51 protein-coding genes, 4 tRNA genes and 1 pseudogene (1 of these 56 cut by a window edge) are annotated in these 57,671 nt (G+C 40.4%); 24 read left to right on the forward strand and 32 right to left on the reverse strand.

The genetic code is table 11. The features are described from left to right. Positions 1-156: 156 nt before the first annotated feature. From ACPPVU_RS24510 to ACPPVU_RS24525, 4 genes and pseudogenes are all read left to right on the forward strand, one after another. Positions 157-306 (forward strand): annotated as a pseudogene (locus ACPPVU_RS24510) (DUF1684 domain-containing protein); the annotation flags it as partial. Between the two features lie 106 nt (positions 307-412). Further along, positions 413-1,273, forward strand: coding sequence for a universal stress protein (locus tag ACPPVU_RS24515; RefSeq protein WP_426669368.1), 861 nt, complete (start codon positions 413-415; stop codon positions 1,271-1,273). A 25-nt stretch (positions 1,274-1,298) separates the two neighbouring features. Further along, positions 1,299-2,036, forward strand: a complete 738-nt coding sequence (locus tag ACPPVU_RS24520) for a YoaK family protein (RefSeq protein ID WP_426669369.1) — start codon at positions 1,299-1,301, stop codon at positions 2,034-2,036. A gap of 78 nt (positions 2,037-2,114) precedes the next feature. Further along, complete coding sequence (locus tag ACPPVU_RS24525; RefSeq protein ID WP_426669370.1) at positions 2,115-2,432, forward strand: hypothetical protein; 318 nt, start codon at positions 2,115-2,117, stop codon at positions 2,430-2,432. Positions 2,433-2,493: 61 nt separating this feature from the next. Here ACPPVU_RS24525 and ACPPVU_RS24530 read toward each other — a convergent pair whose 3' ends face one another. The 3 genes from ACPPVU_RS24530 to ACPPVU_RS24540 are packed head-to-tail and all read right to left on the reverse strand — an operon-like array spanning position 2,494 to position 5,186. Further along, positions 2,494-2,937 carry a lactate dehydrogenase gene (locus ACPPVU_RS24530; protein ID WP_426669371.1) on the reverse strand — a complete coding sequence of 148 codons (444 nt, stop codon included), beginning with the start codon at positions 2,935-2,937 and terminating at the stop codon, positions 2,494-2,496. A gap of 18 nt (positions 2,938-2,955) precedes the next feature. Continuing rightward, positions 2,956-4,002, reverse strand: coding sequence for a response regulator (locus ACPPVU_RS24535; protein ID WP_426669372.1), 1,047 nt, complete (start codon positions 4,000-4,002; stop codon positions 2,956-2,958). Beyond that, on the reverse strand, positions 3,999-5,186 hold the full coding sequence (locus tag ACPPVU_RS24540; RefSeq protein WP_426669373.1) for a PAS domain-containing sensor histidine kinase: 1,188 nt from the start codon (positions 5,184-5,186) through the stop codon (positions 3,999-4,001). Before ACPPVU_RS24540 ends, ACPPVU_RS24535 begins: the two co-directional genes overlap by 4 nt. Positions 5,187-5,340: 154 nt before the next feature. On the opposite strand from ACPPVU_RS24540, the gene ACPPVU_RS24545 reads away from it, so the two are divergent. Next, a complete protein-coding gene (locus tag ACPPVU_RS24545) occupies positions 5,341-6,210 on the forward strand; it encodes a universal stress protein (protein ID WP_426669374.1) in 870 nt (289 codons plus the stop codon). Here the strand turns inward: ACPPVU_RS24545 and ACPPVU_RS24550 are convergent. Beyond that, positions 6,197-6,370 (reverse strand): hypothetical protein, encoded by a 174-nt coding sequence (locus ACPPVU_RS24550; RefSeq protein WP_426669375.1) that lies wholly within the window; start codon positions 6,368-6,370, stop codon positions 6,197-6,199. The genes ACPPVU_RS24545 and ACPPVU_RS24550 overlap by 14 nt on opposite strands. Before the next feature lie 54 nt (positions 6,371-6,424). Here ACPPVU_RS24550 and ACPPVU_RS24555 point away from each other — a divergent pair, with 54 nt between their 5' ends. The 5 genes from ACPPVU_RS24555 to ACPPVU_RS24575 all read left to right on the forward strand — a co-directional run bounded on the left by ACPPVU_RS24555 (position 6,425) and on the right by ACPPVU_RS24575 (position 13,248). Further along, a complete protein-coding gene (locus ACPPVU_RS24555; protein WP_426669376.1) occupies positions 6,425-7,282 on the forward strand; it encodes a hypothetical protein in 858 nt (285 codons plus the stop codon). Between the two features lie 278 nt (positions 7,283-7,560). Beyond that, on the forward strand, positions 7,561-7,899 hold the full coding sequence (locus ACPPVU_RS24560; RefSeq protein WP_426672230.1) for a BlaI/MecI/CopY family transcriptional regulator: 339 nt from the start codon (positions 7,561-7,563) through the stop codon (positions 7,897-7,899). Next, positions 7,896-10,130 carry a TonB family protein gene (locus tag ACPPVU_RS24565; protein WP_426669377.1) on the forward strand — a complete coding sequence of 745 codons (2,235 nt, stop codon included), beginning with the start codon at positions 7,896-7,898 and terminating at the stop codon, positions 10,128-10,130. The genes ACPPVU_RS24560 and ACPPVU_RS24565 overlap by 4 nt, the downstream gene beginning before the upstream one ends. Positions 10,131-10,407: 277 nt before the next feature. Further along, on the forward strand, positions 10,408-11,016 hold the full coding sequence (locus ACPPVU_RS24570; protein ID WP_426669378.1) for a DUF1684 domain-containing protein: 609 nt from the start codon (positions 10,408-10,410) through the stop codon (positions 11,014-11,016). A gap of 63 nt (positions 11,017-11,079) precedes the next feature. Continuing rightward, complete coding sequence (locus ACPPVU_RS24575) at positions 11,080-13,248, forward strand: S46 family peptidase (RefSeq protein WP_426669379.1); 2,169 nt, start codon at positions 11,080-11,082, stop codon at positions 13,246-13,248. Between the two features lie 99 nt (positions 13,249-13,347). On the opposite strand, the gene ACPPVU_RS24580 is transcribed toward ACPPVU_RS24575, so the two are convergent. Then, a complete protein-coding gene (locus tag ACPPVU_RS24580; protein ID WP_426669380.1) occupies positions 13,348-13,848 on the reverse strand; it encodes a VOC family protein in 501 nt (166 codons plus the stop codon). 255 nt (positions 13,849-14,103) lie between these two features. Here ACPPVU_RS24580 and ACPPVU_RS24585 point away from each other — a divergent pair, with 255 nt between their 5' ends. Together ACPPVU_RS24585 and ACPPVU_RS24590 are read left to right on the forward strand one after the other, a co-directional pair. Next, positions 14,104-14,850, forward strand: a complete 747-nt coding sequence (locus ACPPVU_RS24585) for a hypothetical protein (RefSeq protein ID WP_426669381.1) — start codon at positions 14,104-14,106, stop codon at positions 14,848-14,850. A gap of 18 nt (positions 14,851-14,868) precedes the next feature. Then, entirely contained in the window at positions 14,869-16,539 is a 1,671-nt protein-coding gene (locus tag ACPPVU_RS24590; protein WP_426669382.1) for an IPT/TIG domain-containing protein, read from the forward strand. 101 nt (positions 16,540-16,640) lie between these two features. On the opposite strand, the gene ACPPVU_RS24595 is transcribed toward ACPPVU_RS24590, so the two are convergent. Beyond that, positions 16,641-16,877 carry a hypothetical protein gene (locus ACPPVU_RS24595; protein ID WP_426669383.1) on the reverse strand — a complete coding sequence of 79 codons (237 nt, stop codon included), beginning with the start codon at positions 16,875-16,877 and terminating at the stop codon, positions 16,641-16,643. Positions 16,878-17,056: 179 nt separating this feature from the next. Here ACPPVU_RS24595 and ACPPVU_RS24600 point away from each other — a divergent pair, with 179 nt between their 5' ends. After that, complete coding sequence (locus tag ACPPVU_RS24600; RefSeq protein WP_426669384.1) at positions 17,057-17,317, forward strand: hypothetical protein; 261 nt, start codon at positions 17,057-17,059, stop codon at positions 17,315-17,317. Between the two features lie 68 nt (positions 17,318-17,385). Further along, positions 17,386-17,628, forward strand: coding sequence for a hypothetical protein (locus tag ACPPVU_RS24605; RefSeq protein WP_426669385.1), 243 nt, complete (start codon positions 17,386-17,388; stop codon positions 17,626-17,628). A gap of 67 nt (positions 17,629-17,695) precedes the next feature. On the opposite strand, the gene ACPPVU_RS24610 is transcribed toward ACPPVU_RS24605, so the two are convergent. The 10 genes from ACPPVU_RS24610 to ACPPVU_RS24655 form a co-directional block, all read right to left on the reverse strand. Beyond that, the gene (locus ACPPVU_RS24610) at positions 17,696-18,235 is read right to left on the reverse strand and encodes a carboxymuconolactone decarboxylase family protein (RefSeq protein ID WP_426669386.1); all 540 of its coding nucleotides are present in this window, start codon (positions 18,233-18,235) and stop codon (positions 17,696-17,698) included. Between the two features lie 24 nt (positions 18,236-18,259). Beyond that, positions 18,260-18,808: a carboxymuconolactone decarboxylase family protein gene (locus ACPPVU_RS24615; protein WP_426669387.1), complete on the reverse strand. Its 549-nt coding sequence runs from the start codon at positions 18,806-18,808 to the stop codon at positions 18,260-18,262. An 11-nt stretch (positions 18,809-18,819) separates the two neighbouring features. Next, positions 18,820-20,070 (reverse strand): MFS transporter, encoded by a 1,251-nt coding sequence (locus ACPPVU_RS24620; RefSeq protein WP_426669388.1) that lies wholly within the window; start codon positions 20,068-20,070, stop codon positions 18,820-18,822. Between the two features lie 12 nt (positions 20,071-20,082). Further along, a complete protein-coding gene (locus tag ACPPVU_RS24625) occupies positions 20,083-20,643 on the reverse strand; it encodes a carboxymuconolactone decarboxylase family protein (protein ID WP_426669389.1) in 561 nt (186 codons plus the stop codon). Between the two features lie 20 nt (positions 20,644-20,663). Then, positions 20,664-22,130, reverse strand: a complete 1,467-nt coding sequence (locus tag ACPPVU_RS24630) for an alpha/beta hydrolase-fold protein (protein ID WP_426669390.1) — start codon at positions 22,128-22,130, stop codon at positions 20,664-20,666. A 21-nt stretch (positions 22,131-22,151) separates the two neighbouring features. Then, positions 22,152-23,453, reverse strand: a complete 1,302-nt coding sequence (locus ACPPVU_RS24635; protein WP_426669391.1) for a RagB/SusD family nutrient uptake outer membrane protein — start codon at positions 23,451-23,453, stop codon at positions 22,152-22,154. 18 nt (positions 23,454-23,471) lie between these two features. Next, positions 23,472-26,405 (reverse strand): SusC/RagA family TonB-linked outer membrane protein, encoded by a 2,934-nt coding sequence (locus ACPPVU_RS24640; RefSeq protein WP_426669392.1) that lies wholly within the window; start codon positions 26,403-26,405, stop codon positions 23,472-23,474. 51 nt (positions 26,406-26,456) lie between these two features. After that, a complete protein-coding gene (locus tag ACPPVU_RS24645) occupies positions 26,457-27,038 on the reverse strand; it encodes a carboxymuconolactone decarboxylase family protein (RefSeq protein ID WP_426669393.1) in 582 nt (193 codons plus the stop codon). 253 nt (positions 27,039-27,291) lie between these two features. Further along, positions 27,292-27,852, reverse strand: a complete 561-nt coding sequence (locus ACPPVU_RS24650) for a hypothetical protein (RefSeq protein WP_426669394.1) — start codon at positions 27,850-27,852, stop codon at positions 27,292-27,294. Positions 27,853-28,154: 302 nt separating this feature from the next. Next, positions 28,155-29,402, reverse strand: coding sequence for an alkaline phosphatase family protein (locus tag ACPPVU_RS24655; RefSeq protein ID WP_426669395.1), 1,248 nt, complete (start codon positions 29,400-29,402; stop codon positions 28,155-28,157). Between the two features lie 257 nt (positions 29,403-29,659). Here ACPPVU_RS24655 and ACPPVU_RS24660 point away from each other — a divergent pair, with 257 nt between their 5' ends. The 7 genes from ACPPVU_RS24660 (at position 29,660) to ACPPVU_RS24690 (ending at position 34,087) form a co-directional block, all read left to right on the forward strand. Continuing rightward, positions 29,660-30,124, forward strand: a complete 465-nt coding sequence (locus ACPPVU_RS24660; RefSeq protein ID WP_426669396.1) for a DoxX family protein — start codon at positions 29,660-29,662, stop codon at positions 30,122-30,124. Between the two features lie 403 nt (positions 30,125-30,527). Further along, the gene (locus tag ACPPVU_RS24665; RefSeq protein WP_426669397.1) at positions 30,528-32,750 is read left to right on the forward strand and encodes a DUF5916 domain-containing protein; all 2,223 of its coding nucleotides are present in this window, start codon (positions 30,528-30,530) and stop codon (positions 32,748-32,750) included. A gap of 196 nt (positions 32,751-32,946) precedes the next feature. Next, positions 32,947-33,525 carry a DUF6252 family protein gene (locus tag ACPPVU_RS24670; protein ID WP_426669398.1) on the forward strand — a complete coding sequence of 193 codons (579 nt, stop codon included), beginning with the start codon at positions 32,947-32,949 and terminating at the stop codon, positions 33,523-33,525. A 181-nt stretch (positions 33,526-33,706) separates the two neighbouring features. Beyond that, a tRNA-OTHER gene (locus tag ACPPVU_RS24675) sits at positions 33,707-33,786 on the forward strand. Positions 33,787-33,845: 59 nt separating this feature from the next. After that, a tRNA-Ile gene (locus ACPPVU_RS24680) sits at positions 33,846-33,918 on the forward strand. A gap of 16 nt (positions 33,919-33,934) precedes the next feature. After that, positions 33,935-34,007 (forward strand) — tRNA-Phe (locus ACPPVU_RS24685). An 8-nt stretch (positions 34,008-34,015) separates the two neighbouring features. After that, positions 34,016-34,087: transfer RNA gene (locus ACPPVU_RS24690), tRNA-Cys, on the forward strand. Positions 34,088-34,275: 188 nt separating this feature from the next. On the opposite strand, the gene ACPPVU_RS24695 is transcribed toward ACPPVU_RS24690, so the two are convergent. The 6 genes from ACPPVU_RS24695 to ACPPVU_RS24720 all read right to left on the reverse strand — a co-directional run bounded on the left by ACPPVU_RS24695 (position 34,276) and on the right by ACPPVU_RS24720 (position 39,950). Further along, positions 34,276-35,478, reverse strand: coding sequence for an SMI1/KNR4 family protein (locus ACPPVU_RS24695; protein WP_426669399.1), 1,203 nt, complete (start codon positions 35,476-35,478; stop codon positions 34,276-34,278). Between the two features lie 79 nt (positions 35,479-35,557). Beyond that, positions 35,558-36,202 carry a hypothetical protein gene (locus tag ACPPVU_RS24700; protein WP_426669400.1) on the reverse strand — a complete coding sequence of 215 codons (645 nt, stop codon included), beginning with the start codon at positions 36,200-36,202 and terminating at the stop codon, positions 35,558-35,560. Positions 36,203-36,283: 81 nt separating this feature from the next. Continuing rightward, a complete protein-coding gene (locus ACPPVU_RS24705) occupies positions 36,284-36,817 on the reverse strand; it encodes a hypothetical protein (protein WP_426669401.1) in 534 nt (177 codons plus the stop codon). A gap of 106 nt (positions 36,818-36,923) precedes the next feature. Then, the gene (locus ACPPVU_RS24710) at positions 36,924-37,508 is read right to left on the reverse strand and encodes a hypothetical protein (protein WP_426669402.1); all 585 of its coding nucleotides are present in this window, start codon (positions 37,506-37,508) and stop codon (positions 36,924-36,926) included. 81 nt (positions 37,509-37,589) lie between these two features. Further along, positions 37,590-39,044 carry an RtcB family protein gene (locus tag ACPPVU_RS24715; protein WP_426669403.1) on the reverse strand — a complete coding sequence of 485 codons (1,455 nt, stop codon included), beginning with the start codon at positions 39,042-39,044 and terminating at the stop codon, positions 37,590-37,592. A gap of 231 nt (positions 39,045-39,275) precedes the next feature. After that, the gene (locus ACPPVU_RS24720) at positions 39,276-39,950 is read right to left on the reverse strand and encodes a hypothetical protein (protein ID WP_426669404.1); all 675 of its coding nucleotides are present in this window, start codon (positions 39,948-39,950) and stop codon (positions 39,276-39,278) included. A 95-nt stretch (positions 39,951-40,045) separates the two neighbouring features. Here ACPPVU_RS24720 and ACPPVU_RS24725 point away from each other — a divergent pair, with 95 nt between their 5' ends. After that, complete coding sequence (locus tag ACPPVU_RS24725; protein ID WP_426669405.1) at positions 40,046-41,062, forward strand: helix-turn-helix transcriptional regulator; 1,017 nt, start codon at positions 40,046-40,048, stop codon at positions 41,060-41,062. Here the strand turns inward: ACPPVU_RS24725 and ACPPVU_RS24730 are convergent. The 7 genes from ACPPVU_RS24730 to ACPPVU_RS24760 form a co-directional block, all read right to left on the reverse strand. Continuing rightward, positions 41,057-42,049 carry an AAA family ATPase gene (locus ACPPVU_RS24730; protein WP_426669406.1) on the reverse strand — a complete coding sequence of 331 codons (993 nt, stop codon included), beginning with the start codon at positions 42,047-42,049 and terminating at the stop codon, positions 41,057-41,059. The genes ACPPVU_RS24725 and ACPPVU_RS24730 overlap by 6 nt on opposite strands. Further along, positions 42,042-42,671, reverse strand: a complete 630-nt coding sequence (gene pnuC, locus ACPPVU_RS24735; protein ID WP_426669407.1) for a nicotinamide riboside transporter PnuC — start codon at positions 42,669-42,671, stop codon at positions 42,042-42,044. Before pnuC ends, ACPPVU_RS24730 begins: the two co-directional genes overlap by 8 nt. Continuing rightward, the gene (locus ACPPVU_RS24740) at positions 42,671-43,177 is read right to left on the reverse strand and encodes a TonB-dependent receptor domain-containing protein (RefSeq protein ID WP_426669408.1); all 507 of its coding nucleotides are present in this window, start codon (positions 43,175-43,177) and stop codon (positions 42,671-42,673) included. Before ACPPVU_RS24740 ends, pnuC begins: the two co-directional genes overlap by 1 nt. Positions 43,178-43,188: 11 nt before the next feature. After that, complete coding sequence (locus tag ACPPVU_RS24745; protein WP_426669409.1) at positions 43,189-44,661, reverse strand: TonB-dependent receptor plug domain-containing protein; 1,473 nt, start codon at positions 44,659-44,661, stop codon at positions 43,189-43,191. A 6-nt stretch (positions 44,662-44,667) separates the two neighbouring features. Further along, positions 44,668-46,089 (reverse strand): nicotinate phosphoribosyltransferase, encoded by a 1,422-nt coding sequence (locus ACPPVU_RS24750; protein WP_426669410.1) that lies wholly within the window; start codon positions 46,087-46,089, stop codon positions 44,668-44,670. A gap of 4 nt (positions 46,090-46,093) precedes the next feature. Next, positions 46,094-46,990 (reverse strand): NUDIX domain-containing protein, encoded by an 897-nt coding sequence (locus tag ACPPVU_RS24755; RefSeq protein WP_426669411.1) that lies wholly within the window; start codon positions 46,988-46,990, stop codon positions 46,094-46,096. 89 nt (positions 46,991-47,079) lie between these two features. Next, positions 47,080-47,766 (reverse strand): NUDIX hydrolase, encoded by a 687-nt coding sequence (locus ACPPVU_RS24760; protein WP_426669412.1) that lies wholly within the window; start codon positions 47,764-47,766, stop codon positions 47,080-47,082. Between the two features lie 197 nt (positions 47,767-47,963). Between ACPPVU_RS24760 and ACPPVU_RS24765 the strand changes: the two genes are divergently transcribed. After that, the gene (locus tag ACPPVU_RS24765) at positions 47,964-54,446 is read left to right on the forward strand and encodes an alpha-2-macroglobulin family protein (RefSeq protein ID WP_426669413.1); all 6,483 of its coding nucleotides are present in this window, start codon (positions 47,964-47,966) and stop codon (positions 54,444-54,446) included. A gap of 333 nt (positions 54,447-54,779) precedes the next feature. Then, positions 54,780-55,226 carry a hypothetical protein gene (locus ACPPVU_RS24770; protein ID WP_426669414.1) on the forward strand — a complete coding sequence of 149 codons (447 nt, stop codon included), beginning with the start codon at positions 54,780-54,782 and terminating at the stop codon, positions 55,224-55,226. Between the two features lie 282 nt (positions 55,227-55,508). Here the strand turns inward: ACPPVU_RS24770 and acpS are convergent, their stop codons facing one another. The 3 genes from acpS to ACPPVU_RS24785 all read right to left on the reverse strand — a co-directional run. Continuing rightward, a complete protein-coding gene (gene acpS / locus ACPPVU_RS24775; RefSeq protein ID WP_426669415.1) occupies positions 55,509-55,889 on the reverse strand; it encodes a holo-ACP synthase in 381 nt (126 codons plus the stop codon). Positions 55,890-55,950: 61 nt separating this feature from the next. Next, on the reverse strand, positions 55,951-57,180 hold the full coding sequence (locus tag ACPPVU_RS24780; protein ID WP_426669416.1) for a cation:proton antiporter: 1,230 nt from the start codon (positions 57,178-57,180) through the stop codon (positions 55,951-55,953). Positions 57,181-57,226: 46 nt separating this feature from the next. Beyond that, a protein-coding gene (locus tag ACPPVU_RS24785; RefSeq protein WP_426669417.1) for a C45 family autoproteolytic acyltransferase/hydolase crosses the window boundary here: on the reverse strand, positions 57,227-57,671 show its 3' portion. It continues 1,238 nt past the right edge of the window; only the last 445 of its 1,683 coding nucleotides appear in the window; the start codon falls outside the window, past its right edge — the gene reads right to left on this strand; its stop codon occupies positions 57,227-57,229.

Below are 57,671 nucleotides of genomic sequence, written 5' to 3' on the forward strand. Positions count from 1 at the left end.
ATTGATTGGAAAGCTGGAGGTTGAAAGAAAATACCGATCCTTTGTCCTCGCAGGGTCTCCCAACGGGGACCCTGCGATACTTTGCAGGTTGAATTTTACGGATAAGTAGCCCGCCCCGCCCCCGCAGCGTCCCTTACAGGAGACCCTGCGGAGGCGGGAAGTGTAGTGATAGATTTTAATAAAGCCTATAACCCATACTGCGCCTTCAGCGGCAAATACTCCTGCCCAAGACCACCCGACGAAAACCATTTGCAAATAGCCATACCAGCAGGCGAAAAGCTATTTGCCGGGGAAAAGAAGCATTAAATGTATTTTTTAATAAATATACCTTTTACCCGAAATGACAACAAACACCCTAAAAAGTGACCGTTATCACTCTTTAGGCGACTCAATATGAGCAGCTTTGTATACGATGAAAAAGTTCCTCTTTCCAACAGACTTTTCAGCTAATGCAAAGCATGCGCTGGTATATGGCTATAGCCTTGCAAAGCAGGTTAAAGCAAATATGATGATTTGTAACGCAGTTACAATACCTGCCGAAATGCCGCAGGCCGGACTGGTTTCCTGGCCGATGGAGGATTCTGAATTACTGTTAAAAGATAGCAGCGATGAATTAAAGCTGCTAAAAGAAAAGCTGGAAAGTAAAGAAGAAACTATAAGCTTCAAGCCATCAATTACTTGCAGGAATGAATCCGGAACAGTAATAGAGATGGTTAACCATTGGGGACATAGTGAAAACATTGACCTGGTTATTATAGGAACGCATGGTAGCAGCGGGTTAAGCACTTTATTGCTGGGCAATCATAGCCGCATGATGATCGATGAGATCAATAAACCTTTGCTGCTTGTTCCACCCGCAGCTGCAATCACGCCAGTAAAAAAGATTGCCTTTGCTACGGACTTTGAGAACCCGGAAAAGGACATGGAATGCATCCACAAATTGATTAGTCTGGCTAGACCATTAAATGCAGAAATATTAATTACGCACATCTATAATGAAGAATATCGCGCCGCTACATTCCAGCGTGTGATCGATCAGTTTATGGTCAAAGTTGCTGATAACGCTAATTATCCGAATATCTATTACCGCGAGGTCAAAGCCCGCCCGTCTGTTTCCGGCTTAGATTGGCTGTGCGAGCATGGGAATATCGATATCCTGGCTATGGTGCATCGCTCACATAACTTTATCGACAGCCTGTTTAGAGGAAGCCAAACGCAAAAGATGGCCAATCATATTCCTATTCCCCTGCTTGTCTTTCCGGCAAGTGCCTGATCAATTGTGATGATTTTTATAGAATATGTTAAGGCACCTCGGCACCAAACGCACCTATGCGCATAATGTTAAATTAGCCTCACTGCTTTGCGTTACGGCCGGGTTTGTAAATGCTGCCGGTTTTCTGGGTTTTTCCGTTTTAACCACCAATGTTACCGGCCATGCCGCCTTATTTGCCGAGCGTATCGCCCAGCAGGATTGGAAAACTGCCAGGGTGGTTGCACTCTGGATGTTCCTTTTTTTGGCGGGTGCCTTTATTTCAAGTTTGATCGTTTCTTTTATAGGGCGCAACCAGCGCTTCTCTTACCTTGTTCCAATGCTAATTGAGATGGTTATGCTGGTCGGCGTAGCTTTATGCGGCTATCGATATGATCAAAGTCTGATTGCAAAGGAAATTTTCGCCGGCAGTTTACTTTTTGCTATGGGGATGCAAAACTCACTGGTATCCATGGTATCCGGCTCGGTGGTCAGAACAACACATCTTACCGGAACGTTTACCGATCTCGGTATTGAAATGGCCCAGATCCTTCAAAAAAACACAAAAGATCGGGCGGCGTTAAAAGTGAAGATTAAATTGCGTTCTGCTATTATCTTTTTCTTTATGTGCGGTGCTTTAGCCGGAGCTTATTTGTTCCGTTACTGCAGTTTTCACGCATTTTTTATCCCCTTTGCCATATTGGGTTTTACATTACTATATGATGTTTACAGGATCAGGGTCAAGCGTTATTACAGGTTGCATAATCCTTTTAATAAAGTGCTTTAGGTCACTTCTTTATAGGATAACGGTCATACTCTGAGCAGTTCATATGCGGGATATTTGTAGAAACAAATCATAGCAATTATGGAAACTACAATAAACACTTTCACCGTCAAAAATCATACACTGGCAAACCTGTTGGCTATAGCAGATCACCAGGCTGACAACAAAACCATCTGGTTCTTCTTCTCTTTAATTTTACAGGGTGTACTTTTTCTGCCAATACCTGCGGTACTCATGTATTATTATAATGCATCAATCATTGTGCTGCCCATTACTTTTGGCTTGTACCTGGCCAATATTATTGTCGGTATGGGCGGTTCCAGCATCAGGGTTGTGTTGGGTTTATTTCTTTTTAGTGTGCTGATCAATTTAACGATGCTAGCCTTGTATATCTTCTAATAAAATATCACTCATAAAAAAACCTCCGGTCTCTACAACCGGAGGTTTTTTTATGCCGGGCTTATCGCAGACACGCCTTTGCGCAAATACACGCTTTACCCACACATTTATCCTTTTCCCAAAGATCCAGGTTCCTGATAGATTGAGCAGCTATATCTTTTTCATCAGGTGCATTCGCCAATTTGATCCCATAAAGTCTTGCAGCCTCTTTATTGATATGATCGCTATTGGCTGAACGAATGGTAATATATTTTATCCCCAGTCCTGCCAATTTATCGATTACTTCAGCGGAAACATCATCTGTCGAAAACACCATTACTGCTTGTTTACCGGCAGCAAAAACAGCCGTTTCCAAACTGAGTGAATTAAAGATCAGTGTGATATCATGTTTTTTTTGATTGGCCTTCGCCAGTGATTCCCTTTCATAGGGTTTTACACTATATGCTACTACTTTCATCCTGCAATAGTAGTATTCCAGTGGTTCAGCGGCTATGACCGCAGTCAAAAGGAAAGATGATTTGCATCAGTTTTTCATTTTGGTCAGTCGGGCAAGATCGATGATGGTAATGGTGCTCCCTGTCTTTTCTATCAGACCTTCTTCTTTAAAATCTGATAAAGTACGGCTTACTGTTTCAGTAGCCATAGCAGCCATAGCAGCAAGGTCTTCGCGTGCTATCTTGAAATTATCTGTACCGGATTGGCGTTGCAGGCGTAACAAGGATTCAGCCATTTTTTTACGTACAGAATTATAAGCCATTTGCAATAACTGATCCTCCTTTTCCCTGATATCGTTTGCCAACAATTTAATGAACTCCCTCGCCACTTCAGGATATAGATTGAGTAGCTCCTCCAGTTGTTCCTTTGGGATCAGGCATAATAAGCTATCCTCCAGGGCGGTTGCAGTATCCGCATAAGCCTCACTTGATAACATAGCATTAATACCCAAATAATCATCCGCCGCATAAATACCAGTCATCAGTTCACGGCCATCTTCTGCTAATTTGATTGTTTTTACTTTACCGCTCACCAGCAGGTACAGGCCGTTCCCTTTATCACCCTCGTAATAGATTACCTGGTTTTTTTTGATGGTTCTTGCTTTCCGTTCCTCAATGATTTTTTTTAGCGCGGAAAGGCCATCTTTTTTAGCGACCAATGTATTCAGCCGATCCAGCGATTTGCTGTAAAAGGCCTGCTGACCCTCCTTCTTTTTCAAACGGCTCTCTATCGCAGCCAGCAGTTCCATGTCATCAAAAGGCTTTGTCAGGTAATCATCAGCCCCCATTTCCATCCCTTTGCGACGGTCAAAATGTTCGGCTTTAGCTGTTAAAAATATAAAGGGAATCGCAATTGTTTCGGGACGTTTAGATAACATATACAGCACGCCATAACCGTCAAGTTCCGGCATCATAATATCGCACAATATAATATCAGGAGTGTCTTGAAAAGCCAGTTCAACACCGGCCTTGCCATTTGAGGCTGAAGTAACTGCATAACCAGCAAGCTCTAGTATCTCAATCACATTTTCACGAATGTCATCATTGTCTTCGATGATCAGTACTTTTTTACTCATGGCATTGGAAAAGTTATTGTAAATAATGTTCCTTGGTTCACCTCGCTCTTAAAATCAATTTTCCCGTTCATCAGGTTGGTATAGCGGGCCACAATGTTTAGCCCAAGGCCGGTGCCGGGAATAGTTCCCGTATTATGCGCACGAAAGAAGGCCTCGAATAAATGCTTTTGATCAGTCTCGGGTATGCCGATACCATTATCGCTCACGGTGATGATACATTCGCGCTCATTGATCTCAGTAGTAAATCCGATAAAGGAGTTCTCGCCAGAATATTTGATCGCATTGTTAATTAAATTGACAATGCAGTTCTTCAATAGATTTTGATCCAGCCTGATGACGCTCTTCGTACCCGTATGCTGATAAATAATGTTTTGATTTTGTTTGGCCAGCACCTGCATTTCTTCAGCAATGGTTTCTGAAAACCCAACCAGGTCAAAATCATGATAGGCTGCCTCCTGTTTACCTGCTTCCAGCTTTTCCAGAGAAAGAAAATCATTCAATATCGACGTAAGGTTGACAATCGCGCTTTTTATCTTGTGAACATGCTTAATAATATTTGGACTGTTAAATGCTTCTGCATATTTTTCGATCAGTGATACCGACAATTGCACCGATGTTAGTGGTGTACGAAACTCGTGTGATGCGATGGAAACAAAGCGGCTTTTTAATAGGCCCATCTCTCTTTCTTTTTCCAACGAAGAACTTACTTCTTCCTTGGCGTTTTGTAAAGCTTCAACGGTGGTTTTCAAGTCTTGCGTTCTGTCTTCAACCAACTCTTCCAGGTGAACGGCATATTCTTTAAGCCGTTCTTCTGCCTCTCTCTGGTGGCTTATGTCATGAATAAAACCAGCATAAATTTTACGGCCTAAAAACTGCACTTCGCTGATTCCTAATCTAAATGGAAACTTAGTGCCATCTTTTTTTAGCCCTACAACATCCCGGCCGATGCCTATGATGTGCGCATGCCCTGTCTGCTGGTAACGCTGCAAATATTCATCATGTTGCACCTTATCCGGCGGCGGCATGAGCATTGATACATTTTTACCGATCACTTCGCCCGGAGTATATTCGAATAGTTTGCAAGCTGCGGGATTAATGGATTCAATCATGCCGCGATCATTAATGGTAATGATACCATCGATAGCATTTTCAATAATAGCAACTAACAAGGCTGCATTTTCCATATTCAAATATCATTCTTTTAAAATGGTAAAAGGTGATATGTTTCAATTCAAAAAGTGATGACCGTCATATTTTGCCACAAACAGTTGATACGTGTCATTATAAACACTGATGCCCGTCACTCAATACCCGATAGTTTAATATGAACTTTACTAAATGAAAACGATATTAGTATTGACCGACTTTTCCATCAACGCCCATTATGTTGCGCATTACGCATTAGAACTTGCCCAAAAGATCCGGGCTAATCTTTTGGTCTGCAATATTTATGAAGTACCTGCCGGTGAAGAAACCACTGACCGTAATTCATGGCCATTGCGTCCCAGTGAAGAAAACAGTGTATATGACCTTGGAGAGCTGGTGGCGCAACTGAAAACTACATTGGATGAGCAAAAGGCAGGAAAAACTTTCCGACCTGGCATTGAGCAATGCAGCCAGGAGGGATTGGTTGATATTAAGCTAAACGACATCATGTCAAAATACGATATTTTACTTGCCATTATAAGCGAGCATAACAGAGATAATTTTAACGGCTTTTTTGGACGGGATCATGCCTGGGATATAATCGACAATGCGGTGTTCCCGGTGCTGGTCATTCCATACCAGGTAAGATTTAAGCCTTTTAAACAGATCGCATTTGCTACCCTGATGAAAGATACGGATATCAAAGCACTGGAATTTTTATCTGGATTGGCGAAGTATTCGAATGCAGAAATTCTAATAACTACTGTCGGGGTTAAAGAAGATGCAGAATTGAAGAACGAAAAATTTATTGACCAGGCTATATTTATGATCAACTATCCTAAGATAACTTACCGTAATATTATTGATGGCAACGTGGCTGTCGCACTTAAAACAATGTGTAAAAACGTCAATATTGACCTGATGGCCATCGTACACCGCAGGCGAAGCTACTTACAGGAAGTTTTTGGCGAAAGTGTAACCCGGAGAATGATGGATCATCCGGACAAACCCCTGCTTATTTTTCCTTGCTCCTACGTAAAAGAAACGTTTATGGTCTGTTAAACTGACAACGATCTGTATCATGGGATTTATCAGCCTGCTCCAGGCCCAAACCAGCTATAAGATTAATGAATTGAAGGATATGGATCATCCATTTACCCGGATCAATGGATCTGAATTTTTCAGATTTCAAACTTATACCTCCCCGGAAACTGGGCGGCATGATAAAACCCAAAGACCAATTAACGATTGTGTTTAACCTTAATATGAAAAACATATGATATCTAAAACGATAAAAGCCACTGGGATCATGTTTATACTATCGGTCTTTTTTATGCTCTTGATCCCACGCCATCTACAGGCTCAAAACTCAATTGCTTTAACTATTAAAAATAGTAGGGCTAATTTGTATTATCCCCGATCTGTCGAACGGTTCTATAAACAAAATGGTTATAAATTAGCCTGGGTGGCGCCTGATACTGTAAAAACGCATGCCTGGGAAGCAATGCTTATGCTTGATTGCGTAAAGTTATATGGGCTTTCACACAATGATTACCATCCCAAACAATTGTTATATGACAAATTGCATACCCTGGTAGAACAAGGAGGTACTGACACTGAAAAAGTTTTGTTTGACATCTTTTTAACTGACGCAATGATCCGTTTGATGAATGATATGCACTATGGTAAATTGAATTCCGTTTATACGGCGGCAAAAATTGATCTTGGCGTGTCGTTCAAAGCCGAAAAGGAACTACAGTTCGCTATCGAAAGCCCGGACTTTTTAAGTCTGATAGATAAATCTCAACCGCAATCCAAATTATATCTTGATCTGCAGGACCATATGCGTTTAGTAGTCGGGCAACGCAGTGGGGATTGCTATTTAATTCCTCCTGGAATCGTTCGCAAAATGGCTATTAACCTGGAGCGGTTACGCTGGATCAGCAGTACAGGTAAACACGTACATCTAACATGTATTGTGAGAGAAGGACAGGTTATTTATTTTAAAGACACAGATAATTGTGATGGGAAATTAGAGAGGGCATTAGCATCCGATATTAATCATCGCAATGATTACCCTACCTCGTTTTTAAACAAATCTAACATTGAGTTAAAAGGAAACCCGGAGCGTTAAATTTTTCAGCCTATTTCTTCAAAAACCCGCTCGTCCCAGCGTGTCACCCTTGGACGAGATAACGAAAGCATGTTAGAAAGATGAAGCCTGGCCCGATCGCCGGGTTAATTTAAGCGTTCCGCTTGACGGGCTGCTAAGCCCTGGCTGCACAGTTTCAAACTTTTTTACAAAAACTATAAAAATAGTTTTCTAACTATAAAAATAGTTCTACCTTTATCAAACTATAAAAATAGTTTGCTATGAATATTAAAGAACTCACCAAAGCAGAAGAACAGGTAATGCAAATATTATGGCAGTTAAAAGAGGCCATAGTGAAAGAGATCATCGAGCGGATGCCCGAACCCAAACCAGCTTATAACACGGTATCAACCGTAGTGCGGGTTTTAGAGGGTAAAGGTTTTATTGACCATAAAGCCTATGGTAATTCGCATGTGTATTTTCCGTTGATCAGTGAGGCGCTGTACAAGAAGTTCACCTTCGATAAGATGATGAGCAACTACTTCAGCAACTCCTACGAAAGCCTTGTATCCTTTATCGCCAATGAAAAGAAGCTGGATATACAACAGCTGGATGAATTAACCAAACTGATAGAAGACCTTAAAAGTAAAAAGAAATGAACTGGCTGTATTACCTTGCAGAAGCTAATATTTATCTTGGCGTATTTTATTTAGCCTACTGTTTATTTTTAAACCGTGATACCCATTACCAGCTAAACCGCGCCTACCTCATATTTAGTTGCATAGTTTCATTTATACTGCCCGTTTTGCAGATAGGCGTCTTAAGGCCCGTTAAGCCCGCAGAACATGTAAATACAATCAATTACGCCAGGCCTGTACAAGCAGTAAAAATTATTACACAGGAACCCCAAACGATAACAAGTACAACTGCGCCTGTAATTGAACATCATTTTACCTTACAGGACGGTTTATGGTACGTGTATCTAATTGGTGCAGCTGTTTTTTTGTTTATGCTTTTTATAAAACTGTATACCTTATTCAAGCTGACGCGTAATGTGCAAAGCGTGAAAGAAGGCAAACACCGGGTGATCTATTTAACTGGCACGGATGCTGCATTTTCGTTTTTTAACTATCTCTTTATTGGTACAAACGCAACCGGGGCCAATACAATAATCAGGCATGAGCTGGTGCACATCCGGCAAAAACACTCGGCCGATATTATATTCCTGGAATTGTTAAAGATCATGAACTGGTTTAACCCGTTTGTGTACCTGCTGCAAAACAGTTTAAAAGCCGTACATGAATATATTGCCGACGAACAAACTGCGGCTTATGAAACCGACGCCCTCACCTACTCTTCTTTTTTAGTAAGTAACACTTATGGAACTGGCGGTTCATCTATTACGCATTCATTTTTCAATTATAACCTGTTAAAAAAGAGAATCATTATGCTAAATCAAAAACGTTCGGGTAATTTGGCAAGGCTGAAGTATCTGGTAGCTATTCCAATCTGCGTGGCATTACTTTGCGCATCAACCCTTGCATTCAGTAAAACTTATGGTTGGGTTGACCTTATTCCTGCTAATATAAAACCAGCAGGCAGATATGCTATGGTTAATATAAATCATGCAGTAAAACGGAAACATTTAAAAGTCACGCAAAATGGGGTAACCATCACGACTGATCAATTTTCTGTTGATCAAAAAAATAAAAAGGTTGTTTATAAAGCCGGTACGATTACTAAAGCCGACAGATCGCTACTACTTAAAAACCACAATATTAAAGTAGAGGTAGTTGAGGATAGCACGTTGTTTACAACCAAAGATGGAAAATTATTTTTGCCTGTTGTAAATGTTGATGGTTATTACCTATTAGATCATTTTTTACATCACAATATACATTATACCTCTGCCAAAGGCGAAAAGGGCGGGCTGGTAGAAGTGGGCTTTGCCCTTGATAAAGATCGCCACATAACCGGCGCCAAAGTAGTTAAGAGCGGGGGCCCTAAACTGGATGCTATGGCGCTAAATGGATTTAAAGCCTATAAAGGAATCATTAACGATGATGCAGGTAAAAATTATAAAATCGGGGTGTATTTTTTCACTGATGATTATTCCATATTTAAAACCGATTCGCTTGGCAAGGACCCCGAATTTGCAGGGGAATTAATCATAACTAATTATAATTACCCTGTCAACCTAACCAGTAAAGGATATGAGTATGACGAGAGTGGCATTGGTTTCCCGGGTGATGATAATAACATGTCCAATGCCAAAGTTGTAATTTATGAAAAAAACGGCGAGGCAAACTGGTACTATAAAAGCAAATCAACTCCGGCTGATTTAAAATTGCTCAAAGATAAGTACGGTTATACCTTCCCGTCATCAGCTTCTGCTATTGTACAAATGATGTATCCAAAAAATGTCAAAAACAAACGTTTGGCCTATATTTTTGATGTGGCATCTTATTTAGATGCACCGTACTCCAATCATTTTTACAATCATATAATTAACAACATTGAATATCCGCAGCAAGCTCAAAAAACACTTACCGGCGGTGTTGTTGTTTTGAACTTTAACCTGGGTAATGACGGAATGATAAGCGATGTAAATGTGGCACAAGGCGCAGGCAATGGTTTTGATGAGGCGGCAGTGAATGCTTTGCAGTCCTATAAGTTCGCCATTAAAGATAATGCGGGCAAGCATAGCATAGCCATATTATTTTGCGTGGCTGAAAAGAAGTATCGCCCGGTTGTTAGCGAAAAGATGAAGAAGGACGGCTACGTGGGCGAATTATCAGTATCGGATGTTAAGTCGCCATTTATGAGCACAAGTGTTAAATTCCCGCCGCCCGTAATAGCTCCGGGTAGCCCAAAAGCCGGTGTGAATTAAAACAGGGAGATACCCTGCACGGTCAAGCATCTTCTGCTTGACCGTAAACAAAATTGAGCGTCTACCCTCAACAAAAAAGCCTTCAGAAATCAACCCTCCCGTCCATGCGCGTTGCTTGGGCGAGATAACGAAAGCATGTTAGAAAGATGAAGCCTGGCCCGATGCATATCCGGGCTTTTTAATCGGGGGATCGTGGTTCGAACTAAACAAAAATATTGTACCGAATTACAATATTGAATATATTGCATTAAAAAATAATGCTAAACCTTTCCATCACATGAAAATGAAATATTGCCTCGTGCTGCTTCTGCTGGCAGGCCTTAAATGCTTCGGACAAGATTACAAAGCCCAAATTGAGGAGTTCCGCAATAAATACAAGAACGATTTCCTGACTGATGCAAGTTCGCCGTTGAAAAAGGACGACCTGGCTTTTCTCCGTTTTTATGATGCCGACAGCACCTACCGGGTAGTGGCCACACAACAGCTTTTACCTAACGAGGCTACTTTTGTAATGCCAGTGTTTAGCGGCACAGGGCAGCAATATGTACGGTATGCCCTGCTCAAATTTGTGCTGAAGGGTAAACCTATGCAACTGACCGTATACCGGAACATTGCCCTGGCACAGTTGCCCGATTACAAGGACTACCTGTTTCTTCCTTTTACTGATGATACCAATGGGACGGACACTTACGGCGGCGGACGATACATTGATATGAGCGTGAAAGATTTTAATGGCAACAGTGTAGTGATCGACTTTAATAAAGCCTATAACCCATACTGTGCCTTCAGCGGCAAATACTCCTGCCCAAAACCACCGGACGAAAACCATTTGCAGATAGCCATACCAGCAGGCGAAAAGCTATTTGCCGGCGAAAAGAAGCATTAAATGTCTTTTTAAATAATTAATTTGCGCAAACAATTAACCTATCACAATTAATTTCCTACCACAATGAACAAGACCAAAACCCTTATCTTATTGCTTATGCTTACCTTCTTTTTTACGGACCTTGCAAAGGCCGATGAAGGTATGTGGATACCCATGCTGATTGGCAAAAACTACGATCAGATGAAGAAACAAGGCTTTAAACTAACAGCCGAAGACCTGTATAGTATTAATAAAGCCAGTATTAAGGATGCTATTGTTTCCCTGGGCGGCGGCTTTTGCACAGGTGAAGTAGTATCAGACAAGGGATTGGTTTTTACCAATCATCATTGTGGTTATGAGGCCATATCAGCCAATTCAACGTCGCAAAATGATATACTTGATAATGGTTTCTATGCAAAAAGTTACAATGAGGAAAAGCCGGTACCTGGTTTATATGTTGAATTTTTGGTGAGGATAGAAGACGTAACATCGCAGGTAACCTCTGCATTGGATGGCACCAGCGATGCAGATCGCGGAACGAAATTGCAGCGTATCAGTAAAGAAATTGTAGCCAATGCTACCAGGGGTACCAAATATGACGGCGCAGTAAGTGTGTTTTTTGGCGGTAACCAGTATTTTCTGTACATATATCAAAAATATACCGATATAAGACTGGTGGGCGCGCCGCCACAATCCATCGGAAAATTTGGCGGTGAAACCGATAATTGGGAGTGGCCACGCCATACTGGTGATTTTTCTATCTTCAGAATATATGCAGGTAAAGATGGTCAGCCTGCAGACTACTCTGCAGACAATGTTCCGTATACACCTAAAAAATTCCTCCCTATCTCCTTAAAGGGAGTCAAAAATGGAGACTTTGCCATGGTTTACGGCTACCCCGGCCGTACCGACAGATTTTTGACTTCAAACGGTGTTAGACTGGCAACCGAAGAAACTAACCCGGTGATTGTAAAACTAAGAGACATCAGGTTGAAAGCATGGAAAGAAGAAATGGGCAAAAGCGTAGACATAAGACTAAGTCTCTCCTCAAAATATGCCCAGATCGCTAACTACTGGAAATACTTTATCGGACAAACTGAACAGCTAAAAAGTTTGAACATCTATGAGAAAAAACAGCAGGAAGAGGCTGAGTTTGCAAAATGGGCCGCCGACAAGCCCGCATATGCAGATTTAATGAAAGATTATAAGAAATTATATTCGAAGTATGAACCTTATGCTATACACCGCACTTATATTAATGAAGGTCTGCTAGCTCCGGGATTTGTAATTAATGCGCTGAACACCTATTACGGCTTAAGGGCAATGGACGCCCAGAAAGACAATGCCGAAGCTGTAGCCGACATTACTAAACAGCTGAAAAAATTAAATGATGACTACAAAAAAGAGTACAATGAAATTGCAGATAAAAAGATCTTCGTACAGATCATGTCAGCTTATTACACAGACGTGCCTAAAGATCAGCATCCGGGATTTATTGAAGACATTATAGGTAAGTATTCGCCCGGAAATGCCCCGGAAGCATTTAAACAATTTGCCGACTATCTGTGGGCCAATAGCAATTTGATAGCGCCCGATAAATTAAGTGCTTTTATGCAAAACCCATCCATGGACGCACTGAGTAATGACCCGGCTGTAGTTTATGCGATTAATCTTAATCCACGGATATACACTAAACTTGTTTTTGGAAGCAAGATTAGTGATTTTGAGGCCAGGAAGGCAGACCTGGATAAACTATATGAGCAGGCCCTTTTGGAGAAAAACCAGGATAAGTTAATGTATCCTGATGCTAACTCTACTATGCGTATCAGCTATGGAAATGTACAGGACTATTCCTCAACAGATAATAAGCAATATCCCTTGCAAACTACTTTGGATGGCGTAATGGCAAAATATAAAGCCGGTGATAGTGAGTTTGATTTACCGGCTTCATTGATTAATGCCTATAAGAAAAAGGATTTTGGACAATACGCAGAAAATGGTACAATTCCGGTTGACTTTATTACCAATGATGATATTACCGGTGGCAATTCAGGTTCACCGGTTATTAATGGCAATGGCGAGTTGATAGGCCTGGCTTTTGACGGAAACTGGGAGGCAATGAGCGGAGATATCGCTTTCGACAAAAAGTATAAGCGTACAATTTGTGTGGATATCAGATATGTACTATGGTGTATAGATGTTTTAGGGCATGCCAATAATCTTGTCGGCGAACTGGAGTTACATAAAAACTAATATCACCTGAACCTAAGATTTGGGTTCGAGCCCCATCATTTACCCAAAACGCCTCTCATGAAAATGAGGGGCGTTGGCTAAAATACACATAGCTGCTGTTTATTTGGTGGTGATGGTGCCCATTTTGGCATATTCCACATCATTGGGCTCCCATAATTCGATCTTATTACCCTCCGGGTCCATCAAGTGTACAAAATTACCATAGCTCGTCTTTTGCACGCTGTCGGTCGGCAGGATACCCGCCGCTTTCATTTGGGCTAAAAGCTGGTCCAACCCTTCCACGCGGTAATTGATCATGAATTGCTTTTCAGAGGGCTGAAAGTATTTGGTGGTTTCCTTAAACGGCGCCCATACGGTAAAACCCTTTTTTGTGCTGTCCATGCCCTGGTGCCATTCAAAATTTGAACCGTAGTCTCCCATGCGGATGCCCAGGTTCTTGCTGTACCAGGCTTTCAGCGCCGCTGGGTCTTTGGCCTTAAAAAAAATACCGCCGAGGCCCGTCACGCGCGGACCGCTATTAACGGGGTTAGTTATACGGCTGAAACCATAGCCCAACAGGAAGGCCGTGCAAAGCAGGCCGATTAGCGTAAACTTTTTCATGATATGCGTTTTAACCTAATGATAGGAAATAGACAAGCTGACTTTACAAACACTAAAGTACCATTTCATATTTAAGGAAACTATTTTGACCATACCCGAAATTTATCATTCTTACACCGTTAATGCCCCGGCCACTCGGTCCATGGCACTTGCATTCAACATTTAAATTGGAGAATGCACTATTTTATAAAGTCACCTACAAAATTAGGTGATCTTGTTATATATTTGCGGTCTAACTTATTACAATTTTTTATAATGAAAAAACCTATACTTATCATGGCAGGTGTACTTGCTACACTTGGAAGTTTTGCCCAAACCACAAAAGTTGACTCTGCAAAAGGCTTAATGCCCGAAGCTAAAAGTTTCACAACCGAACTAAATGTTAATCCGTTTAATGGGCAATTAAATCTCAATAATTCGCTAAATCAGATCAAATTAAGGTATTTTACTTCTCCTACTGTTGCGCTAAGGCTGGGGTTTAATATTAGTAGAATAGATTCTGTTAATAATGTAAATAATCCCTACGGTACCAATACCTATTTCAGTAATGACGAGAAAAAATCCTCTACGGTGGGATTTAACCTCGGTATCGAAAAACACTTGAAGGGCACAAAAAGATTGTCACCCTATATTGGGGCGGATCTATCAATAACAGATAAATCGTCGAGCGAGAATATTAGTAACAATCAATCAACCACTACCGTCACTAATGCCTGGTATTACAGTTATTATAATAACAATACTACTATAACAGGGACACAACAGAATGGTTACACCCGGTATGGTTTAAACTTATTCACAGGCTTTGATTTTTATATCGCCCAGCACTTCTTTTTTGGGTATGAGTTTAATTACAGCATCAGTAAAACTAATTGGAAAGATGTAACTGTAACTACAACTCCGTCAACAAACAATACTCCTTCAAATAGTTCTACAAAAAACTCTTCGGCAACATTTGGCCCAAGCTTAATAAACGGAATTAGATTGGGATATTCATTTTAATTTTAAAACCTAACCCCAATGAAAAAACATTCACTTTGCCTTAGCATAATCATATTACTGCTGGCATCAATTCAACTGCAAAGTTGTAAAAAGGATAAAACCCGAGATCCCGAAATACAAACTACTTCAGTAACTGCACTTTCTCCAACCAAAGTTTTATTTAAAGGGAATATTGTAAGTACAGGCAGCTTTAAAGTTTTAGATTATGGATTTGTTTATAGCACAACAACATCCGGCATTAATGAAACTGTAGGTACAAAAGTGTCGTTGGGGTCAAACCCCCAGGTAGGACAATATAGTAAAGAAGTTGATGGCATTACCGCAACTAATAGTTACCAACCTATCATATATGCAAGAGCATATATAACAAATGAAAAAGGAACGGCATTTGGTACATTAACCTCTGTAACACTGCCAACGCCTACCGCGAGCACCGTCTCTCCGCAAAGCGGAAGATCTGGTGACCAGATTACTATAAACGGACAGTTTTTTACGGCTGCTGTTACTGATGTTAGAGTAAGTTTTAGCAACATTCAGGCAACTGTCCTGTCTGTGTCGCCAACACAAATTGTAGTTACGGTACCATCGGGTATTCCTGCTGCCCACGATAGCCAGGTTCCCATTCAGGTATCGGTGGGAGGACAAAGTAGTACTATACCCTATAGCTTTACTATCCAGGCTAATGTTAAAGACTATTCACCAAAATCCGGTCCGATAGGCACATTAATAACCTTTACCGGTGATAATCTTCCCTCTTACTATAATTCATATTCAGATCTCAGTTTGTTATTTGGAAGTGTTTCTCAAAGCATAAGTTCCAACTATTCATCTTCAATGCAGGCAACCGTGCCTTCTAATATTGCTACCAATAGTTTCCAGATCTCCGTTGTAGTAAGCGGCAAAACCAATGTTTTGCCGGGGACTTTCAACGTAACTGCTCCAACTATTACCTCTATATCTCCAACATCCGGTTTAGCGGGAAGCATAGTTACGGTTACAGGTACAAATTTCCCTACATACTATGGAACCATCACGGCAACATTAGGAAATGAAACTGTTAGCGCCAGTCCTTATAGTAGTGACCAGTTTTCATTTACTGTGCCAACAGATTTGTCTGCGGGTAGTTATACATTTACTTTAGCAGCTGGCCCCAACAGTGTATCAGCTTCACAAAAATTTACTGTGACTGCTCCAACAATAACTAGTTTTACACCCTCATCCGGAGCAGTAGGCGGACAGGTTACTATTACTGGGTCATTTATAGCGGGCCAATATTATACAGTATATTTTGGTACATCCAGTACACAAGTTTATGCATCATCAGCAAATACACTTACAGTAAATGTTCCATACGGAACAAGCGCCGGGGCAGTAAAAATTTCCGCAGTGATTAACGGGCAAACAATAACGGCCCCAGGGACATTCACTGTTGCAACCCCTGCTATTACCTCGTTTTCTCCAACGTCAGGCGTTGCGGGAAGCGTTGTGACAATTACAGGAACCGGATTTAATTCTCCTTATGGTACAAGTGTCGCCTTCGGAACAATTAATGCCAGCATATTAAGCGTTACCAGTACCACCATTACGGTAGCAGTTCCGTCAAACACAGGTAATGGCGCTATGAAAATTACAGTCAATACAGCCGGACAATCAGTAGTGAGCACAGATAACTTTACTGTAACCAATTAGACAATCCTGATTATTCGTTTTCAGTAACTAAAATAGAAGAGGGCCGCCTCATAAGCAATTATGAAGGCGGCCCTTTTTGTTATGACAGTTTACTGAGTTACTCAAATATAATCCGGATAAGTCTTAAGTATATCCAGGATTATGTGTGGTTTAACATATCCCAGGTCAAAATCATTAATTTCTTCCCGGTTATTATGAAAGTGTTTTATTTCAGCTAAAAGTTTGTTTCGGTCAAGGGTGACCAAAAGATACCGGTTCCCTTTTATAGAATGCCGGTATTCTACATCATCATAAGTTAACCAGCTATGAGATTTTAAATATTGTATCAGCTCATCCATACTCAAATATAAACACAACAAATGAAACCCGGTGCTGCATACCGGCGCCATTTAGGGGCGTATTTTGATTTATTTGGCACAATTATTTGAATCAGCCAACGTTTAAAACCTATTGGAATAACACAATCATGTTGCTATGACTAAAACAAGTACTTATTTTTTGCTTTACCATAGTCGCCATGATAAGTTTCACAGTAATTCTCCACATTTATAATTCCCCTTTAGCACTGGTGGTAACACCTTTAGCGATGGCTCCTTATAGTTTCCTGGTCAAAACACTTAACAATACAGGTAACTCCATGATCATTAAGCGCCTGCCCAATAAAAGGTGGGTTGGGGAAATGGTCAAAATGAAATTTTTCACCAAAAAGAATATTCAGCGTTTAGGCAAGCTGCTCGAAACTAAGGAAAAGGAAATATTAGCTTTAGAAAAGCCTTAGTAGCATCCTCTATTAAGTAAATTATTGTTTTTCATATAGTATTCTCCAAAATCTATCAGTATCCTATCATGTACCATAAAATAAAATTAAAGGACGGAACCGTCCAGGCTATACAAATCGTGTCCACTACTTTTAAGAAATTTAAGGTTTGGCTGGTTCAATTTAAGGACGGCAAACAAGCCATGCTTTATAAAAGTGGGAATGAATGGATGCAGCGTACTGAGGATTTCCTCGACGGATCATTAATAATGATTATCGGAAAGTACATTGATGGCATAAGTGAGAAAAAACCACCCAAAGGTAAGGTATAAAAAGCCCAAACTGCCTGATCAATGATTCAAGCAGTTTTGGTGTGTCAAGATGCTCTTGTATCTTAAGTTAGAACTTCCCGTAACCTACATGAGCCATCCTTTCGCCCATTTCGGCGTATGCCTCATTAGGTCCTGGCGCCCAGGTACCAAGTCCATCTACGTAGCGGTTAAACATACAAAATGCTGCAGCTATTAATACCGTATCGTGTATTTCCTGATCTGTGGCCCCTTGTTCACGGGCTGCTGATATATGCTCTTCAGTAACATGCTTCCCTCCCTTTTGTACTTGATGTGCAATGTCTAATAGTGCCCTCAACTTAGAAGAAACTGACGTATTTGGAAGACCAGCCTTAATCTCGTCTATTAAACCAAGTCCACAGCCCAGATGTGCTGCCGCCGCTGCCGCATGCGAAGTGTGGCAAAAGTGACAATCATTACGGTAAGATACTGATGCTGCAATGATCTCCCTTTCTCCGCTTGTAAGTGAAGAAGAGCCTCTGAGCAGAGTCTCGGCAAGATCAAGCAATGGCCTTGCTGTTTCGGGCCGATAATTTAATAGACCGACGATGCCGGGTAATTCTTCATTTAATAATTTAATATGTGCCATAATTGCTATATTTTAATATTTCATTTACTTAAAAACACTCGATTGATAGCCATCCAGTGCACGCTGAGGAGCCCTGTTAATATAAAACTGGCGATCCGTTGGTGCCCACGTCGCCAGGCCATCTACGTAACGGTTGAACATACAAAACGCTGCCGCTATCAAAACGGTATCATGTATTTCAATATCCGTTGTACCTGTATTTCTTGCTTCCTGTATTTGTTGCTCCGTTACATTTTTACCCCCCTTTTGTACGCTACCAGCGATACTTAGCAAGGCCTTCATTTTATCGCTCAGATCCGTGGTTTTAAAATCTTGTTTGATTTTGTCAATCTGATCAATATTACATCCAAGATAATGTCCCGCCATTGCGCCATGTATATTCTGGCAAAAGAAACAATCGTTTAAGTACGATACGTAAGCTCCAATAAGCTCACGCTCGCCACGACTTAGGCTATTATTATCATCTCTTAATAACACTTCCGCCAAAGCATTCAACGGCGCTTCAGTTTCGGGGCGATAAGCCATCAGGCCTCTTATTCCCGGTAAATCGTTGTGTAATTCTATATGTGCCATAACGTAGTCTCCTAATTATTTTGGTTATGAGTATCTGGTTGAATGTTTTTGATCAGTAATACCGCCAGCAAACCGATGATAAAAACAATAGAAAAAATAAATAGCGAATTGCCATATCCGCCCAAGGTCGTCACAACCACGCCAACCATCAATACAGCTGCACCGGTAAACAGGCGCCCGATATTAAAGCAAAATCCGGTCGCCGAAGCGCGGATAGCTGTTGGAAACAAAAGCGGGATATATAATGAAAGGATCCCCTGGCTTGCCCCAAAAAACAATGCTAAAATGGCGATCTCCACATAAATAATTGAAGCAAAAGAGCTATTGGTTTTGAACAGGAGAAAAGACAATATAGAACAAACCGCAAAACTCATGATGAGGGATCTTCTCAATCCAACTAAGTTTACCAACCATCCGGAGAAAAAGCCACCCGTTAAGCCACCCATACCCAAAAACATCATGCTTAATCCCCGTTCTTTATGCGCGTCAGTTGTCAGCAGACTTTGTATCCAGGTAGGCATCCACGAAAATATAGCCCATAGACCAATAAGCATAGTACCGAAAATGACAGAGCCGGTAACAATTGCCCTGATGTTTTTGGGATGAAATAAATGGTTGGCTGGTTTCTGCAGATCATCGTGCTCATTAAGCCATAATTCTGATTCATTAATCAGCCAAAAACCAGCGATGGCAATCACCAGTGGAATAATTCCCACCATAAAGCCCTGCCGCCATGATGTTACAAGATAATTGATCAAACCGGCAGAAAAAATGCCTATCGGGATGGAAATTGAAAGAAAGCCGGTAAAAACAGCCCTGCTTTTTTCGGGCCAAACTTCGCTTATTAAAGTAAATGATAGCACCAGCAAACCACCCATACCAAAACCGCTCATGACACGGCACAAAACTATTCCCCACCAGCTGTGCATAACGCCAGTGCAAATAGTAAATACAGAAAAACAGACAATGGTTAGTAAAACCGATGTTTTTCTGCCTATCCTGTCGCCAATAACACCCCAAAGGAAACCGCCTGCTGCCCATCCAAAAATAAATACGGAGTTGATATAAGCACTGATATCGTTAAGTTGACTCTCGCTTTGATTTCCCTGCAATTCTTTTACGACTACCGGCAGATAAACCGACATCAATGTCGATATTACCCCACCGAACATATTACCCGCAAAACAGATAATGAACAAGAGCACCAGGTTAGCTGATCTTGTTTGTTTGATTTCGGCATTCATTATTAATGTATCTTTCATAATTAAGATTTTCTATTTTTTCAAATGATCATAGCCCTGCGGCAAACGTGAATAACCATGGTTTACCAGGCGCTCCGCAAGCATCGTGAAATAGCTATCATTATCAGGCATAGCTGTTGCCATACCATCAACATAACGATTATAGAGGCTGAATAAAGCAGCTATTAAAACGGTGTCGTGTATCTCGATGTCAGTGGCACCTTCCGCTTTGGCTTTTGCTATATTTTCTGGTGTTACCAGCTTTCCGCTTTTACCTGTGAGGGCCGCAATTGTCAGCAATGCCTTCATTTTTTCGCTTACCGGTGCTGTGGAAATATCAGCTTTCACCATTTCGGAGGTCGCATGCTCACCTAACAGCATATCAACAGCAGCAGTATGGGCGGCAGTGCAAAATTTACACTGATTGCCATGCGATACAACACTGGCTATCAGTTCCCGCTCCGCTTCTGTAAGTGTTGACGGTCCGCGTAATAAAATTTGAGTAAGAACACGTATGGGTTCGCCTGTATCCTTTCTGTATTCAAGCAGTCCCGTTATACCGGGTAAGTGGGATTCAAGTTCGATATGTGGCATAATAATGTAAGTTATAGTTTTTAATTTTTAATTCCCGACTCATTATATTTCTGCTGCAAAAACTGGTATCCACTCGTTCTATATTCCGGCGTGGATACCGTAAAATGATCGCCGGGATAATATCCGAAAACAAATCCGGCATCTATCTTCTTCATCTCATTATCCAGTAAATGCACCGGGTAATTCAATAAAAAGTTATCCTGTTCACCGACGGACACCCTTATTTTCCCTTGCAGATCGGGTTTTAACTGCTCCCAGTTGGTTCTTACATAAAGTGAAATATCATAGTTTTTCCAATGCTCAACTGTTACCGGATCAATGTCCCCTGTCGTCTCATTAATCAAGCTGCGGGGTGTGCCGTCACCATTTTTTGTACTGAACACGAAATTGAAAGAATGCATCTGCTCGCCGCGCCATATCACATGCTCCATGTCATACATATTTTTCATCATTATCCACGGGAAACGACCTGCAATGGTGCCTGCCAATCTTAACGTGCTGTCTTTCGCATAAAACATATTTTTATCCTGATACAGATCGATCTGCTGAAAGCTCCTGAAATCAACAGGATCAGGGGAACTTGACCAGCAGGCCATAAACACTTTAGGGTAGTGCGTTTGTAACCATAATACGGTCCACCCACCACTGCTATGGCCCGTGAGTAAGCGGGCAGCATTTGTGCGGTATGTTTTTTCTACTAAGGGAATAAGTTCTTTCGTAAGTGCATCTCCCCAGGGGCCGTTATTATCGCTGTTTGCATACACCGAATGTCCGCCGGGACAATTGCCATCAAGATAAACCCGGATACAAGGTGTGGTATCTATGGGTGCACTTTTATCGTTCCTTCCTGAATATGCATGGTAATCTCCCCCGTATCCCGAGATCCAGTATAGAACCGGGAATTTTCTTGTAGGTTGAGTAAAATATTCCTTCGGCAACAGTACCGCCGCATTGACAGAAGTGGGCCTTTTATAAAAGGTAGTCAGCAATTCTGAAGGTGATTTCAGTTCTTTTATGAATTGGGTTTCAACAAAAGGCCGTTCTTTAATTACTTGCTTACATACGATATCAAAAGACTGACTGGTGTTCTTTGTCAGCTTTACCACTATTGACTCATTGCAGATATTGCCTGGGCTATCACCGATGGAACGGCCTCCTTCGTTTCTGTCCCATACCACCTGAGCATGGTATTCTCCCCTTTCTATATCAGAAAGAACAGTGGGATAAAACGTAGCGGCATCATCAAACACTACTTTTTCATTGGGCTTCACATTTTTTACGGTAATGGAAAAACATGGAAATTTGTATACCCCCACCATTTCGTCCTTCGGACTCTTAGAATCTTTGGAGAGATATAAAAATACCTTGCCCGAAAAATTTGCTCCTGATGCATCAGGCGTAAAACTAGCGGCAATCTTTTGGCCGATAGCCTGTAAGGAACAGGCTGTCACAAAACCAAGTAAAAGAATTTTTTTATAGCTGATCATAAAGCTGATTTTAAGAATGATTTATTGTTCTGTTACAGGTAAAGGGAATAATGACCACACATCGTCTCCAGTCCTATCAATAGGTAAGGTATTTAACAGGTTATACCTCCGTAAATCAACCCAGCGATGGCCTTCAAAAAACAGGGAATATCTTCTCTGATTAAGCATCTCGGTAATTAAAGCAGGCTGTGTAACCGCGCCTGTATAACTTCCCAACCCATGACCGTTTCTAATCACATTTATCGCTTTAATCCCTTCAGGTAAATTATTAAGCTGAATATTAGCTTCAGCATAAATCAGGATCAATTCCTCGTTCCTGATAATGCCTATCGGAGCAGTGCTGGAGGTGTATAGCCAAATATCGCGGTCGCTGCTTAACCCGCTAAGCGCTGCCGGTGATGTACGAAGGCTGGTTTTATCGATCCTATCATCGCCTGCTGCTATCTGTGCAGCGAAAGACGGGTGCGCTACCCTCACTTCACCAGTTTGATTTTGAGGAATAAACACCGGGTTCAACTGGTCGCCGGAGCCTGTTCCAAAAACATGATAAATGCCGATATTAAAATTACGGTTCAACCCAAAAAAGGATGCGTTCAGATCATCCAGAGCTGTCTGCCAGTTTTTTTGATATACGCTTACTCTTGCAGCAAGTGCCCGGTTAAATTGCGTTAACCCTGCTGCATCACTGAAGCCAACAAATCCTGCTAAAGGAAATGAAACAGAGGCCCCGGCAAAATCATTTTTTGCGGAATCCAGCAAAGAAGTAATTGCTGCTAAGCCGGCATCATAAGTCACAAAAGGACTCAGGTGATTTGGATCTGCAACATTAACTCTTATACCGTTTGAATAAGTAAGATTAAGGTTGAGTAAAAGTTGGTAGGCCTTAATAGTTCGGGCAAGGCCAATATACCCTTTCTTCTGCGCATCATTTATATGTGTAGAATTGGTAGCAGCCTGAATAAGGATATTACAGTTTTTTACTACCCTGTACTTTGCTGCCCACGGAAAGGTAATATAGAAATTGCTTCCGTTTAGCGTAGCGTCATTGGCCCCAAGCAAGTCTAAAACATAACGTGGCTCTGAGCCCGAAAAACGATAGGTCTCTCTTCCGATAATACTCACATCATCAAGGTAAAAATTAAGAGAATTTCTCATGCCTGATTCTGTACCACTCACCAGGTTATTTAATTCACTCTGCGAAGCATTACTTGATAAGTCTTCGACCGTTGCATTGTTTAAATTGCCATAATCCTTTTTACACGCTGTAAAAAACAAGATAATAGCGAGAAACAGGATGCTATGTTTTTTGATATATTTTTGCATAATGATTGTTCTTTAAAATTAAAAACTTAATGAAATATGGAAGGCTGCCTGTTTGCTTGAAGGATACGGATCTATATCAATACCAGATGAGAAGCCTGTTCCAAAATTGGATACCTCAGGATCATAACCTTTATATTTGGTTATAGTGAAATAATTATGGAGAGACACCCCAACATTTATTGATTTTATATAGGAAACGGGCGGTCTGTTAAATGTATAGTATAAGCCTATCTCGCGGAAACGCAAATAAGTAGATGTTTCTACTGTTTGATGTGCATCTGAACCAACCTGCATTAATTGAGTGACACCATAAGGCAACCCGGATGGAGTAGGTTTATCGTAATCTGCACTTGTACTTCCAAATACATTTTGAAGAGTTGTTACGTTAACATTCTGTCCCCCATATTTCCAGTGCAGCAAAAAGCGCAAACTTAGTTTTTTAAAGAAAGTAACCTCATTATAAGTATTCATCTGGAATGTTGGCTCTGTATCACCCAGTGGACCCACTCCATGTCCGTTAAGCCCAACAATTTGTGTTGCTGATCTTCCCTGCTCTATTTGGAAAGTACCAAGTAATACACCACCAACCGAACCCAGCTGTACAGGCGGTACTATAAGTTTCGTTACGTTGGAACGGTTAAGCCAGAAACTTACAGTAGTATTCCATACCACGTCTTTTGACTCAATAGGCCGTGCATTCATACCTAATTCGACACCATGGTTAGTCAGGTTTCCTGCATTAACCCATTGCTGCGCAAATCCGGATGAAGGTGGTGGTGTTGTCAGTAAAAGAAAATCGGAAATATTTTTCTGGTAATAAGTCAGTTCAAACCCCAGTCTTCCCTTAAGTAAACTAAAGTCAACCCCAGTTTCAAACTCGCCCTGTCTTTCAGGTTTAATATCAGCCTGGCCTTCCTGTGTGTTTACCAATAATCCAGGGAATCCGGCAATGTTTGATACTCCTAACGAAGTAAATTTGCTTCCATAAGCAGGGACATTATTCGCCTGCCCATAAGCCGCGCGCAGTTTTATGCTTTCAAAAAGGCCTTCTTTCACTATACCCATGTCAGTAAGATTCCACGAAATGCCCGCCTTAGGATAAAGATAATATTTTGAAACATCACCGTTATTGCTCGACCTGTCAAAACGTAGACCGCCTGTTAAGGTAATGGCATTAATGATATTTGCTTCTTCCTGTATAAATATACCTCCGTTAAGGTATTTGGTACGTAATTGTGTTGCGGTTAAAGCTCCGGCCTGGTCTACATTAGACTGGCCCGAAATAACCTGTGTAGCTACATCCAATAGGTTATTATAATCGCCGGTTTCCTGGGTAATACCGGCTGATGATGTCAGCGACAATTTATCCGATGGTGTAAATGTATTTACCAGTGAAAAAATATAGTTGGTGTTCAGGTTTTTGGTAGACCCTTGTATGGATTCGCCTTTATTTACAGCTTCGAACTGTAATACACTCGGGAACAAAACGCTGGTTTGAAGGTTATAAAAATCAAATCCCCCTCTTCCGATAAATTTTGTATTGCTCCTGTTGCTTTTTTGTAATACCACCTCAAGATTAGCGCCCATTATAAACCTGTTTACAGATTCATTATTTTGCATCAGGGCAATTGTCTGTAGAGGGTTAGAAGCAGCAAAAGGGTTATTAGGATAATTTCCGTCTGCGTCAGGGTGCAATTGCGCAAAATCCGGTGTTGACGAAAGCGCTATGCCAGTAGTAACACCTGCATTATCATTACCAAATAAACCCCTGTCTGCGGATGAATTTATATAGTTGGAACTCACACCTAATTTAATATTATCTGAAATTTTGTGATCCAAATTCAACCGAACACTGGTATTGTTGTATCCTGTGCGATCAACGATACCCCCCTCATCCTTTCGTGCTACGGAAAAATAAAATCCTGTTTTCTCACCTCCGCCGCTCATACTTAATACAGTATTCGTTGTAAGTGGGGTGTGATCATATATTTCTTTTTCATAATCATATATCTGCCCTTTAGATTGTGCCGCAAGAAATTGATTAGTCAGCGTTGCTGAGTCACCTGGTAAGGTAGCTGCAGTTTGCGCGGTGAATTGTCTCACACCCAATAATTTTATTGGTTTTAAAAATCCAACGTCCTGGGATAGCGTAACATTTGTTCTCCCTTGTTTACCTCTTTTGGTGGTAATAATTATTACACCGCCTGCGGCCTTAGAGCCATATATAGCAGCAGCAGATGCCCCTTTTAGTATTTCAATATTATCAATGTCCTCAGCTCTGATATCCGCGATACGGCTTGATGGATTGTCCTGATTAGATGTTGCCCCTGTAGTTCCGGCCTGTGTTACTGCATTCAGCCCGCCTGAGGTGGCGGTGTTATCTACAAAAACACCATCTACAACATATAAGGGCTGTGTATTACCGTATACAGAAGTCACTCCTCTTAATTTTACAGAAACACCGCCACCAGGTGAGCCTGTATTGGCATTGATATTGGCACCCGGGATTTTGCCTTCAAGAGCAGCATCAAATGTTTGTGCAGGCGCGGTTCCACTTAGTTCTTTGGAACCAATTACAGCAACAGAATTTGCCAGGTTCTTTCTTTTAACAGATGTAGATAAGCCAGTCACGATTACTTCATCGAGCCTGGAAACATCTTCCGCTAGTTTTATCTGCAGGTTGGTTAATCCTGAAACACTAATTATTTGTGTTTTATAGCCTATAGCGCTGACGATCACAACAGCATTTTCCGGGATGCTTATTGTAAATTTTCCATTTATGTCAGAAGCTACTGCCTGTGACGAATTCTTCACTACTATGGTTGCGCCCGGAACCGGGATATTATCACCAGCGGTAACCGTACCACTAAGTGTTTTATTTTGCGCAAAAAGTGAAACAGGAATTATGGTTATCAATACCCATATTATAATAAAAAGTAATCTATTTCTCATTATGTTGATTTTGGTTGAAAGATTTTAATTGTTATTGAAGAAGCATTCCCATTATTTTATTTCTTTGTTTTCAGGAACAGGTTGCCTATTTGAAAAAATGTGATTGCCATACCCTTTCTCAGCAATTTGCTGCGCCCTTAAAGGATAGGAAGAAAGGTCACTAGGCGTATTGGATGCAAGCCCATCAACATAGCGGTTAAACATGCAGAAAGCAGCAGCGATAAGTACCGTGTCATGTATATCCCTATCGGTTGCGCCAAGTTCTTTAGCAGCCTCTATTTGCTGCGTGGTCACAAATTTTCCGCCCTTTTGCACGCTTGCTGCAATGGATAATAAAGCTTTTAACTTATCTGAGATCTCTGCATGAGCATAATCCTTTTTTACCTGTTCTACCAGGTCCGTATTTCCACCAAGATAACAAACAGCTATAGCGCCATGCGATTGCTGACAATAAAAGCAATCATTTAAATAGGAAACATGGGTGGCGATCAACTCTCTGTCGGCCATGCTTAAACCTTCGTTTGAACGTAATAGTAAATTTGCCAATTCACCCATTGGTGCGGCTGTTGCAGGGCAAAAAGCCATTAAAGACCTTATGCCGGGTAGATTTTCATCTACATTAATGTGGGCCATATTATTAAATTTTTAATAAATAACTGATTCTAAAACCAAAGGCAGCACTTTCACCTTTCAATTACTTGTGCCATTAGATAATTCATTTTTTGTCGGGGTTTATGACTGCTTGTTGACTGATTGCGTGAAGCTTATTAATCTATTTCTTCCCAACCGGGATAGATTAAATGCAATGAATCTGAAATAAGAATTGCTACGCAATTAAACATGAATGCATATAAAGCACCCATGAACATATCTGAACAAAAAATGATTAAGAAAGGATAACTGATCCTTCGGGTGGTTGACCGGAAACGTCAATAGGAGATTTAATAATATCAGAAAAGGCATAATCAGCTGCGGCCTTTTTTATTTGTGCCGGTATCAGTGCCTTACATTGCAGAGAAATATAATTGTATTCGTTTTCGCTGATGCTCTTTTTTGTTAATGGCAGATGCGATTTTTTATTCATCGGAATATCATTTACCTGCTTTGCATAAATGATATTCGCATTGACCAATTTTGTACGATCATGATTTGGTATAACAAGCAGATAAAGCGTATCTCTTGTCATTTTTATTTGCGCGTAGTTGTATTTATTATTTTTAAACTGCACCTGCCCGCTGATCGTCTCAAACTCAGTCCAGTCCTGAAGAGTAGGAAGATTAACCGGTATCTTAACCTCAATCAGATCTGAATTTTGGTAACGATTATGATTAATCTGATTAATAATATTGGCGTCTGACCTATCGATCACATATTGAAAAAACAAGCCATATCCCCCTAAATTGAATAGGATGACGAAAAGCATGGCTATTGCAAATATTTTTTTCAAAATAATCTGGTTCAATTAGGTCGAAATAAAAGTATTATAAATATATGGATATTACAAACAGTCAATCAATTATAGTTCCGATATTAAAATGACATGCAATAATATATGACTGCGTGAAGATGTGACTAGGATATACGATAAAGGCCCAGCTGTTACAAGAAGTAGCAAGAAGGTTAACCGTCAGAGGCAGTGCAGCAACAAAAAAACCCTTCAAATGACATCATTTGAAGGGTTTTGCTCAATAATGCTACAAGGTTCTAAACTATCTTTTCGATGCAAATTATCGTTTAATTTTGTTGAGCTTACTGTTTATCTGGAATGATAACCCATCGGTTAATAATATTACTCGGCGCTTCAATACAGACCTTGTAAAAAGACGAAGGCATATCTTTAACTGACACCTGGGCATGCTCATCATTTACCGAAACCTCAGATAATAGCTTATAATCATCCGGCTGGCCTGCTTTAAAATTATTAGTCGCAGCTACCCATATTTTTACTTTGCCTTTTGGATCAAGTGCCTTCCAGGAAATATCTAATGTCCCCTGAACATAGTTAACGTTAGGGACGGCTACAGATACCGCGCCAATTAAGGAAGTGCCATCAATCTCACGCAACTGTTCGGCTGGTATATTAATATTCAAAAACCTGGCAATTGATGGTGTAATATCAATAATACCGGGCGTATAATACCGGCTATAGTTATTGAGCTGGTGATAATTAGTTACCATCCATGTGCTGCGCTGCCGGGCCGATTGCCCGCCATGGTTTTTGCCGGTTTGCTCATCACGTCCATGGTCAGTAGTGATAAATATCAACCAGTCTTCATTAGAATGCTTTTCCCGGTACTGTATTGCTTCCCAAATGCGACCAACCTGGTTATCCATTTTTTCTATAGCATCGTAATATTGCGGGCTGTCACCAAAACGATGTCCCATATCATCGGTAAATTCCAAATAAACCCAGCTCAGATCAGGCGCTTTATCTTTAATACATGCCGCAGCAGAATTAGCGACCTGCTCGTCTATCAGGTGCATATAATTGTCAGCCTTGTCATGCGGGAATTTTGTAGTGTCTAACTCATAACCGTCAAAGACATAGTCAACTTTAAGATTGCCGGTTTGTGATAGCCCTTCGCCAAGTAGCTTGGTGCGGTTATCCGTCCAGCTTGAGAATATTGCCGTTTTCCTGGCGGGATTGGCATTTTTAAGCATACGGAAGATGGTCCGGTAATTATAATCGGGTGCCTTAATATCATTGCCCCAAACATTATGCTTGTTTACCCAGGTGCTTGTTAGCAAACTGTTATATCCATTGGCCGAGATAGTCGGCGTTTGAGAATAGCCGCCTTTTTCACCACCCACATAGGCTCGCAGATATTGGCCCTGTTGGGCAATCAGTTTCAGGTTTGGCGTATTTAGTTTTTCAATTACATCAGCTGGTATGCCATCGGCGATAATAAATACTGCTTTCCTGATCTTGTTTTGTGCGCAAACATTAATAGAAATAAATAATAATTGCAGGAGGAACCATTTTGTAATAATCCGCATATAAATGTTAATTGATAGGCGCAAAAGTATGCCGCGTAAAAAAATGAAGATATTAATAAATTGTTATCTTTATTGAAGGCAGTTTGTCATCGTATACCTCCGTAAACACCGGTAAACATATCTTTCGACTCAAGGGCATAGACAGCAGAGCCTGGTGCAACTGATCATGGCAATTGCAGCGATCAATGTATGGAACAGGATAGCGATATCAACCAATATTATGCCGGCACTGATCTAATTGATTAAATTTAGAGACGATGAACGAGGTTATACAAACCACAGATGATTATACGCTGCTTTTTCTCAGGGTGGTGACGGGTATCATTATTTTCCCTTATGGAATGCAAAAACTATTGGGATGGTTTGATGATTTGGGCGGAGGCGTTGGTATTCGCGAATCATTAAAGCGGATCAAACAAAAAAACATCCCGGTATTCGTTGGCTGGCTGATCATTATCGGTCAATCTTTTGGCAGTATTGCTTTAATATTGGGTTGCATAGGAAGATTCGCCGCTTTAGGGAATTTTATCATTTTTACAGGCGCGCTAATTGTACATTCGCCAGATGGCTGGACGATGAATTGGCTAGGTAAAAAGAAAGGGGAAGGCATTGAATACTTTATATTACTACTGTCCCTGCTGCTAATTATTATTATTAAAGGCAGCGGCGCCTTTTCGGTTGATCTTTGGCTATTGAATAGCATAAAAGCGCCATCTCTCTAAAAATATTGTATTATGGCTGGTAAAACTCTTGATCAGGCGTTCACGTCCACGCCTTGTATTGTCCTAAAAAAAGTTTGGCGGTTACGAGTATACCCTCTTTTGCCTAAACTGCATAATCGCGCCAGATAGAAGAGAAATGATTCTAACATTGTAATCCTTTCAAATAATCTTAGAACGTTTCCCATTCATTTAACGATCACTTTCACACGTTCCAGATTATTAATTCGCGCAAAGGGAGTTTTCCGGTCGCCTTTTCTTTGGGACGATACTAACAAAACACTCTATCTTTATAAATTTGATAAGAAAAAATATGATGACTGTTTGCAAAGTGATGTTTTGCTGACTTTATAGCACAATGCCAATGGCGGCATAGCCCTAGACTACAAACCGATTACCTGTCCTAATGATTAAACTTTACATTCTAATCTTAACATTATTAATCGCATCCCCGGCTTTTTGCCAGGATGCTGATTTTTTTAAACCCAAACCTATACGACGGGAATTGAAGGCTATCAAAATCATTAATAGTTTGAAAATTGACGGGGAACTTAGCGAACCGGAATGGAACTTGACTAAAGGTGCTTCCGATTTTATACAGGTCGAGCCAATGCAGGGAAAGCCATCTCAATTTGTGACCGTTATAAAGGTTCTCTACAATCAGAAATTCCTATATGTCGGCGTTATCTGCAAGGACCCTAAAGGTAAAAAGGCAATTATGGCGACTGATTTTGCCCGTGATTTTGATATATTGAGGCATGACCTGGTCGATCTGGCTTTCGATACATTTAACGATCAACGAAACGCTGTCGTTTTTGCTACCAACGCATATGGCGTACAGCGTGACTTGCTCTCTTTTGATGATATTTATTATGACGTCGACTGGAATGGCTTATGGACTGTAAGAACAACGAGAAGCGATAGTGGCTGGGTTGCGGAAATGGCTATCCCATGGAAAACATTAAGATATCCTAGGAGTATCGATAGCACCCAGAGTTGGGGCTTTAATGCTTATCGTAACAGGCGTCAATCAAACGAAATAAGCGCCTTTTCACCTTATCCGCGAATATTTACAGCAAGTCACATGAATTATGCGGGGATAATCACGAACCTGCAACCGCCCCCACCATCGACTAATATCATAGTCGATCCGTATATGTTGGTATCAAACGACCATTATTCCAATTTTGGCCCAACTCAACCAGCCCATTCATCCAGCCTGAAGTTTGGCGGCGATCTGAAATGGGCTATTAATCCCAATTCCGTGCTCGACTTAACGGCTAATACTGATTTTGCCCAGGCTGATGCCGATCAGGAAGTGAATAACACTACTCGTTTTAATGTTTTTTTCCCTGAAAAACGGCAATTCTTTTTGGAGAACGCCTCCCTTTTTGGAGTGCAAGTCACTGTAAACGGGGATGGTGCGGGGGGATCGATGCACTATCAGCCTTTCAACAGCCGCAATATTGGACTTGACACAAGTGGTAACCCAATCCCAATAGTAGGCGGGGGAAGGTTTGTACATAGGTCTTCATCCTCAAATTATGGGGCGATTGCTATCCGTCAACAGGGGTATGAAGGAGGGCCCGAAACTAATTTTTTTGTGGGTAGATTTTCTCAGAATTTTGGCGGTCAGAGTAGATTAGGAGGAATGGTTTCTCTGAAAGAGCAACCGGGGGCCGCTAATATAGAATCGACATTAGATGGATTTTTTCGCCTTGATGAATCCAATTCGGTCAATGCGATTTTTACGCAATCAACAACGACAAATACAGGCGCGAAAGGCTTCGCCGGAATTGTGCAATATTTCAATAATACAAACAGTCATGAAATATGGTGGACCGAGTCGATAGTTACAAAAAGCTTTGATCCACAAATGGGGTTTGTATCGCGGACCGATGTTATCGCAACTACCCCCGGGATGAATTATTTTTATCGGGGAAAGCTATTACCATTTAAAAGCTTTTTACTTTCCTACGCGCCGGGTATCTTGCCCGAGGTCTATTTTACAAGTTCAACCGGAAAATTTGCGGAAGCCGACCTGCCTTTCTACCCGATATGGTTCAATTTCAAAGATGGTGGCTTCTTCGGATATGGTATTGGATCATACTGGCAGCATCTTACTTCAGCCTTTTCTCCCCTGGATGTAACTATTGCTCCGGGTGATTATCACTATTTTAATCAACAATTATTTCTTCAAACAGACCCTTCAAAAATTATAAACGCTAATATTACTTTATTAACAGGCACCTATTTTAATGGTAAACTGACTACCGGCGACTATAAAATTCAATTCGCGCCCAGTCCACACATTTCATTCCTGGGAGAATTGAATCAAAATTACTTCACCAGGGTTGGCATCGACAATACAACAAAAACAGTTAATTTATTGATACTTCAGACGCGACTGGCACTTAATCCAAGATTGCAATTTACCGGACTTTACCAAAAGAACACCGTAAATAATTCGAATGCTTATAATTTGCGCCTGGCATGGGAGTTTTCGCCACTTAGCTATGTTTACTTTATTTACAATAGGGGGGTGAATAGTCAATTAACCGCACCACAAGCAATTGCGCAAGTAGAAGATCATATTATTTTTAAAGTCAGTTATTTCCAGCAATTTTAAAGAAAGGGGAGAGACTCGAACTCTCACAGGACATTTATCGGATTGTGCTGCAAGGTCACGAGAAGCATTTTCGCATTGCCTTAGTATTCCATCTCCGTAGCATGTATAATACTTAAAAACTAAAGATATTAGCACCGAATTAAACTTTTTGATCGGGGTATAGTCTATTTATAAACCAACAAATTATATTTGACATATGAACCTTATCAAAAAAATACTGCTGGCCGGAGGCTTGGTACTGGCCATTTACGGGTGTAAAAAGGGCCCTTCACCTGATAATTACATTTCTTATAAAGTAGACGGCGTGTACAAATCATTAAAACCAGAAGCTGATTATTTTGATGAAAGTTTGGTACTTGAAGCCGGTAAAATAAACGGCGAGGGTCTATGGATTGTCTTCTATGGATATCCTTATCCCGGCACTTATAGCCTGGCCGATACAACTCTTACTGCGCCTGTTATTTCATATAATTTAGGGGACGATATCTACGATACAATCCTTTCGCGAACGGGAACACTGGTGATCACTTCATATGACGGGAAACACGTAAGTGGTACGTTTGAATTTAAGGGAAGTAACGGAACGAGCGTCAAAACCATTACCGAAGGACAATTTAAAGCGAAAGTTGATCAACTGGGCGACTCCTCTCCATGCAGCATTGATTCTACCTGCTATGTCGATACTACCTATGGTTTCACACCCAGGGGGAAATTGCTTAAACACTTAAAATTGATCAGGGCAGAAAAATCAAACAGCATAAATAAAAATAATTAAAGAAATTCTTGATTTATAAAATAATTATGTATCATTGTGCCATGAAAACAATATCAATACTATGTTTTATACCCCAACTGATTTATCAGAGAGGATAGGCTATGTATTGACTTAACATAAACAAAATACTTAAATCCTCTTAGATAAATCTAAGGGGATTTTTTGTTTTAGGGACATTTTCAGGGTAGTATATCAATTGGTCAGATTATCCGCCAGCTGGCGGAGATGTGGAGGCTCCCGGTTCGAGTCCGGGTTACCCTACTGAAAAAGTTGCAGAAGCAGTTGCGGTAGCAGGCGATTGCCGCTGTATATTTTAAAATGGAAATATAGCTCAATGGTTAGAGCGGCACCCTTATACGGTGATGGTTAAAGGTTCAAGTCCTTTTATTTCCACTATATAATTTGCTTTGGAGAATTAGCAAACATGGTGTATGCGCCGGACTGAAAATCCGGATATCCGGGATCGTTACCCGGGTTCTCCACTATTGACGGTCAGTTGCCCGAGTGGTAAGGGTGTCCTCTGCAAAAGGATTGTTCACAAGTTCGAATCTTGTACTGACCTCATTCTGGCTTTTTGGTTTAGCTTGCCTGATTAATTTGGGAGGGGCGAGGTGTGGAATTTTATAAAGATATATCTTTATAAAAATTGGCGCATTTGCTGTTATGTAACAGCAAGCGTCTCTCCGAGGATTACAAACCGTCGGTTTTTAAGTCCGGGATGGAACATCCAGACTAGCTGGTAGAGAATCTTCATTTACGTACTGAACCCACATACCTCCTGCTAAAAAATACTGCAATTACTATCGCCACAGGAAATATAGCGGGTGGGTCTGTGTAATATAAAATAGCAACGACTGCTGCAACTGTAGCTATCCAAATTAGCAGTATTTGTGCTTTTTTAACAAGTCGTTTTACTTTACCCCCGATCTTTTTGTAAGGGGTCTGATAGGGAATATCCGGTTCTACCTTCTTGCTCTCAAATGTTTTTATTAAATCAGCATTTATACTATCCCAGTTTTTGTAATTATACAGGTTGAATTGTGCATAATTATCCAGGAAGTGCTTCACCTGTTGGTCAAGCCGTTGTCGTGTTCGATCATCCAATTTCCTATCTAAACAATCAAAGTCATCTGTTAAAAAGTACATTTCTATTTTTTCGTACCGGGTAAATTCTGACCGATAAACCATTTTATCCAGTATAACCCTGGCTTTATCAGTGGTTATTTTATTGATAAGTAATTGGGTGTGCACAACGCCCAGAATTACTCTCAGATGCAAAATATCTTCCGGGACATCTATTGAATTTAAGACAGTTAGCAACTCGTTTACATCATGACTAAGAGATATTTCAATAAAAAAATAGTCGGGTTCATCTTCTGTAGAAATAATCCAGTCAGCCCGCTGGACAATCTCCTCCTTTGAGATAACCCCAAGTTTTAGGCCTTCCCGGAAAACTGCTAACAATGGCTTTGTTTTTTCGGGGTCAGTGTTGCCGTAAAGTTTTGCTTTTACTTCATCACGCCATGCATATAAACCTGCTGTTTCAAATACACCGCCTTTTAAAAAACGTACAATAAATTCAGCCAGTGATTTTGTTAATATAATTTTCTCTTTTTCACCATCCACGTTGAAAATAGCATAATCATTAGGATCCTTGGGGTTTACTTCCAGCTCCCACATATCGCTATAAATCATATATTCTGCTATCCACAATTCATTGTCGCCCTTTTTGTGATTTTCCCCTATCTCATCAAGCGGTATCATATTGAATATATCCTCGATTGTTTCAAAACCATCGGTAAAACGGTAAAAGGTCTTGAAATCATCAGGCAAGATAACATCGCATGTGCTTTCAACCTTTTTTATCAACTCCTCGCTTGCTCCGGTATGCAGCGTTAGCCCCAATGGCCCGTTGTATGCTTTAAGTAATTCTATTGATTCGGTTATGGACATGGTAAGGTTTAATTATTTCTTAAGGATACATGCGGTACGCCTGCACTAACTTAGGGCTTTAGAATCTGAGAAATAACAATTACCATGAACATAACATTAACATCTCGTTTGCGATAAAGGTATCTGTAAGAGCGGCATCCATTATTAACTTTTTAAAGCAACCTAATGCCTCACCAAATTTCAAACACATGTCTCTATCTATTGACTCGATAGGATTATCTTTAACTAAGATCTGGAATTCGATATTAGCGTTTGATACAGGAATCACGAGATTTCCATCTATAATTTCCGACCCCAAGTGAGGTAAATCGAAAGTTTCCAATGTTTCTTTATTATGAAGTAACCTATTCCTTAACGTAATTAACATTTCTAATTGTTTGACCGATGGATTGTCTTCATTTATTATCAATTTACCCTCAGACAAAAGGCTGGGAATTATATGTAGTTTACTCTTAAAACGCAAACCAATATAGCTTTCGTAGTATTCCCTGAGTTTTAAGGGTCCATATTTATTCAGGCAAAAGTTTAAAATAATAAAATTTAACGATGCTTCCAAGGTCGCCGAACACAGTGTGACAAAAGCGAAATAAGTGTAAGGGCGTTCCGCACCGCCTAATATATCCTTATATGCCACACGTAATTGTTCATAATAAAGCTTAGTGCCATTTCTTAGATAATAACTTTTATCATTGTCAGAAAGGTTTAAAATTAATCTTCCGTCCATTTTTAATATTTATTTTAACTCTTTAGTTATTGTATTATGATGCATCGTGATGTCCTAAACATATATCTGGACAGTATAAATTTATATTATTGTATCTTTTGTTGCCCATAATGATTCACGCCATCCTGTTACATATTCTTTAATTTTAAATAGATTCCAGTTTTCGTCTAATAGCTCCAAACCTTTAAAGATTGCTGCCTCATCTAAGTATATAACATTTTCATACCTAAGATGAAATGCATCTAAAATTATCCTGGTTCCGTCATGCAAGCCTTCATCGCGATGCTTTGCGTAATTTGCGAGTGTGGTGATTAATTCTATAGTTGTATTTGCGTAACCATCAATAACTTTGTCTTTTTTATAATAGTTGAGCTTAGTTTTCGTCGTCCCTTCAATGTCCGCTATACTTCCAATAATATAATTTTGAAAAGCAATAAAAGCTAGCCCATAAATAGGTTCACTTTCTTCCATAAACCAATCGCCATCGTACCAATGAATTTTATCTATATTTCTTTCAAGTTCTTTGATGGATTTCTGAAATCCGTCTATAATCATATGTAAACTTTTTGACCTATAATCATTTCTACGCCAGTTTGTGTATTTGTTTTCCTCCATTCCTAACTTTCAATTAATATTTTAAACTTCTTTGATTAGACTTTATTTATAAGCTCTCATGTTATTTCATAAGATACATTTGAGCATATCACAATAAATATTCCCATCAGCTTCGTTTATTTTTTATAAACTCATTATAGTAAAAGTCGGCCTCTCCTTCTTTACCTGTTATAATGTCCATCATTATTTTATTTAAAAGCTCTGAACCGGTAACAATATCATTTTCAGTTATTTCCATGTGGTCAAAATCAGAATTAGTTGGAATGTCAACATTCATTATCCACCATTTTTCGATTTTGATTCTTAATCTCATTAACTCGGATAAGTTTTCTATATAATCATCGAACTGATTTTCAATCAAACAGGTCATCATATCATGTGCTAATCTATTTCTCAAACCTTTCTGTTTTTCGAAATTTAAAATATCATTATCATTAATCGCCTCAGATTCCTTTAGCCAATTTAATGAAGCATATAAAACGCTTTTATTTTTATTTACGACGTTTTTTATATAATCGGGACTGTAAGTGTATCCAGATTCATCAAAGCCTGACATATAAAAATCCTTAACAGATGTTATTATATAATCTTTAAATGATTCAAATAATGTTATATAAAAAGCGCCATTAATAAGATTTGCCTTTAAAGTTTCAGGTTTAAGGAAGTTAGTCCATTTATCGTAATTGGTCATCTTTCAAACGGTTAAAGATTATGTAATATAGTTATTTGTATTCTAGTCTGTTGCTGGCGTTATAACCGCACCACACATCACTCAATCCTCCGGCTTCTCCTTCGGATCCGCCATCCTTACTATCCTCGGCTCAAACTTCGCTAGTACTTCTACCAAATCCGTTTGCGCAGCCATTACGGTGTGGATATCCTTGTAGGCCATGGGGGCTTCGTCCATGTCGCTGCCCATCAGGGTAATGCGTTTATCCAGCAGGTTGGCGGCTATGGCGGCTTTGTCCAGCGTTTTAAAGGCGGCGCTTCGGCTCATCAGTCGCCCTGCCCCATGCGAGGCAGAGTTAATAGAGGCCGCATCGCCCTTGCCGCGCACCACAAAGCCGGGTGTGCTCATGCTGCCGGGGATAATACCCAGCACGCCTTCGCCGGCAGGGGTGGCGCCTTTGCGGTGCACCATCACTTCGGTACCGTCGGCCAGTTGCTCCTTCCACGCAAAATTGTGATGGTTCTCAATACGCACAAGCGGGTTAAGGTTTAGCGCACGGGCAATTTTGTTATGTATCTCGTGGTGGTTGGCGCTGGCATATTCGCCGGCCAGGTTCATAGCAATCCAGTATTCCTGCCCTTCGTCCTTATCCAGGTCGAGCCACGCAAGGTGCTTCGCTTCGGGTGGCAGCTTGGTTTTGGTCATGGCTATTTTGGAGTAATAATCCGCAATGCTCCCCCCAAACCCACGCGAGCCGGAGTGTGACAATAAAGCCAGGTACCCCCCTGCCGGGATGCCATCCAAAGCGCCTTCGGCTATGGTCAGTTCGCCCCATTCTACAAAATGGTTACCGGTGCCGGATGTTCCCAACTGCGCATAAGCTTTATCCTTCAAATTGCGGATCACCTTGGTTTCGCTCCAGGTCTTGCTATCAAACAACGAGGTATCATGGTACTTTTTGGTAGTCCCGCCAATACCGAAATTGGTATGGTCAATCAGCAGGTTTTTCAGCATGTCGGTTTCGGTATCCACCACGCGGGCAGGCATATCAAAAATGCTCAAACACATACGGCAGGCAATGTCCACGCCCACAGCAAAGGGAATAATGGCATTGGCCGCAGTGGCCAGCACACCGCCAATAGGCAACCCGTAACCCTGGTGGGCATCGGGCATAAGGGCGCCCGCGACAGCCACCGGCAACTGTATGGCTGTTTTCATCTGTGCTAAGGCGCCCACTTCAATATGTTCCAGGCCCCAAACAGGGAAATCTGCTATTTCTTCTTTCAAGGCAAAATTGCTGCGCTGCTGCTTAATAAACTTTCCCTCTTTACGCAAGGCGATCACATCTTCGGCCAGGTTTTTAAACTTACCGCCTTTCTTCATGGCGTAGGGCATCGGGTCATCTATCAAAGCTTCCAGGTTGGCCAGTATTTGTGTTTTGTCCATCACATTATGCTTCAGCAACCCATTAGCCACGCGACTAAAGTTTACCAATACTTCCACATCATTGATGCCCAAGGCTTTTAATTCGTTGTTGGTTATTTTTTCTTTTTCCATTTTGCCTCACCCTGCCCTCTCCAAAGGAGAGGGTTCATTAATTTATAATAAAACATTTAGTTCACCTCACTTTTAAAAGCCCTCTCCTTTGGAGAGGGTTGGGTGAGGCTTTATGATACAAAGTAAAATACCATCTGCGCAATCTATTTGCGCAGTAGAAAATATATTGAAAAATTTATGTTAGAAATTTATGAATGGCCTTTGCAGGCGATGCTTAGTTACTATTATACATCAATTATCTGTGATAACCATTGTAATATCAGTTATATCATCGTATGTAGCATACCAACAATTGCGACCGAATAATGCGAATGAATATGCAGCGATTTCTTCATGCGTTATCAAATGCCCAGGTATTTTGTGTGGTTGAACTGCTTTAAATGCCAACGTAGACAACAAAAAATGTATATTATTGATCACAAGTGATTGCTCACTTTGGGCTGCATTCTGTCCCTCAAATTCAATTTTATAGACTGTAAAACTTTGGTGATTATAGGTTATAAAGGCTTTGTAGCCCACGTCGCCGGTCCAACTTCTAACGAAATAAATAATGTCATTCCACGCATAAATATCCCATTTATCTTCCATGACCTTCGCCTTGTAGCCGCTGCCCTCGACTTTTTCCCCGTTATGACGATAAATCAGTTCTGTATCAATTGAAATACAATTTTTAAATCGAAAGCCGATATATTCCTGCCCGATGCCTGCTCTGTTTTTTAAGAAAAGTTCCGCGACATTTCGATTCTGAGTTGTAGAAGTCATCTGTTGCGTAAACGAGCGTATATCTAATATTCGCTTATTAAATGGATTACCTTCGCCCAAATCGTACCACTTAAAGTCGTATAAAGGATTAGCTTTCTGCTCTGTTTGTTTCTTTTGATCTTTCTTTTTGAAAAAGCTGAACATATTTTGTGATAAGATCTTCTAAAATAATGCAATTAAAACTACGCAGCGCTTATGCGCAGCAAAAATAATTGCCATATTTATTAAAATATTTTTCGATGCCTGTCAACCGCAATGCCCTGATCCGTTACCGCACTATTGATAGCTGCCTGCAAAGCCGCCGCCGCAAATGGACGCTGGATGACCTGATAGAAGCCTGTTCCGATGCCATTTACGAATACCAGGGCATCATGACCGGTGTAAGCCGCAGAACCATACAGGCAGATATAGAGATGATGCGCAGTAACAAGCTCGGTTACGAAGCGCCGATCATCGTAGTTGATAAAAAATATTACACTTACGAGGACAAGAACTACAGCATCACTAATATCCCCCTCAACAACCAGGATATGCAGGTGCTGGGCGAGGTAACCAGCCTGCTGCAACAATTCAAAGGCTTTAACCACTTTGCCGACCTCAGCGAAATGGTAAGCAAGCTGGAAGATAAGATATATACCCAAAAAACACACAGCGCCCCGGTGATCGACTTCGAAAAGAACGATAACCTGAAAGGGCTGGAATATATAGAGGTGATACGAAAGGCTATTGTGGCTAAGAAAACCATCTGTGTCACCTATCAATCCTTTAAAGCAAGAGAGGCCAGTACTTTTTGTTTTAGTGCCTATTTGCTAAAAGAATACCGCAACCGCTGGTTTGTATTAGGCGTTGCACACGTACGCCACCAGCCTTTATTAAATTTAGCATTGGACAGGATACAATCCATCACCGGGCATGAAGATCTTTACCGCGAAAACACCGATATCGATTTTTCTACCTATTATAATGACGTGATCGGTGTCACCAAATCGCCCGGTCAACGCGATTGTGAAGTGATTTTTTGGATCGATAACAAAAACGCGCCCTATGTGATCACCAAACCCTTGCATCATACCCAAAAACTGTTAAACGAGGATGAGACGGGAAAGATATTCAGCATCCGGGTAATCCTCAATTTTGAGCTGGAAAGGGAACTCCTGGGCTTCGGTTCAAAAATGAGGGTGCTGGGGCCGAGGATATTGGTGAAACAGATCAGGGAGCAATTGCAGAAAACATTGGATAATTATAAGCTGCTATAGTGTTGATCTATCTGTAATGAGTTTTGATATCTCCGAAACAGCTTGTTCAAACCTGCCTTGCCAACTGCCAGATATCTCCACAAATTTAATTTGATGATCAGCTAAAATCTCCCTGTGAGATTGATCCAATAAATCTCTGTCGGTTTTGTTTAACCGGGTACCATCCTGGTAATAAGTGGCGTCGTTATTTAAATAAAGATATAAGTCGGCTTTGTTAGTGTTATAGATATGTTCGTTAAACGGCAATTCCCTGTCAAATACAAACTTGGCGTATGATTTTGTGATATGAATATCAGTATCAATAATTAATAAAGGGCTATTGTCCAATATAGCATCATCTATTCTTTTAGCATGTTCATTAGCAACTAAAAGCAGATCGTCAAAAGTAAAATCGGTTGAATCTGGAATTAAATCCCTGCCGACCTCTAATATCATGCTGCAATTATAATATTCCGCAAGTTGCCCGGTTAAAGTTGTTTTCCCCGTAGATTCAGTTCCCAAAACAACAACTTTAACGGCGAAATAAGGCTTAACCGCGGTAGGCAAATAATGCCAGTTGGAGAAAAGATCATTCCTGATGACGGAAGCCGAAATAGGATGCCGGGTTTTATCCAGATCAAAAGGGATGTGTTGTATACCCATAAAACCGGCAACCAACTCGCCATAAGGCTCTGATGTAATGAGCAAGTTATAATCAGTATAATATTTTTTAAACTCGCCCGACCAGATTTGTGAAACACTTAAAGATGCTTGGGAAGTGTTTGGCAATAACCCGTTATCATAATGGAGTATTTTTACTTCCATTTTTTGGGTATCGAAAAAAATAGTTTCAATCCAGTTTTTCCTTACCTCACCGGGAGTGTTTTCTTCGTTGTCGCAACAAATTAACACGGATAAAAAATCGCATTTAGTCAGGGCGAAGCTAATCATGGCTTCGTGGCCTTTGTGAAAAGGCAAAAACTTTCCAAATACAAATGCCTTAATCATTAGCCAATTGCTTTTTCCAGTTATACAAGCCGTATGACGCTAACCCAAGAAAGATCAAATACTCCAGAGATAGAAAATAAACTCCTTTTTTGAAATACAGAATTACACAAACGGCATCTACCAATATCCATAAATGCCAGTTTTCGATTTTCTTTTTAGCGAGCAAAACCGTGGCGACAATACTCAAAACCATTACGAAAGAATCGGTAAAAGGATAGGCCGCTGCAATCTTGAAATAATTAGGCAGGTATGTGTGGATGTTTTTAATGAGAAAGCCAATTACTATTGAACCAACTATAATAACAGCAGCGGTTAACCGGCGTGCTTTTACATTAACAACAGCTATTTTGTTTTCAACTCTTATAGTGTTCCAGTTATACCAGCCATAAATGGTAACTACAAAAAAATAGACCTGCAAAAACATATCGGCATAAAGGTGTACCTGGAAAAATAAAAGGAAGAGAAATATTTCATTAACAATGCCGGTGCTCCAGGTTAAAATATTGGCCTTTGATGCAAAATAAACCGAGATGAGGCCAAATACTGTTCCTATTAATTCAATATAACTAATGGGATAACCTATGATGGTAAAAGCGGTTTGTGTTATTTCAAAAAAATGCATTAAAAAGTATATTTTACCGAAGTGTAAAAATTTGCAGGCGATTGAACAAAGTATTTTTTTGTACCATCAGTGTCCACATAGCCATTGTTAAAGTATTTGGTGTTGGTAATGTTGTTTACGAAAATACCAAACTGAAAGTGTTTAATGTCATACTGCACCCTGGCGTTTAACGTGACGTATTGGTTAACCTGTGCAGTATTGGCAAAATTAATGAACGACCGGCCTTGAAACCGTGCTGATACACCTATTAAAAATGCTTTACGATTATAGGTTACTTCCTGGTTAATAATAACCGGTGGCGTCAGTATGGGGGCAAACGACTCCGTTTGTTCTTTAATACGGCTATAATTGTAGGATGAGTTGTTGATGAGGTGGATATGATCATCGATTTTATAGTTGACGCTTAGTTCAGCCCCGGTCCTGTAACTGCGGTCTACTTCATTAGTAAGAGCCAGGCCATTAGGGCCTAATTGTCCATTCAGCACAATTTCATTTTTAAAATTCATGTAGTAAAAATTCAAGTTAAAATTGATTTTGCCCGACTGATGACGCAGCCCAGTTCCTGATCTATTACATACTCCGGAACATTCTCCGCAATAATGGCGTGGCCCGAACTATCGGCCAACAAATTATCGTTGCCGCCAAACATATCATTTCGGGTAGGCTCGCGGCCGGTTCTGCCAATGCTGTAGTATAAGGTGGAATGATTATTAACCGCAAAACTCAAACCTGCTTTGGGATTGAGAAAATACCAATCCATTTTATTTAAAGGCACATCGCCGTGATAATCAAACGTGGCGTAACGCGATTGAACATCGGCAAAAAGTGTTACTTTACCAATTGCATAATCGGCCTTGGTAAAAACACTGAATTCGTTTTTGTAACCTGTATTTTCATACAACTGACCAGTTGTATTTAAACTACCGATATGCCTTCTGTCGTATATACTGCCATTGATCCCGGTTGTCCAGTTAAATGATCCTTTGGAGTAAGTGTAATTGCTGAACAGGCCGATGAGGTTGGACAGGAAAGCATAGTTATACAATTCGTTGGTTGTTGGCAAACCTAAATAAGCATTCTCATTATACCCATAATGGCCGTTAAGATAGGTGTAGTAAACACTCGATTGCACGCTTGATGCGGTATTAGGATGCCACACATGTTGAAGCTGTACCAATAGTTGGATGAAATTGTCCCTTTCGTTACTATCCAAATTTGTTCTTCGGTCTTTTTCAATTAACGCTTCAGCTACGCCCAACCAGGCTAGCTGATTTTGCTGATGGCCCACTAAAACATTCATTTTAAATGCCGATTTATCATAGATTAAATCGCCGCCCATAAAAACAGATTGAGAACTATTTGAGGAATGATATTTATACCCATCGGAATAGATTTGAGAGGCCCTCACATAAAATGCCTTTTTGTTTTTTACCCTATTATATTCAGCAAATGCCCTGTGGCTGTTAAAGGAGCCATAACCAAAGCCAACGGTAGTATAGGTAGAATCGTAAAGATTAGGAGAAAATAGCTGAACGCTACCACCATAACTTGCAACTCCATTTTTACTCGTTCCAATACCCCTCTGAATTTGAATTTTACTTACCGAATTTATAATATCAGGATAGTTTGAAAAATAAGCACCCTGATCTTCGGGTTCATTTAAAGGAACTCCATCCAATGATATGTTTATCCTGGTTTGGTCAATTCCTCTCATCCTGAAATAGGAATATCCTTGTGTACTTCCCGCATCAGAATATACGGTTATTGAAGGTGTTTCCAAAAGTAAGTAGGAAGGCTCCTGCCCGGTTGATTTAGCTTGCAGGTCTTTGCCGCTTATGTTCAGAAATGTAACAGGTGTTAATTTATCGGCCTGGTAAGTCACCACCACCCCCTTTATCAAGTTCGAAGTATCGTGTTTTAAGGCAGTCTGCGCCTTAAGTTGTATAGCTGCAAATAGCAGGACAATGGACAGCCTAATGTTTTTTAGCATAAAAGTTTAGGCCTTATGATTTGTATTGGCTTTTACCTGCTCAAAGGTGATGGTATTAACCAGTTCGCCGTTTTCAAATACAGTATGCAGCTCATCCGCTAATTCTAAATGTTCCTGCTCGTTTACGGTTTTAAAGGTGCCGTTAATCTTCACTAGTTTTAAACGGCCACCTTTGCTCTTTTTAAAACTTGGGGTAATGTTGCCTTGTGCATCCATTTCAGTTGGGTTTTTTTCAACTGCTACTTCTTTTCCATTAATAACCGCACTGCTGCATTTCAACGCAAATTTTTGTGTGTCCCGATCAACCTTTTGCAGCAAAGCGCCGCCCATGCCCAGTACCAAATTTTCGGCGCTGATACCGTAATCCTTTAAGGCTTTGTACATATTTTTGATCTCGGTATAGTTTACACCATCGCCTTGTATCACTCTTATTTGCGGTGGCAATACTTTATAACCTTTTGCATTAACAGTAAAGCCAAACTTGCTGAACAATATCTCAAATATTTTAAGCAAGGTCATGATAGGGTCGCCACTATCAGGGCGAATAACCAGGGTACCTTTACGGTTCAATATCTCATCTCGCAACCCCGTTCCCCAGTATTCTTCACAAGCTTTAAAAATGTTAAAGCTATCAGACACGCAGGCAATAGTTCCGGTTGGGAAAGTCCGCAAAACATGTTTAAAGATCTCTAGTTCGCCTTCACGGCCCAATAAAGTACAAATGCTGTGCTCAGTAGCAGGTACACTTAACCCGTAAACCTTTTCAGCATCATAGTAATTAATAGCCATGCCGCTGCCGGCCAGGTTATCACTTCCGCTAAAACTGAGCAGATGCGCTGCACCGCCAATTTTAGCACTTTCTACACTGCTTACACCGCGAAAGCCAAAGTCATTTAGCACAAAATCAATCCCTTTTTCAGCGCCTTCGGTAGCTGTTTCGTTATAGTATTGAGTAACTACTTTTCTGATCTGGCTGCTTAAAGTAGCTACAGTACATGGGTACCATACCTGCATCAGCAGTGTTTCTAAAAAATTGGTGAGCCAGTAACATTCCGGATCTGTGTTTTCAATGGTCATTAATGCATTGCCCGTAGGCACTGCTGTTCCTTCAGCAACAGCTTTTATTTTTACGGGCAGTTGGCCATTGTATTTATCCAGGATGTATTGAAATTTAGATTTATCAAATACATCATCGCGGCCAAATACCTGCTGCAAAAAACTGTCAGCCTCGTCCAGGTCTTGTTGTGTAAATGCAGGGCCTTGCAAATACTCTTTCAAAAGGTACTGCAGACCGAAAAAGACGGTCTCATTAAACATTCCGCCCCGGCTTTCCAGGTAGCTGTAAATTTGAGTGGTACCGGGATAATAGAATTTATGATGCGCATATTTATAAGCATCAGCCAAAAGGATCAAATTTTCTCGTTTCATGATATTAAAGGTTTAGGTATTTAGTAATGACAAAATTAAATAATTGATGATGCTCATCGCTAAGCATACCATCTTTCATTAACTGGGGCAGATCAGTCACTTTGAACCAATCAAGGTCGATTATATCATCGTGCGCCGCCGGCGTACCGCTGATATAATTACAGCTGAATAATAGGGTAATGATCTTATCGGCCTCATTACGGTAACGCCAGTCATTTATTTTGCGGGATGTCTCGTAAGTCATTTCGCCGGTTTCCATTTCACCACATTCTTCCGTTAACTCCCGTTTGGCTGCAGTTTCATAGCTATCGTCCTCAGGATCTGCAAACCCTCCTACAAAGCGCCATTTATTGTTGGTAGATTTTTTACCCAGCAATATTTCTGTCTTGTTATTTTTGAATAATGCGATATCAACCGTTGGATAAACTTTGGTGTATTGATTATAATAAGCATACAAAATACCGGCCCTGAAATCGTTTGAATCAAACACTTTATCCGCATATTGTTTACGTAATTCCGTTGCGTTATAATCACCGTGCTCAGGTAATTCAACGGTTTCAAATTTGCCGGAATAATACGGAATAAAGCTATCCCGGCTGCCATACAGGCAAAAGTGCTCGGCAGGGAAAACGCCTTTTAGTAAGTGATCAATATTATCGGACCATGTTTTATCGCTCGGATGGTCGCTCACCGGCAAAACGATCACATCAGGATAATCCTTTTTGATCATCTTCTCACGTGTATAATAATCATAAGGATTTTTCCGGCTACCCATGATCGGGCTTACACCTAATAATATGATCAGCTTAGCGTGATTTTCTGTTACCTGGCTGATCAATTGCCTGTGGCCCTCGTGCAGGTATGGTGTTTGGAAACGTGCGATGATAACTGCTGTCTTCATGACTAATTTGCGTTAATTATACGCAAATATAAATATGCGTTTTAAATACGCAAATTATTTTTTACTTTTTTTTAAAAAAAACTTAAGAATTATATTTCAAAATTGATTCCCTCTTTTGTTAGGCGGAAATACTTCTCTTCGTTAAACCGGAAGAGGTTGCCCGGGCGGCCCGCACCATTCAATGCCTGTTTCTCGTCTGTTTCTTCCAGGAAGCCGAATTTGGTGATCTTCTTTTTAAAATTGCGGCGGTCTATAGGGCGATCTAACACCGCCATGTATAGCTTCTCTAATTCAGAGAACGGGAATTTCTCTTCCAGCAATTCAAAACCTACCGGCTGGTAAAGTATCTTGCTTTTTAATCGCTCATGGGCTACACGGATGATTTCATTATGGTCAAAAGCCAGTTGCGGTAATTTTTTGATGTTAAACCATGCCACGTCGGCAGCGTCTGTTGCAGCTTGCAACTCAAAGGCATCTGGTTTAACCAAACCATAATATGTGATAGATATCACACGGTTACGCGGATCGCGGCCGGGTTTACCAAAGCTGTACAGTTGCTCCAGGTAATTAATGCTGATTCCCGTTTCCTCTTTTAATTCTCTCTGTATAGCATCTTCCAGTGATTCATTGTCCCCTACCAATCCACCTGGCAGTGCCCAACCGCCTTTAAATGGCTCAATATTTCTTTTAATAAGCAACACAGATAACCCTTCTTTTGAAGTATATCCAAAAACTACGGCATCAACAGCTACTTTTATATTTTGCAGGGCAGGCATTTTACAAAGTTATTAATAAGCGCAAGGCAGGCAAATGTGGATGTTCATCGTATTAGCTAGAACATATTGGTTCTTTGAATGACATTGAGTATTTACGTTTGATAATAAGGTGCACTAATGGAAATCCGACTAATTGCTTTTCAATTTTGCAACATTTAACTCAATTAGCTATATTAGTTTGCTTATCCTAAAACCTTATGCGCAACTCTAACCTTGCCTTATTAAAGATAATTCTTATTTCCTTATGTTTGTTCTTGTGCAATTTTTCCAGTGCACAAAACCGTTATAACAACATCATTTTCAAGATAGATTCGTTGGCTGATGTTGGCTTACCGAAATCCGCTCTTTCCGAAGTTGGAAAACTGGAAGACTTAGCCCGAAAAGAAAATAATACCTCCCAAATTATCCGTTCAGTTATTTACCATTTAAAGTTTCAGACTTATCTGGAAGATGATGCTTTAGTTTCCGTCATCAATACACTCAAATCCGATATTGACAGATCGTCCTACCCGGTAAAACCAATATTACAATCATTTTTGGCTGATATGTACTGGAATTATTATCAGGAAAACCGCGAACGCTTTGCAGGGCGAAGCAAGCTCGAGAAAGCAGACGTAGATTTCAGAAATTGGGACCTGGCCACAATTATTGAGCAAACAACCAAACTTTACCGACTGTCTTTATCGAAAGATGAAAAAGAGCAGGATACGAAAATTGACCTATTAAATGAGATGCTGGAAGGTGACGTAAATACCCGCAATTTACGGCCTACCCTTTATGATTTACTTTTGCATAGGGCACTTGATTATTTTTTAGCAGAAGAACCCGCTTTAACGAAACCAAAAATGCCCTTCACTGTAAATGACGCACGTTTTTTTGGTGAAAGTAAAGAATTTGCAAACCTTATTGTAAGGACATCGGACACCAGTTCGACGCTGTACCAGGGGATAAAATATTTGCAGCAAGGAATTGCTTACCACCTGAAAAGCAAGAACAAAAGGGCACTTGCAGACCTGGACCTAAAAAGGTTGTCATTTTTATACAGCAAGGCTTCAATTAAAGACAAAGACAGCCAGTATATTTCAGATCTTAAAGTTATTGCAGGAGATACATCAGCGGGAGTTATCAGGGCAGACGCATTAGTAACTATAGGCAAATATTACATTGACGGTGATAGCCTGGCCACCGCTTTAATTTACCTGCAAAAGGCGGTTGCCGGTTATCCTAAAAGCCTTGGCGCAAAAAATGCGGCTAATCTTATAAAAACAATTACTCAAAAAGCGCTTTCGGCAACCATGGAAGATATAAATGTTCCTGAAAAGCCACTTCTTGCCCGGCTAAGTTACCGGAACATTGCATCTATAAATTACAAGATATATCTCTTAACCGATCTCCAGGTGAGCCGAATAAAAAAAATGGATAGTAATATGGGGCAAATTCTGGCGGGTAAAGCCACTTTTTCCTACCTTAAAAGTTTAAAACCGGTACAGGTTCGTCAATTAAGTCTGCCTCATACGAGCGACTACAAGGAACATTCGACCGAGTTTAAAATTGATCCATTAAAAAATGGGACCTACCTGCTTTTGCTAAAACAGACGACTCAAAAAGATAGCCTGATTCAACTAACAAACTTTAAAGTGAGCGGTCTTGCCTATACCCTAAGAACACGGCCAGGCGGTGTACGTGAGATAAGGGTGGTTAATCGTGAAACCGGTAGTCTTTTAAAAGGAGTTTCAGTGCTATTGACCTATCAACCTGACAGTTATGGCAAGGCCAATAAAAAGCCAATCATAGTTTCTGGTATTACCGATGAAAACGGGAGTTTTATTTTTAGCATGCCGGGCAACAGCTTTTCAGTTTCATTAAGTTATGAGGGTGATCGTTTAATGAGCGGCGAACAATATGTTTATTATTCACCGTCGGCATGGTCGGATAATCAGCCGCTTACCAGGACCATTTTCTTTACTGACCGGCAAATTTATCGCCCGGGCCAAACAATTTATTTCAAAGCTTTGCAGATTCAAAGCGATAATGGGAAAAGTCAAATACTGCCAAAGACCGATCTGAATATTGAGTTCAAGGGGCAAAACGGGCAGCAACTGGGTAGCGCCAAACTGCAAACCAATGAATTCGGCACTATCGCGTCCTCATTTACCATTCCACAAAATATACAGAATGGCACCGTAAAGATATCAACATCAACCGGCTCGATAGGTGTTATAATTGAGGAGTACAGACGGCCTACTTTCAAAGTGGACTTTGATCCATTTACTAAAAGTTCCAAGCTTAACGATAGTATTACTGTTAAGGGAACAGTAAATACTTTTTCGGGCTATGGCCTTTCGAACGTCCGCATCGCTTACCATATCACGAGGGCACCTAATCTTAGGGCTTACCTTCTTGAGTCCAGCAATGTAAAGTTAAATAAAACACTTGCTGTTCGGAAGAATTCATCGGTTACAGAAATACTTGCGGACACAATTAAAACAGACGAGCAGGGAAGATTCGAAATTAAATTTCTGGCCACAGGTGTAGATAAAGACGGTTCGGACGAAGCTTATACATTTGCCATAAATGCTGACGCAACAGATGGTAGTAATGAAACACAGTCTGCAAATACTGAAATCCTGTTAAGTAGCCAGGCCATTCAACTTGAAGCAAATATTCCTGAAATGGTGATAACTACACAAGGATTAAATGCGACAGTGCAGATCTATAATTCAAACTATAAGCGGCAAAATGGTAGCGCCAACGTTCGAATTTATGCTTTGAAAGGCCCGGGAGTTTCTTATAAGGAAAGGCTTTGGGAGGCTCCGGATAAACTGATGATCGGCAAAGCTGACTTCAAAAGAGACTTCCCAGATTTTTCCTACGATCATGAAGACGAATATAAAAACTGGCAGCAGGGAGAAAAAATTATTGACTTTCAGCTTGAACTAAAGAAGACTGATGAAAACGCGATAGATTTGAGTAAACTGCTAAAATCGCCGCCGGGAGTTTACGAGGTGGTCATTAACGTCAAAAGTGAAGGCGGGGACACTGCGTCAATTATTAGGTATATTAACTTTGTGACGGAACATGCCCCGGTACAAAAAATCCGGGATTGGATAGTACCAGTAGCAACTTCTGTTAACCCTCATGAATCGGCAGTATTTTTCATAGGCCTCAATAAAAATTGCAGCGTTTTGTTTGAAACTTATGATGGTACCAAATTGCTTTCTTCAAGGATATTAGCGTTATCCCAGGGGTCTTCCCAAAAGATCGTCGTACCTGTGCCGCCAACGCAGCGTAATAGCTTCTGCGTACAGTTTACCGCAATTAGTGAAAACCGGCTTTACAACTATTATCAGCGAATAACAGTACGGGATACTCTTAAACCCCTTCATATTCGACTGATAACTTTCCGGGATAAACTTCAGCCAGGACAAAAAGAACAATGGAAACTACAGATTACTGGCAATAACGACAAACAGGCATCGGAACTTGTGGCCGGATTGTACGATGCCTCGCTTGATGATATTACGCCCGCGGCTACCTGGGAAAAAGAGTTTTCTTATCTACCCTACGTGGGATCCTATTTCCAGTGGGAGAAAATAGACCCTTCAACGTCCGTTAATACGATTGACGATGGTTCTGATACCCATTATTTTTCGGATTATATAGAACCGCGGACTTATGAGAGCATAAATATGCTAGGCTTTGATTATTATGGTAACGATAATGGAAACTACACGGACTTTTTGGAGGACGCCAAAGCGTTTAGGACCATACGTATAAATGAAAACAAAAATGAAGCCAGATACAAAAAGAACGCCGTTCTGGTCAAGAATGGTTTTGACGTAATTGGGCGGGTGGTATACAAACGAACTAAAGTTAGCATTTCCGGTATAAAAGTAAAAATAGGTAATACAGCTATAAGCACTGTAACCAACTCATTGGGGTATTTTAAGATCAGGGTACCTATAAATTCAGTATTGGTTTTTAGTGGCAAACATTTTATCCCCAGAAAAATAACGCCACAAAAAGGGCAAAGACTGATTGTGAATATGTTATATCCTATTCATGACTTAGAAGAATTAGAAGTAGCGGATCCCGGCGTTAAAAGTGTAAAGGGCGACCCGAATTCGGAAATAAAGATAGATGAACCTGTTGGTAATAGCGATGTAAAAATGGTAGTGGAGGAAGACAATAATAGTATGGTAGTTTCCGGTTTTAACGGCTACACTACTGCAAAGGTAAAATTCCCGCCACCTGTCTTAAAAGCTGATAACGAAGCTAAACAATATGAAAAGGTTGTGATGAGGGAAATCAGGATTGCGAATAAAGTAAATCCTGTCACCATACGCAAAAACTTTAGCGAGACGGCGTTCTTTTACCCCCAGTTACACACTGATGAAAAGGGGGAGATACTGATTGATTTTACTATCCCCGAATCGCTTACACGCTGGAAATTCAGGGGATTTGCGCATGATAAGGACCTGCAAAGTGGATATATCGAGAACGAAGTAGTCACCCAAAAGCAATTGAGCATCAGCGTCAATATGCCGCGCTTTATGCGTGAGGGTGATACCATCACCATCTCAGCCCGATTGGCTAATCTGACGAATGATAAATTAAAAGGTGAGGTCAGCCTGCAACTCTTCGATGCGCTAAACATGCAGCCGGTATTACTGCTGGTAAACCCTGCCGAAGCAAAACAAATGTTTGAAGTGGCTTCATTGACCAACAAGGCAGTATCATTTAAATTGGTAATACCGCAAAACCTGGATGCCCTAACTTATCGCCTTACTGCTGACGCAGGCACTTACAGCGATGGAGAAGAAAATACACTACCCATACTGCCTAACCGCATGCTGGTTACCGAATCAATGCCAATGATGATAAGGGCCGGGCAGGAAAAGACCTTTACTTTTGATAAGCTCCTGAACAATACCAGTACCACCCTGAAAAATAAATCGCTCACGCTTGAATATACTCAAAACCCAACCTGGTACGCGGTGCAGGCGTTACCCTATATGATGGAATTTCCGTATGAGTGCTCTGAGCAGGTGTTCAGCCGCTATTACGCCAATAGCTTGGCTACTAATCTTATGAATCACATGCCGGTCATAAAAAGGGTTTTCGATCAATGGAAAAACAGCAACAGTACAGCGCTTTTGTCGAACCTTGAAACCAACCAGGAATTAAAATACACCCTGCTTGAAGAAACACCCTGGCTGCGCGACGCGGTGAACGAAACAGAACAAAAGAAACGTATCGCTTTGCTTTTCGACCTGAATAAAATGGGCAACGAGCTTCAATCAAACCTGGATAAACTGCAACACAAGCAACTGGCCAATGGCGGCTTCACCTGGTTTGGCGGCAACGAAGCCGATCGCTATATCACTCAGCATATTATAGCAGGTATCGGTCAATTATATCATTTGCATATTCCCGATGATAAAAGAGGACAGTTGCGGGTAGTAGCTGATAATGCTATAAGCTACCTGGACAATGAATTGTTGACAGATGAAAGATATGCCAAATCACATCAGCGTTATGAAAACAGAGAAATAGGTGCGACAGAAATACATGCATGGTATGCCCGCAGCTATTATCCTGATCAAAAAATGAATGGTGAACTAAAAAAAGCATTTACTAATTACACCGCACGTGCAGAAAAGCAGTGGCTTACCCAAAATGTCTACCAGCAAGGGATGATCGCCCTTACTATGTTGCGTAATGGTAAGTCGTTAATAGCAAATGCAATCATCAAATCGTTAAAAGAAACAGCACAGCAATCAGACAACCTGGGTATGTACTGGGGCAAAAATCTACAAGGCTACTTCTGGTATGAATCACCCATAGAAACCCAGTGTTTGCTTATAGAACTATTTACAGAAGCCGGCGGAAACGGAAAAGCAGTAGAGGAAATGAAGATATGGCTGTTACGCAATAAACAAACCAACGATTGGAAAACAACTAAAGCTACTGCTGCTGCCTGTTATGCCCTGTTAATGAGGCAGGATGATTGGCTGTCACAAGATGCTACATCCAATATCAAACTTGGCGGACAGGAGCTTGAAGAATTAAGACCAGGTATTAAAGCAGATGCCGGAACTGGCTATATCAAAACCACATGGGCCGACGAACAAGTAAAACCAGCTTTGGGAAAATTGGAAATCAAAAATAACGGCAAATCTATTAGCTGGGGAGCCATGCATTGGCAGTACCTGGAGCAACTAGACAAGATCACTCCGTCAAAAACTGATATTCAGATGGAACGCAAATACTTTATTCTGAAGCAAACTGATTCCGGTCCTGTATTAACTGCCGTTGATGCAAATCATCAGCCCAAAACAGGGGATCTGCTCAAAGTTGTAGTTCATCTTAAATCAGGCCGTGATTTTGAATACGTTCAGCTAAAAGACATGCGGCCTGCGGGTACAGAACCGGTAAGTGTATTGTCCGAATATAAATATCAGGACGGATTATGGTACTATGAAGTGACTAAAGATGTGGCCACAAACTTCTTCATCAGCTATTTAAACAAAGGGAGCTATATTTTTGAATACCAACTGCGGGTCGCTCAACCCGGCAATTTTTCAACGGGCATTACTACAATTCAATGTATGTACGCTCCGGAATTTAACGCACACAGCGAAGGGAAAAGATTGGTGATTACCGGTAGTGATAAATAGTAAATCAGAAACAAAAAAAGAGTTACACTTTCGATGTAACTCTTTGATCTTGTTTGCGGAATGGACGGGACTCGAACATTAGCTAATAATAGCTGATTCACAGTCCTTTATATCTTTTAAATAAAAGACGCCACGATTGACGCTGTATCTAAAATTAATTGTCTTTCTTTCAATGACATTTTAAGAACGAAAGCCTTCAATATTCAAGTACAAACAACTGATATCAGCTACATTTTCGTTATTGCAATTTACGACTTTTATTGATCGTCATATTATATTTTGAATTAATTATAAAAATGCATTATAACCAAAGCTGATTATATTTACAACATTATGAAAAAACCTTTCCTTATCATGTTATGCGGGCTAATTGCAATCGTTTCAGCCTGCTCAAAAAAAGATAGTCCAAACCCTACATCAAGTTCCATCGTAGGCAGATGGGCAATAAAAGGCGACACCTCACGCGAGTATATAGACGGAGTAGTGGCCTCTACTTATGTAGTGCGCGGCATTAATTCGCCCTGGTGCCAATTTAATGCCGATGGCACGGGGTTTATGAAATTCAATATAGGTCCACCCGACGATACCATACATTTTACTTATAGCGTATCACACGATTCGCTTTACTTTGCACATCCCGATGAGATCATCCGCGGAACAACTTATAGTGCATTTTCATACCACGCTGATATTCAATTGTTAAATGAACATAATCTGATAACAGTTAACAAGTTTGGCTTTAGCCCAAATTACATCGAGGACCAATATTTTACCCGGTAAATGTTTGACAGGATATTTGTTGATTGTATTGGAAATTGTTCGAACACAATGAATTATGATCATCCTATTGACCTGTTTGAATTTTGCCCATAAGTTTAACAGAACCTTATGATAATTTGATTTTGCCTGAGACAAAAAACCCGTAAATAATTCATTTACAGTATTTTCTGCATTTTTTTAAATTACTTAGCCGAGAGAGAAGCTTCAAGGGAAATTGAAAAATCTTCTAATATTCATGTGCCTCTCAATATTAACTACACCGTCTTAATTAACTATACCTTCTTACAAAATGTTTTCTATAATTACTACCGCTGTTGCGGTCAGTTTAATATGGGCTAATGATACCATTATATTAAAATTACCCAAAGTGTTAACAGTATTTCTAGTTAAACCCAACAGGACGATTTCTGGTTTGCCCAGTTCATTATTTATTATTTCAACTTCGTTAAAGGCAGTACCATTAAGCCACCCTGTTCCCAACGCTTTAAAAAATGCCTCTTTTGCAGCAAAACGGGCGGCGTAATGCTCCTGTTTGTGGGGTTTGCTTTCGCAATAGGCAATTTCATTTGCCGAAAACACCAATTCGCGGAAGCCGTTATCCTTTTCTATCTTTTCTGCTATGCGCTCCACTTCAACTATATCAATACCTAAACCGGCTATCATAATTAATCTGTTTAGATCAAACTTATATAAATTTCGGCAGAAGGCTTCGACCGTTTACCGTTTAAACTTCGGCAGGTTCAGGGTGTTTTGTTAAGGCCAGTTTTTTACCAGCGTGTTCAGTGGCAATAGAAGCTACTATGCAGGTAACCAATATCAGTACTACAGTACCATTCAGGATGTTATCGTCAATAATTTTACTTTTGTAGCCGATTAAAATAATAGCCAGCGTTGCCGCAGCGTGCGAGCTGCTTAATCCAAATATAAGTTTGCGCTGTATATTTGAATAGCCTAATATTTTCTGGGTTAAAAATGCCGATGCCCATTTCCCTGCAAGGGCGGCAATGGTGAGGCTAATGGCTACAATTAAAGCGCCCAAGCCAGCGAAAAATACATGGAAGTTAACCACCATCCCCACGCTTATTAAAAAGAAAGGGATAAATATAGCGTTACCCATAAACTCGATATTGCTGAATAATTTTGACGGCCTAAGGATTAGCCGGTTAAGGGCCAGCGCGGCAATAAATGCACCTATAATAGGATCAAGACCAGCCATTTGTGCTAAAAATGCGGAAAAGAACATGCCCGTAAGTATAAAAACGAAATGTGATGTTTTATTGATTTCGGGTTTATTGAAAAACCACTTCGCTACAACCGGAATGACTAAAAAAACTATCAGAAAAAATACAGTAAGAGAGGTTATTAACTGTAACCAGAAAGCTGAAGTTAAGCCTCCATTTTTGGCACCGATAATTATTGCGAGTATAATAAGAACGGTTGTGTCTGTCAATATGGTGCCCCCAACGGTTACAGATACCGCTTCGTTTTCAGACACTCTGTATTTACTTACAATTGGGTAAGCTACTAATGTATGAGTAGCAAACATGCTTGCTGTAAGCAGGGATGTAAGCAAAGGATAACCAAGCAAATAATAACAAAGCGGGAAACCGATTACGATAGGTATTGAAAAGGTTAAAAAGCCAAATATCAGGCTTTTGTGCTTTTGTCTTTTAAACTCGGCAAGGTTAAGTTCAATACCGGCAATAAACATAATATATAAAAGCCCTATGGTAGCGAAAAGCTCAACTGCCAGGTTTTTGGTAAGCAAATTTAATCCGTAAGGCCCGATGATGGTCCCGGCAATAACAAACCCTACTATATCAGGTATTTTGATCTTCGCCATCAAAATTGGTGCAAGTAGAATTATAAAAAGTATTAGCGTGAAAATAAGTACCGGGTTAGTTAAAGGAAGATGCAACTGTTGTAATGCATGGTCCCAAATGTTAGAGTTCATAGAGTAATCAAATCAAAATTTAGGTATCAGTATTTATCTATTAATATTATACGCCCAATTTCTTATTGCATTTTGTAATTTTTTGTTTCACCGATGCCTCTTCCTCTTTTGTTGCGATTACTTTGGTTAAAGCATGTTGATAATAACCGAGTGCTTTATTAAATTGCTTCAGTTTAAATGAGTAATCGCCAGCCACTATATAGGCGTTGTAATATTGCGGATTATTGATAATTAAGCTATCTGGGTCTATCTTTTTATCGTCATTTACACGCTGTACAATATTCCTGTAAGCCACAAAGTTTTTATAGATCCGTGTATTTAAAAAAGTATCAGGAGGAATGGTAAGATTGCTGTCTATGATTTCCTGATCTTTTTTCATTCCCTTCAGGGCGAAAACCTTTTTTAGGTCGTAACATACAAATTCTCCCAGCTGCCATGGGGATGTTGAAACCCATACCTTTAATTTCTGAGGTTCAAAAACAATGGAATGG

It is taken from the genome of Mucilaginibacter sp. McL0603 (genome assembly GCF_049992945.1).
In the GTDB taxonomy this organism is placed as follows: domain Bacteria; phylum Bacteroidota; class Bacteroidia; order Sphingobacteriales; family Sphingobacteriaceae; genus Mucilaginibacter.

What these genes read in the sequence shown, in the direction of transcription:
- ACPPVU_RS24515 (WP_426669368.1), top strand. Translation starts at nt 413, where the DNA reads ATGAAAAAGTTCCTCTTTCCAACAGACTTTTCAGCTAATGCAAAGCAT.
- ACPPVU_RS24520 (WP_426669369.1), top strand. Translation starts at nt 1,299, where the DNA reads ATGTTAAGGCACCTCGGCACCAAACGCACCTATGCGCATAATGTTAAA.
- ACPPVU_RS24525 (WP_426669370.1), top strand. Translation starts at nt 2,115, where the DNA reads ATGGAAACTACAATAAACACTTTCACCGTCAAAAATCATACACTGGCA.
- ACPPVU_RS24535 (WP_426669372.1), bottom strand. Translation starts at nt 4,002, where the DNA reads ATGAGTAAAAAAGTACTGATCATCGAAGACAATGATGACATTCGTGAA.
- ACPPVU_RS24540 (WP_426669373.1), bottom strand. Translation starts at nt 5,186, where the DNA reads ATGGAAAATGCAGCCTTGTTAGTTGCTATTATTGAAAATGCTATCGAT.
- ACPPVU_RS24545 (WP_426669374.1), top strand. Translation starts at nt 5,341, where the DNA reads ATGAAAACGATATTAGTATTGACCGACTTTTCCATCAACGCCCATTAT.
- ACPPVU_RS24550 (WP_426669375.1), bottom strand. Translation starts at nt 6,370, where the DNA reads ATGCCGCCCAGTTTCCGGGGAGGTATAAGTTTGAAATCTGAAAAATTC.
- ACPPVU_RS24555 (WP_426669376.1), top strand. Translation starts at nt 6,425, where the DNA reads ATGATATCTAAAACGATAAAAGCCACTGGGATCATGTTTATACTATCG.
- ACPPVU_RS24560 (WP_426672230.1), top strand. Translation starts at nt 7,561, where the DNA reads ATGCAAATATTATGGCAGTTAAAAGAGGCCATAGTGAAAGAGATCATC.
- ACPPVU_RS24565 (WP_426669377.1), top strand. Translation starts at nt 7,896, where the DNA reads ATGAACTGGCTGTATTACCTTGCAGAAGCTAATATTTATCTTGGCGTA.
- ACPPVU_RS24570 (WP_426669378.1), top strand. Translation starts at nt 10,408, where the DNA reads ATGAAAATGAAATATTGCCTCGTGCTGCTTCTGCTGGCAGGCCTTAAA.
- ACPPVU_RS24575 (WP_426669379.1), top strand. Translation starts at nt 11,080, where the DNA reads ATGAACAAGACCAAAACCCTTATCTTATTGCTTATGCTTACCTTCTTT.
- ACPPVU_RS24580 (WP_426669380.1), bottom strand. Translation starts at nt 13,848, where the DNA reads ATGAAAAAGTTTACGCTAATCGGCCTGCTTTGCACGGCCTTCCTGTTG.
- ACPPVU_RS24585 (WP_426669381.1), top strand. Translation starts at nt 14,104, where the DNA reads ATGAAAAAACCTATACTTATCATGGCAGGTGTACTTGCTACACTTGGA.
- ACPPVU_RS24590 (WP_426669382.1), top strand. Translation starts at nt 14,869, where the DNA reads ATGAAAAAACATTCACTTTGCCTTAGCATAATCATATTACTGCTGGCA.
- ACPPVU_RS24595 (WP_426669383.1), bottom strand. Translation starts at nt 16,877, where the DNA reads ATGGATGAGCTGATACAATATTTAAAATCTCATAGCTGGTTAACTTAT.
- ACPPVU_RS24600 (WP_426669384.1), top strand. Translation starts at nt 17,057, where the DNA reads ATGATAAGTTTCACAGTAATTCTCCACATTTATAATTCCCCTTTAGCA.
- ACPPVU_RS24605 (WP_426669385.1), top strand. Translation starts at nt 17,386, where the DNA reads ATGTACCATAAAATAAAATTAAAGGACGGAACCGTCCAGGCTATACAA.
- ACPPVU_RS24610 (WP_426669386.1), bottom strand. Translation starts at nt 18,235, where the DNA reads ATGGCACATATTAAATTATTAAATGAAGAATTACCCGGCATCGTCGGT.
- ACPPVU_RS24615 (WP_426669387.1), bottom strand. Translation starts at nt 18,808, where the DNA reads ATGGCACATATAGAATTACACAACGATTTACCGGGAATAAGAGGCCTG.
- ACPPVU_RS24620 (WP_426669388.1), bottom strand. Translation starts at nt 20,070, where the DNA reads ATGAAAGATACATTAATAATGAATGCCGAAATCAAACAAACAAGATCA.
- ACPPVU_RS24625 (WP_426669389.1), bottom strand. Translation starts at nt 20,643, where the DNA reads ATGCCACATATCGAACTTGAATCCCACTTACCCGGTATAACGGGACTG.
- ACPPVU_RS24630 (WP_426669390.1), bottom strand. Translation starts at nt 22,130, where the DNA reads ATGATCAGCTATAAAAAAATTCTTTTACTTGGTTTTGTGACAGCCTGT.
- ACPPVU_RS24635 (WP_426669391.1), bottom strand. Translation starts at nt 23,453, where the DNA reads ATGCAAAAATATATCAAAAAACATAGCATCCTGTTTCTCGCTATTATC.
- ACPPVU_RS24640 (WP_426669392.1), bottom strand. Translation starts at nt 26,405, where the DNA reads ATGAGAAATAGATTACTTTTTATTATAATATGGGTATTGATAACCATA.
- ACPPVU_RS24645 (WP_426669393.1), bottom strand. Translation starts at nt 27,038, where the DNA reads ATGGCCCACATTAATGTAGATGAAAATCTACCCGGCATAAGGTCTTTA.
- ACPPVU_RS24655 (WP_426669395.1), bottom strand. Translation starts at nt 29,402, where the DNA reads ATGCGGATTATTACAAAATGGTTCCTCCTGCAATTATTATTTATTTCT.
- ACPPVU_RS24660 (WP_426669396.1), top strand. Translation starts at nt 29,660, where the DNA reads ATGAACGAGGTTATACAAACCACAGATGATTATACGCTGCTTTTTCTC.
- ACPPVU_RS24665 (WP_426669397.1), top strand. Translation starts at nt 30,528, where the DNA reads ATGATTAAACTTTACATTCTAATCTTAACATTATTAATCGCATCCCCG.
- ACPPVU_RS24670 (WP_426669398.1), top strand. Translation starts at nt 32,947, where the DNA reads ATGAACCTTATCAAAAAAATACTGCTGGCCGGAGGCTTGGTACTGGCC.
- ACPPVU_RS24695 (WP_426669399.1), bottom strand. Translation starts at nt 35,478, where the DNA reads ATGTCCATAACCGAATCAATAGAATTACTTAAAGCATACAACGGGCCA.
- ACPPVU_RS24700 (WP_426669400.1), bottom strand. Translation starts at nt 36,202, where the DNA reads ATGGACGGAAGATTAATTTTAAACCTTTCTGACAATGATAAAAGTTAT.
- ACPPVU_RS24705 (WP_426669401.1), bottom strand. Translation starts at nt 36,817, where the DNA reads ATGGAGGAAAACAAATACACAAACTGGCGTAGAAATGATTATAGGTCA.
- ACPPVU_RS24710 (WP_426669402.1), bottom strand. Translation starts at nt 37,508, where the DNA reads ATGACCAATTACGATAAATGGACTAACTTCCTTAAACCTGAAACTTTA.
- ACPPVU_RS24715 (WP_426669403.1), bottom strand. Translation starts at nt 39,044, where the DNA reads ATGGAAAAAGAAAAAATAACCAACAACGAATTAAAAGCCTTGGGCATC.
- ACPPVU_RS24720 (WP_426669404.1), bottom strand. Translation starts at nt 39,950, where the DNA reads ATGTTCAGCTTTTTCAAAAAGAAAGATCAAAAGAAACAAACAGAGCAG.
- ACPPVU_RS24725 (WP_426669405.1), top strand. Translation starts at nt 40,046, where the DNA reads ATGCCTGTCAACCGCAATGCCCTGATCCGTTACCGCACTATTGATAGC.
- ACPPVU_RS24730 (WP_426669406.1), bottom strand. Translation starts at nt 42,049, where the DNA reads ATGATTAAGGCATTTGTATTTGGAAAGTTTTTGCCTTTTCACAAAGGC.
- pnuC (WP_426669407.1), bottom strand. Translation starts at nt 42,671, where the DNA reads ATGCATTTTTTTGAAATAACACAAACCGCTTTTACCATCATAGGTTAT.
- ACPPVU_RS24740 (WP_426669408.1), bottom strand. Translation starts at nt 43,177, where the DNA reads ATGAATTTTAAAAATGAAATTGTGCTGAATGGACAATTAGGCCCTAAT.
- ACPPVU_RS24745 (WP_426669409.1), bottom strand. Translation starts at nt 44,661, where the DNA reads ATGCTAAAAAACATTAGGCTGTCCATTGTCCTGCTATTTGCAGCTATA.
- ACPPVU_RS24750 (WP_426669410.1), bottom strand. Translation starts at nt 46,089, where the DNA reads ATGAAACGAGAAAATTTGATCCTTTTGGCTGATGCTTATAAATATGCG.
- ACPPVU_RS24755 (WP_426669411.1), bottom strand. Translation starts at nt 46,990, where the DNA reads ATGAAGACAGCAGTTATCATCGCACGTTTCCAAACACCATACCTGCAC.
- ACPPVU_RS24760 (WP_426669412.1), bottom strand. Translation starts at nt 47,766, where the DNA reads ATGCCTGCCCTGCAAAATATAAAAGTAGCTGTTGATGCCGTAGTTTTT.
- ACPPVU_RS24765 (WP_426669413.1), top strand. Translation starts at nt 47,964, where the DNA reads ATGCGCAACTCTAACCTTGCCTTATTAAAGATAATTCTTATTTCCTTA.
- ACPPVU_RS24770 (WP_426669414.1), top strand. Translation starts at nt 54,780, where the DNA reads ATGAAAAAACCTTTCCTTATCATGTTATGCGGGCTAATTGCAATCGTT.
- acpS (WP_426669415.1), bottom strand. Translation starts at nt 55,889, where the DNA reads ATGATAGCCGGTTTAGGTATTGATATAGTTGAAGTGGAGCGCATAGCA.
- ACPPVU_RS24780 (WP_426669416.1), bottom strand. Translation starts at nt 57,180, where the DNA reads ATGAACTCTAACATTTGGGACCATGCATTACAACAGTTGCATCTTCCT.